Source organism: Longicatena sp., from assembly GCF_982403165.1.
The window spans coordinates 1-57,671 of sequence record NZ_CEVYEL010000007.1 but is presented as its reverse complement, the minus strand read 5'-3'; the positions used below and the strand labels follow the sequence as shown (position 1 = coordinate 57,671).

At 38.1% G+C, this 57,671-nt stretch carries 45 protein-coding genes and 1 tRNA gene (1 of these 46 running past the window's edge); 4 read left to right on the top strand and 42 right to left on the bottom strand.

Annotated elements, in window-relative coordinates:
* The 21 genes from AC1VS3_RS02610 to AC1VS3_RS02510 form a co-directional block, all read right to left on the bottom strand.
* Positions 1-570 carry the beginning of an SPFH domain-containing protein gene (locus AC1VS3_RS02610; RefSeq protein ID WP_481275494.1) on the bottom strand. Its footprint begins 711 nt before the window's first position, so only the first 570 of its 1,281 coding nucleotides appear in the window; its start codon is at positions 568-570; its stop codon lies off the left edge, out of view.
* 42 nt (positions 571-612) lie between these two features.
* The gene (locus AC1VS3_RS02605) at positions 613-1,503 is read right to left on the bottom strand and encodes a TIM44-like domain-containing protein (protein ID WP_481275493.1); all 891 of its coding nucleotides are present in this window, start codon (positions 1,501-1,503) and stop codon (positions 613-615) included.
* Positions 1,504-1,675: 172 nt separating this feature from the next.
* Positions 1,676-2,578 (bottom strand): permease-like cell division protein FtsX, encoded by a 903-nt coding sequence (gene ftsX, locus AC1VS3_RS02600; protein WP_481275492.1) that lies wholly within the window; start codon positions 2,576-2,578, stop codon positions 1,676-1,678.
* Positions 2,571-3,260 (bottom strand): cell division ATP-binding protein FtsE, encoded by a 690-nt coding sequence (gene ftsE, locus AC1VS3_RS02595; RefSeq protein ID WP_008690529.1) that lies wholly within the window; start codon positions 3,258-3,260, stop codon positions 2,571-2,573. The genes ftsX (AC1VS3_RS02600) and ftsE (AC1VS3_RS02595) overlap by 8 nt, the downstream gene beginning before the upstream one ends.
* A 29-nt stretch (positions 3,261-3,289) precedes the next feature.
* The gene (locus AC1VS3_RS02590) at positions 3,290-4,690 is read right to left on the bottom strand and encodes a murein hydrolase activator EnvC family protein (RefSeq protein WP_008978184.1); all 1,401 of its coding nucleotides are present in this window, start codon (positions 4,688-4,690) and stop codon (positions 3,290-3,292) included.
* Entirely contained in the window at positions 4,687-5,583 is an 897-nt protein-coding gene (gene ftsX / locus AC1VS3_RS02585) for a permease-like cell division protein FtsX (protein ID WP_117547935.1), read from the bottom strand. Before ftsX (AC1VS3_RS02585) ends, AC1VS3_RS02590 begins: the two co-directional genes overlap by 4 nt.
* Complete coding sequence (gene ftsE / locus AC1VS3_RS02580) at positions 5,576-6,265, bottom strand: cell division ATP-binding protein FtsE (protein WP_008978182.1); 690 nt, start codon at positions 6,263-6,265, stop codon at positions 5,576-5,578. Before ftsE (AC1VS3_RS02580) ends, ftsX (AC1VS3_RS02585) begins: the two co-directional genes overlap by 8 nt.
* A gap of 156 nt (positions 6,266-6,421) precedes the next feature.
* Complete coding sequence (locus AC1VS3_RS02575; protein WP_117547934.1) at positions 6,422-7,285, bottom strand: YitT family protein; 864 nt, start codon at positions 7,283-7,285, stop codon at positions 6,422-6,424.
* Between the two features lie 1,557 nt (positions 7,286-8,842).
* Complete coding sequence (locus tag AC1VS3_RS02570; RefSeq protein ID WP_196029903.1) at positions 8,843-9,499, bottom strand: DUF1648 domain-containing protein; 657 nt, start codon at positions 9,497-9,499, stop codon at positions 8,843-8,845.
* Between the two features lie 86 nt (positions 9,500-9,585).
* On the bottom strand, positions 9,586-9,765 hold the full coding sequence (locus AC1VS3_RS02565) for an ArsR/SmtB family transcription factor (protein WP_270757363.1): 180 nt from the start codon (positions 9,763-9,765) through the stop codon (positions 9,586-9,588).
* Positions 9,766-10,003: 238 nt separating this feature from the next.
* The gene (locus AC1VS3_RS02560) at positions 10,004-10,195 is read right to left on the bottom strand and encodes a TnpV protein (RefSeq protein WP_462806311.1); all 192 of its coding nucleotides are present in this window, start codon (positions 10,193-10,195) and stop codon (positions 10,004-10,006) included.
* Positions 10,196-10,502: 307 nt separating this feature from the next.
* A protein-coding gene (prfB, locus tag AC1VS3_RS02555) for a peptide chain release factor 2 (protein WP_119957497.1) occupies positions 10,503-11,604 on the bottom strand; the annotation gives its coding sequence in 2 pieces (ribosomal slippage) (positions 10,503-11,531 and positions 11,533-11,604; 1,101 coding nt in all).
* Positions 11,605-13,950: a preprotein translocase subunit SecA gene (gene secA / locus AC1VS3_RS02550; protein WP_117547930.1), complete on the bottom strand. Its 2,346-nt coding sequence runs from the start codon at positions 13,948-13,950 to the stop codon at positions 11,605-11,607.
* A gap of 152 nt (positions 13,951-14,102) precedes the next feature.
* Positions 14,103-14,300, bottom strand: coding sequence for a cold-shock protein (locus AC1VS3_RS02545; protein WP_008690517.1), 198 nt, complete (start codon positions 14,298-14,300; stop codon positions 14,103-14,105).
* A gap of 294 nt (positions 14,301-14,594) precedes the next feature.
* Positions 14,595-14,798, bottom strand: a complete 204-nt coding sequence (locus tag AC1VS3_RS02540) for a cold-shock protein (RefSeq protein WP_008978176.1) — start codon at positions 14,796-14,798, stop codon at positions 14,595-14,597.
* A gap of 26 nt (positions 14,799-14,824) precedes the next feature.
* Positions 14,825-15,553, bottom strand: coding sequence for a ComF family protein (locus AC1VS3_RS02535; protein ID WP_008978175.1), 729 nt, complete (start codon positions 15,551-15,553; stop codon positions 14,825-14,827).
* Entirely contained in the window at positions 15,484-15,831 is a 348-nt protein-coding gene (locus AC1VS3_RS02530) for a helicase-related protein (RefSeq protein ID WP_481275491.1), read from the bottom strand. Before AC1VS3_RS02530 ends, AC1VS3_RS02535 begins: the two co-directional genes overlap by 70 nt.
* Before the next feature lie 37 nt (positions 15,832-15,868).
* A complete protein-coding gene (locus AC1VS3_RS02525; protein WP_481275490.1) occupies positions 15,869-16,633 on the bottom strand; it encodes a DEAD/DEAH box helicase family protein in 765 nt (254 codons plus the stop codon).
* A gap of 119 nt (positions 16,634-16,752) precedes the next feature.
* Positions 16,753-17,469 carry a sugar phosphate nucleotidyltransferase gene (locus AC1VS3_RS02520; RefSeq protein WP_008690509.1) on the bottom strand — a complete coding sequence of 239 codons (717 nt, stop codon included), beginning with the start codon at positions 17,467-17,469 and terminating at the stop codon, positions 16,753-16,755.
* Positions 17,470-17,526: 57 nt separating this feature from the next.
* Entirely contained in the window at positions 17,527-18,531 is a 1,005-nt protein-coding gene (gene galE, locus AC1VS3_RS02515; protein WP_117547928.1) for a UDP-glucose 4-epimerase GalE, read from the bottom strand.
* 127 nt (positions 18,532-18,658) lie between these two features.
* Positions 18,659-21,454: an Ig-like domain-containing protein gene (locus AC1VS3_RS02510; RefSeq protein WP_119983428.1), complete on the bottom strand. Its 2,796-nt coding sequence runs from the start codon at positions 21,452-21,454 to the stop codon at positions 18,659-18,661.
* Between the two features lie 328 nt (positions 21,455-21,782).
* On the opposite strand from AC1VS3_RS02510, the gene AC1VS3_RS02505 reads away from it, so the two are divergent.
* The 3 genes from AC1VS3_RS02505 (at position 21,783) to AC1VS3_RS02495 (ending at position 27,989) form a co-directional block, all read left to right on the top strand.
* Positions 21,783-21,872 (top strand) — tRNA-Ser (locus AC1VS3_RS02505).
* Between the two features lie 206 nt (positions 21,873-22,078).
* Positions 22,079-24,751, top strand: a complete 2,673-nt coding sequence (locus AC1VS3_RS02500) for a PD-(D/E)XK nuclease family protein (protein WP_119983427.1) — start codon at positions 22,079-22,081, stop codon at positions 24,749-24,751.
* Positions 24,744-27,989, top strand: coding sequence for a UvrD-helicase domain-containing protein (locus AC1VS3_RS02495; RefSeq protein WP_412260049.1), 3,246 nt, complete (start codon positions 24,744-24,746; stop codon positions 27,987-27,989). The genes AC1VS3_RS02500 and AC1VS3_RS02495 overlap by 8 nt, the downstream gene beginning before the upstream one ends.
* 100 nt (positions 27,990-28,089) lie before the next feature.
* Here AC1VS3_RS02495 and AC1VS3_RS02490 read toward each other — a convergent pair whose 3' ends face one another.
* The 5 genes from AC1VS3_RS02490 to AC1VS3_RS02470 form a co-directional block, all read right to left on the bottom strand.
* Positions 28,090-28,884, bottom strand: coding sequence for an Ig-like domain-containing protein (locus AC1VS3_RS02490; RefSeq protein ID WP_481275489.1), 795 nt, complete (start codon positions 28,882-28,884; stop codon positions 28,090-28,092).
* Between the two features lie 89 nt (positions 28,885-28,973).
* Positions 28,974-29,444, bottom strand: a complete 471-nt coding sequence (locus AC1VS3_RS02485) for an Ig-like domain-containing protein (RefSeq protein ID WP_481275488.1) — start codon at positions 29,442-29,444, stop codon at positions 28,974-28,976.
* Between the two features lie 144 nt (positions 29,445-29,588).
* Positions 29,589-30,152: a hypothetical protein gene (locus tag AC1VS3_RS02480; protein ID WP_008978166.1), complete on the bottom strand. Its 564-nt coding sequence runs from the start codon at positions 30,150-30,152 to the stop codon at positions 29,589-29,591.
* A gap of 159 nt (positions 30,153-30,311) precedes the next feature.
* Positions 30,312-32,267 carry a hypothetical protein gene (locus tag AC1VS3_RS02475; RefSeq protein WP_270757358.1) on the bottom strand — a complete coding sequence of 652 codons (1,956 nt, stop codon included), beginning with the start codon at positions 32,265-32,267 and terminating at the stop codon, positions 30,312-30,314.
* 530 nt (positions 32,268-32,797) lie between these two features.
* Positions 32,798-33,523, bottom strand: a complete 726-nt coding sequence (locus tag AC1VS3_RS02470; protein WP_270757357.1) for a metallophosphoesterase — start codon at positions 33,521-33,523, stop codon at positions 32,798-32,800.
* A 125-nt stretch (positions 33,524-33,648) separates the two neighbouring features.
* Here AC1VS3_RS02470 and AC1VS3_RS02465 point away from each other — a divergent pair, with 125 nt between their 5' ends.
* Positions 33,649-34,710, top strand: coding sequence for a helix-turn-helix domain-containing protein (locus tag AC1VS3_RS02465; protein WP_196029261.1), 1,062 nt, complete (start codon positions 33,649-33,651; stop codon positions 34,708-34,710).
* A gap of 108 nt (positions 34,711-34,818) precedes the next feature.
* On the opposite strand, the gene AC1VS3_RS02460 is transcribed toward AC1VS3_RS02465, so the two are convergent.
* The 16 genes from AC1VS3_RS02460 to AC1VS3_RS02385 all read right to left on the bottom strand — a co-directional run bounded on the left by AC1VS3_RS02460 (position 34,819) and on the right by AC1VS3_RS02385 (position 57,326).
* Complete coding sequence (locus AC1VS3_RS02460) at positions 34,819-35,094, bottom strand: DUF3795 domain-containing protein (protein WP_117547914.1); 276 nt, start codon at positions 35,092-35,094, stop codon at positions 34,819-34,821.
* A 232-nt stretch (positions 35,095-35,326) separates the two neighbouring features.
* Positions 35,327-36,130, bottom strand: coding sequence for a pyrroline-5-carboxylate reductase (gene proC, locus AC1VS3_RS02455; RefSeq protein ID WP_008978159.1), 804 nt, complete (start codon positions 36,128-36,130; stop codon positions 35,327-35,329).
* Between the two features lie 11 nt (positions 36,131-36,141).
* Positions 36,142-37,194, bottom strand: a complete 1,053-nt coding sequence (locus AC1VS3_RS02450; protein ID WP_270757356.1) for a suppressor of fused domain protein — start codon at positions 37,192-37,194, stop codon at positions 36,142-36,144.
* A gap of 292 nt (positions 37,195-37,486) precedes the next feature.
* Positions 37,487-39,151 (bottom strand): hypothetical protein, encoded by a 1,665-nt coding sequence (locus AC1VS3_RS02445; protein ID WP_132225145.1) that lies wholly within the window; start codon positions 39,149-39,151, stop codon positions 37,487-37,489.
* A gap of 137 nt (positions 39,152-39,288) precedes the next feature.
* Positions 39,289-39,816, bottom strand: coding sequence for an anaerobic ribonucleoside-triphosphate reductase activating protein (gene nrdG / locus AC1VS3_RS02440; RefSeq protein ID WP_270757355.1), 528 nt, complete (start codon positions 39,814-39,816; stop codon positions 39,289-39,291).
* 11 nt (positions 39,817-39,827) lie between these two features.
* Positions 39,828-41,990 (bottom strand): anaerobic ribonucleoside-triphosphate reductase, encoded by a 2,163-nt coding sequence (gene nrdD, locus AC1VS3_RS02435; protein WP_132225143.1) that lies wholly within the window; start codon positions 41,988-41,990, stop codon positions 39,828-39,830.
* 720 nt (positions 41,991-42,710) lie between these two features.
* Positions 42,711-43,358 carry a CBS and ACT domain-containing protein gene (locus AC1VS3_RS02430; RefSeq protein WP_008690480.1) on the bottom strand — a complete coding sequence of 216 codons (648 nt, stop codon included), beginning with the start codon at positions 43,356-43,358 and terminating at the stop codon, positions 42,711-42,713.
* Positions 43,359-43,361: 3 nt separating this feature from the next.
* A complete protein-coding gene (locus AC1VS3_RS02425; RefSeq protein WP_008690478.1) occupies positions 43,362-44,066 on the bottom strand; it encodes an ABC transporter ATP-binding protein in 705 nt (234 codons plus the stop codon).
* A 2-nt stretch (positions 44,067-44,068) separates the two neighbouring features.
* Entirely contained in the window at positions 44,069-44,845 is a 777-nt protein-coding gene (locus tag AC1VS3_RS02420; protein WP_008690476.1) for an ABC transporter ATP-binding protein, read from the bottom strand.
* Position 44,846: 1 nt separating this feature from the next.
* The gene (locus AC1VS3_RS02415) at positions 44,847-45,803 is read right to left on the bottom strand and encodes a branched-chain amino acid ABC transporter permease (protein ID WP_008690475.1); all 957 of its coding nucleotides are present in this window, start codon (positions 45,801-45,803) and stop codon (positions 44,847-44,849) included.
* Positions 45,804-45,816: 13 nt separating this feature from the next.
* Positions 45,817-46,698 (bottom strand): branched-chain amino acid ABC transporter permease, encoded by an 882-nt coding sequence (locus AC1VS3_RS02410; protein WP_008690473.1) that lies wholly within the window; start codon positions 46,696-46,698, stop codon positions 45,817-45,819.
* A 96-nt stretch (positions 46,699-46,794) separates the two neighbouring features.
* Positions 46,795-47,991, bottom strand: a complete 1,197-nt coding sequence (locus AC1VS3_RS02405; protein WP_008690471.1) for an ABC transporter substrate-binding protein — start codon at positions 47,989-47,991, stop codon at positions 46,795-46,797.
* A gap of 313 nt (positions 47,992-48,304) precedes the next feature.
* Positions 48,305-55,111 (bottom strand): discoidin domain-containing protein, encoded by a 6,807-nt coding sequence (locus AC1VS3_RS02400; RefSeq protein WP_481275487.1) that lies wholly within the window; start codon positions 55,109-55,111, stop codon positions 48,305-48,307.
* Positions 55,112-55,686: 575 nt separating this feature from the next.
* Positions 55,687-55,926 (bottom strand): hypothetical protein, encoded by a 240-nt coding sequence (locus AC1VS3_RS02395; protein WP_008690467.1) that lies wholly within the window; start codon positions 55,924-55,926, stop codon positions 55,687-55,689.
* Positions 55,927-55,937: 11 nt separating this feature from the next.
* Positions 55,938-56,381 (bottom strand): hypothetical protein, encoded by a 444-nt coding sequence (locus tag AC1VS3_RS02390; RefSeq protein ID WP_008690466.1) that lies wholly within the window; start codon positions 56,379-56,381, stop codon positions 55,938-55,940.
* Between the two features lie 582 nt (positions 56,382-56,963).
* Complete coding sequence (locus tag AC1VS3_RS02385) at positions 56,964-57,326, bottom strand: hypothetical protein (protein ID WP_008690465.1); 363 nt, start codon at positions 57,324-57,326, stop codon at positions 56,964-56,966.
* Positions 57,327-57,671 lie beyond the last annotated feature (345 nt).

Sequence of the window (57,671 nt, the reverse complement as noted above, 5' to 3'; positions counted from 1 at the left end):
ATCAGCTTTTGTATAAACATCACTAATATTTCCACTGATGTTGGTATAGAAAACGATAGGGTCTTTGATCTTGAACGTATAAGAGCCAAAATAACGAATATAAATCGCACGATATGTTGGATCGTTATATGCCATCGGTGTAGCACTGCCAAACTTATTATCGAAGATTTCCTTTAAATTGATGAAATAAACACGTTGATCTTTGCCGGCAGTACCACCCATTGTAAAACGTTTCCCAAACGTTTTAAAGGAATCCTTTAATCCCTGCCAGCCGTTATCAAACAAACTTGGCTCACTGGAAGAATCCCAGATAAAACGACCAGGTTCTACAGTAAAATCAACGACCTTGCCATCTTCCACAATCAACATTGCCTGTCCTTCATTGACCGCAATACCGCTGCCATTGGTGATGACATCCGGACTGCCTTTCGTGTTACTTCCGGCATCGACACGTTTACTGGCTTTTTTAACCAGCACATCATCGCTTAATGAATCACAATAGAAATACTCTAGCCATTGATCGGCTAATGTTGTTTTCGCACTGCTGATAGCTGCTTTAATTAATCCCATATGCTTACCTCCTCGTCATATATTGGATATGTCTAAGTATGCTTACCATGGACTGTAACGGTTTAATACCCAGCCAAAGTCACCATTGGTAATGATGGATTTACAATATTCACATTGGCCGCTGCTAGTCACCGTAGTAGGTGCTCCACAATTCGGGCAATTGGTAACTGCTGTACCTTCCTGTTCTTTTGTTTTTATCCCTTTCTTACGAATAAATTCAAGATTATAAGAACGATATACATAATCTGTTTTACTTCCTTCTAACACTTTGCCACTGTCATCATCGACAACATAATCAAGCAGGCTGGCATCTAACTTCACATGGACGATTTCATGTTCCTCATCACTGCTATAACTGGCAATCGTAATGCCTCTGACATTCTGCATATTCATGTAATTGGTTTTATGATGATCTATATATTCCTGTAATTGGCGATTATGAACATTGAACAAAGTATTACTTTCAAATGGACGTACCTTATGCCAATCTTTGGCTTCCCATGCCTCTTGCAAGGTCAACCACACTTCACTTGCATAATTACGAAAGTTTTCGGCTGAGAATGCAGGATCTTCTTCCTGGATACGGGCAATGATTTCCTCTTCAAAGATACCTTCATTAGATTTAATGCCGGGATTGGCATAAGTATACGTATTGGCTGATCCCTTTCCTTTTCGCATATTATATACAGCATATAAAACCAATAAGACCAGCACGGCAATTCCTATCGGTGAACTTGATAGAAAGAAAATACCACTTAATCCACCGGAACCGCCGTAAGAATGGGAGTATCCCCCTCCTCCTGAACTGTGTCCGCCACCGCCGCCACTGAAGGAATTTCCTACATCGGCATGAATTGGGGCAGTTATCAGAAAGCAGAAACTCAACAATAGCACTCCTATGACAGCTATTTTCATTACTTTTTTTCTATCCATACATCTGATCTCTCCTCTTCATTGTTCTATGTTGATTATAACAGACTCTTGACATTCTCACAATTCCCTTTCATGAACATCTAAAAATCGTTAGGTGCATAAAGAAAAGAGCATGATGTCCGCCTTCACCTTATAAGATGAATCATTTTATCATACTCATACTATTTTTTGCTTAACGTTTCCAATGCAGATATTTCGTCGTTGATAAGAAACTGCCTATCAAGCCTACCAACATACCAAAACCCAATAAAGCGGCACAGATTTGTAAGGTGAATGGATATATCGGTTGTAAGCCAAATAAGCTTGTGACGATTTGGCCGCCCAGCATCTCATATAAATATGGATAACCAAAATATGTAAAGATGCATGGTAAGATGGCTCCCAATAAGCCAATTAGAATACCTTCCAACATGAACGGAACTTTAATGTACCAATTGGTGGCGCCGACATTTCGCATGATGGCGATTTCAGCATTGCGGGCATAAATGGTCATTTTAATCGAATTACTAATCAAGAAGAGTGCCAAAAGAGTCAATAAGATGACAAAGATCATACCGCCAAAACGGATGGAATCAACCATGGACACCATCTTTGGTACACTGGTTCCTCCATACATCGTCTGTTTTACATGATCCAATTGTTCTATCTGCTTACTGATAGCCGCAATGGTATCGGCATCCTTCACCGAAACAAAGAAAGCATTACTTAAGGGATTCTCTTTTCCCCGATACATTTTAAAATCTTCTCCATGCTCCTTAATCATAAGTTCCAATTCATGATCGGCATCAGAAAAGGTTACTTTTTTTACGCCTTGTATGCCTTCAATGTCTTTTTGTACATTATCAAGATCCGCCTGTTTCACCACATCAGGTTGCAACACGACATGAATCCGCAGATCATCTTCAATATTTTTTGTGAATAATGAAATATTACCTGCAATCATCAAAAAGGTACTAAACAATAATAAAGTTACCGTAACAGCGCTGATGGCAGATAAAGACATGGCCAAATGGCGAAAGATACTTATAAAGGCGGTTTTTATATGCTTGGGCAAGGAACGAAAGAAATTACTCATGTTTCAAGTAGCCCCCCTTCATGATATCGGCTATCACGTAGCCTTCTTCCAGACAGATGGTGCGTTTTTTGAAACGATCGACAATGGTAGAATCATGCGTGACCATGACAATGGTCGCATGTTCTACTTCATTGATTTTTTCCAGCAAATCCATGATTTCCGCCGACATTTGCGGATCCAAGTTCCCCGTTGGCTCATCCGCAATCAGCACTTTTGGATGATTGGCAATAGCACGGCCAATGGTTGCTCGCTGCTGCTGTCCGCCGCTTAATTCATCTGGGAAGGCTTTGGCTTTATCCTGTAAGGAAACCAGTTCTAGCACTTCCCGCACACGGCGTCGAATATCTACTTTTTTCATTCCGATAACTTCCAATGCAAAAGCGATATTTTCAAAGATCGTCATGCGTGGCAAAAGTCGAAAATCCTGAAAGACAACACCGATATTTCTGCGATACACAGGTACTTTAGAGTGTTTTAATTTTCCGACATTAATGTTTTCTACCATAACCGTGCCGGAATTTGGTATTTCTTCGCCATCCAGCAGTTTGATTAACGTAGATTTCCCACTGCCGGTAGGACCAATAATATAAACGAATTCGCCATCCTCGATGGTCAGATTGATATCACGCAGAGCATGAACCCCGTTTTTATATTCCTTTGAAACATTTTCTAATCGTATCATACGTTTCACTCCTGTCTTTTGGATTGTTCTTATCGATAGCCATATACATCTTCGGGATGCTCACGACATGGTGGGCCTTTTACACTGCACACATTCGCCAAACCGGCAGATCCCCAGCCATTGCCCCAGGCAAAATCCGCAGTTGACTGAAAACGACTAATGGCAGTATCTATTGCCATATTACCGAGATTGATGACTTCTAAATGGCAATGCGGACCTGTTGTATTCCCGGTATTTCCGCTTAAACCTAATAATTGTCCCTTACTTACCTTCTGTCCGGCGCGGACACTGAAATTCTCCTGTGCCATATGGAAGAACGATAACGCATAGGTCGTTCCATCAACTCTTGTCAGCATCTGAATAGAATTTCCGGTGCCGGCTGGATACCCTGTTGTATTGCCGATATATCCACTATTTGTAGAAACCGGATTATTTGCGTATAGAATGACCCCATTTGCCGGCGCATAAATAGGCGTACGCAAAGAAACTGCTACATCTAACCCTAAATGCACACCACCGTTTGGATAATAGAAGCTATTTGCCGATATAGAACCATTGACCGGTTTGGCTAATTTGCCACTTGTCGTAAAATTAAAGGAACCATTTGGAGCATTCGTAATATTGATCATATTCTCTTGTATTGTTGAAATATCAACCTTTACTGAACGCATCTTTTCATCCAGTGCCTCTTCCTGTTTGCGGAATTTATCAAGCAGCACTTGTTTCTGTTTCCGCACTTCTTCAGCTTCTTTTTTGGCCTTTTCATTATTCCTTTTGGTTTCTTCTAAAGCTGTTTTTAATCGCACTTTTTCACTTTTTTGTAAATTTTGTTCCTGTTTCTCTTCTTTGATCTTATCAATTTCACGCTGATCCTGTTCATTGATACGATTCAATCCATCAATCTTGCGAATCATATCTAAAAGATCTTGCGAGCCCATGATAATTTCCAAACTCATATTCGTACCAATCGTTGCTTGTTCATCCTGCATTCGCTTGATGATAATAGCATTTCGTTCATCAATGGAACGTTGCAATGCATTGATTTTCTCATTCAGTTTTTTAATATCTGAATTAATCAGACGAATGCTGGCCTCATTCATGGCAATTTTCTTTTCAATCGTCTTGACTAAGGATGCTTGTTTTTTTACTGCTGCAGCCAGTTTATCTATATTGTCATCCAAGGCACTGATTTGTTTTTTCAGACTACTGACTTCATTTTGGAGCTGTGTGCTTTGTTTGGCATAATATGTTTTAAACTGTGCACATTTTGTTGCCATTTCGGAACTGCTCTGCGCAACACTGCAGCGTTTGACCCAGGCATCTTCATTTCCTTCAAACTCATTTGCCCGTAAAGCTGATGTTGACTGGGAAGATGTCACTACCCAGGTACATAAGAAAGCTGCCAGTGTGATCTGTTTCCATTTTTTCATCTTCGCCACCTCAAATATTTCGTTGTCGCCAGAAAGCTTCCCGCAACACCGACAAGCGCTCCGCTGCCTACTAAGACAGCAGACAATTGTAACAGGAAGGGATACAGTGGCTGCATCACAAACATACTGGATAAAAAATACCCATTCAGCATGTGATATAAAGTACTATATCCGATACACATCAAGGCAATCGGCAGAATAGCACCTAAGATGCCGATGCACATACCTTCCATCATAAATGGTGTTTTTATGTACGCATTATTTGCGCCCACAAAACGCATGATGGATAATTCGGTATTCCGCGTATAAATTGTCATTTTAATCGTATTGGTAATCAGAAATAAGGCAATCAGTGATAATGCCAAAACAAAGATAAAACCACTGCTGCGAATAAAAGAGAAGGTGTCAATCATATGCTGAATGCTTTCTCCGCCATATTCGGCCTTTTCTATACCATCGATTGCATTTAAGGCTTTGGTAACGCTAGGAATTTTTGATGCTTCTTTTACCTCTACAATAAATACATTGGGCATGGGATTTTTATCTTTATAACGTTGAAAGACACTGCCGCTTTCTTTGATCAACGCATCCAATTCTTCTTCTTTGGAGCTAAAATGCACAGCTGCCACATCTTGCATCTTGGCAATTTCTTTCTTCATTGCCGTAATGGCGTCTTGATCGGCAATGGAATCAATTGCCACATGAATCTTTAAATCGCCTTCCACATGTTGCGTGAAATTTTCTACATTGCCCGCAATTACAAAAAACAGTGCCATCAGAAGCAGTGTTACACTGACTGCTGAAACACTGGAAATCGTCATAGCCATATGGCGCTGTAACCCTTTCAGCGCACTCAGCACATGTTTTGGCAGATATTTCACAAACTCAATCATGTTGTATGTATCCGCCTTTCTTTATATCGGCAACGATAAATCCTTCTTCTAAGGCTATGGTTCGTTTTTTATATGCATTTACCAGTTTTTCATCATGCGTTACCATGACTATGGTCGTCTTTTCTACCTGATTGATCTTATCTAATAATTGAATGATCTCAATGGATTTCTCTGGATCAAGATTGCCGGTTGGCTCATCCGCAATGAGTACCTTAGGATGATTGGCAATGGCTCTGCCGATGGTTGCCCTTTGTTGTTGCCCGCCGGATAATTGTTCCGGGAAGGCTTTGGCTTTATCTTGCAAATCGACCAGTTCCAAAACCTCACGGACACGACGACGGATTGCCGTCTTTTCCATGGCCAGAACTTCTAAAGCGAAAGCGATGTTCTCAAAGACGGTCATCTTTGGGAGTAAACGAAAATCTTGAAATATTACACCGATATTGCGACGATATAGCGGTACTTTCGCATGTCGTAACTTACCGACATTGATACCATTGACAAATACCTCGCCATCATCCGGCAATTCTTCACCATCTAATATTTTGATGAGTGTGGATTTGCCACAGCCGGTTGGTCCTATGATGTAAACAAATTCACCGTCTTCTACTTCCAGGTTGATATCACGGAGTGCATGAACTCCATTTCTGTATGATTTTGAGACATTTTTCAACAGAATCATTCTATCACTCCTTCGCGTTTCATTATAACATAAATAGCAGTCATTTCCAAAAGTTTGCGAGCTGTAAAATTCTTACATTTCCTTAACTCCAATTTGCTAAAACAACATCAAAAGTAAAACAGTGCTGCACATTCAGGCGGCACTGTTTTTTTAAGATTATAAACCTTGCATATATGTAAAACCTTCTCCTTGTACCTCATTGACATCATTCACAATCACAAAGGCTTCCGGATCCACATGGGCAATGATACGATCCAATACAGGAAATTGTTTTTTCATAACGACCGTCATGATCACCGGTTTTTGTTTCCTTGTATAACCGCCTTCCGCATGCAAAATTGTTGCGCCGCGATTGATGTTCGTATAAATTTCTTGCATCAGCTCTTCATATTTATCCGAAATAATCATGATGTTTTTAGCCTCATGGCTGCCGATGGTCATCACCTTATCAATGATCTGTCCACAAATCCAGACAGAGACTAAGCCAATCATGGCTGCTTCAATGCCATATGTGCTAGCACCTAGTAATACCGTAGCACCATCTATGCACATTACCAACGTTGGCAAAGGAATACCGGTATATTTATTTATTACCAGCGGTGGTATATCCATTCCACCTGTGCTTGCGCCTACACGATAGACTAGCCCAATGCCTACGCCGATGCAGACACCACCGTAAATACTTGCCAGTAATGCATTATTGGTGATAAATACATTCGCAAACATTTCATGCGTTACCGTGATAAACAAAGGATAAACGATGGTACTTAAAATCGTCTTCATAGCAAACTGTTTGCCTAATACAATAGCGCCTACGATAAACAATGCAATCGTTAATCCATTGATTACTAAGGTGGCCGGCAGATGAAAAACCGGCTGTAAGGCTACGGCGATACCCGCTACGCCTCCTGATAATATATCGGATGGCAAAATAAACAGATTGACTCCAAGGGCAATGATGAGGTTCCCTGCTATTACTGATATTACATCTATCAACATTCCATAGGTTTCTTTTTTCATGTTCGTGCTCCTTAACATCCCATCCGTTATTATACCACAGTAGTAGAACTTTTGTATGTGATATCGTTATTTTAAGAAAAGAAAAAAGGGACGCTTTGGCAATGGTGAACACCCGTAAGGAAGTAATTTAATCATGTGACAGGGCGGCATAGCTTCGGCTATGCCGTCTTACTTTTTCTCTGCCGTTCAATCGTCTGCTTGTCCTCATCCTGTTTCAGTTCCCCGATGAAGTTTTAAATAAGTTGGATTTTCTGCCTGCGGTGCCTGCTAGACTTGCCGAAAGCGCGAACGATTATCTTCTTGTTGGGATATTCCCAAACCTTTTCAATACCTTCACCACCGCAAAATGAAAAATGCCAAAGGCTTTGACAATATTAGAAAAATATTTTTTCTCTTTACCACGATGGAGATAGGGCAAACTTCCAAACAAAAGCAAAAAATATTCGCCCGCTCATGGGAAACAGACGAACGGGGCGACTGTGATAGAAATGTTCATAGGAGGGATGTGGTAAAATGTAGTATAAACAGAGCGACATATTTGAATTTGTTGGGATGTATAGAGATTTGGATTTTGGAGGTTTCATAAGTAAATTTCTTGATGACTTTATAGAAAATTACAAATTTAGATAATGATTGCAGTATAATAGGAAAGAAGATTTCATTATTTTTTTCTGTTTTTTAAAAGATTGTGGGTTTATAAAAATGCAGTAGAAAAATATAGAACATTCGCATTTGAGTAAGGGAAAAACTATTGATCTTATTTTTCAAATGTTAGGAAGCATCGAGTAATAAAATTCCGCTTTTTCGGGATGAATAAGAATTAGAGTGAGGAAATATGGAAATTGCAATTATATACATATGGACAATGTTATTGACTGGTGTTATAGGTTTAGGAACAAAACCGAAGGGTGGAATTTTCATTTCTAAATATATGAAATGGATTTTATTAATACCAGTACGAAAGGGAACGGTAATTCCACGATATATTATAATCGTACGCGTACTGATGCAATTAGCTACCATTATTTGCATAATATACTTAGCTATTAAGTCTACAACAGTGGAATACCGAGATATTCAAAAGATGTATGGAATGTTTATGGGTGGGGTGTGCCCATTGCTAACAGTTGTATGTAGTAAGATTTTTTAAGAAAGGAAATAAAAAGGAAAAGAAGATGAAAAGAAACTAGAATTTGTGGAAGTGATAAAAATGGCAATAGATAATGCAAATGTTATTGATGTATTGGGATAGATAAAGAACGAAATGCAGTACGCCTTTTGTTGACAGACCATCTTGATTGGATAGGCAAAGCTGAAAATACATTGAGTGAATATGACCATAGTTTCTTTTTCTTGCTTAGAAGCGTATATATAGCATTATTAAACAAGAATCCCTTTTCATGAAACTGCAAATAGCCAAAAACAAAACATACTATAGCCACAATCCCTAAAATAACAGCTCCGATTATATTTCCCATAACATTCTCTCTGTAAGTTTCGAATAATTACGTACTTTCAACCACTATCAATTACTTTAATTATAATACATAAACTATATCAATATTTCTTAGATAATCTATATGTATAGTAGGTGTCAACAACCAGAAGAATTGTTATGACGCCCATTGTCCACCAAAAGCAGGTAAAACCTTTTGTTAAAAAGCATACTGTAATTATAATAGCACCTCCAGCAATAAATGAAATACCACCAAATCGTTGGCTTTTTTTCCATGTCGTTTCATTTTTCATACTCCATACTGTTCTCAGCCCAACAACTGCGTTCATTCGTAATTTTGGCATAATACTGCCTAAAATAATCATCGAAACGCCAAGCAGTCCAAATAAAAGCTGATTGATATCAAGAGCAATCGAAGAAAGGTTTTCAATCGAATTGAAATCAGCATACAGAAAATAACCCGTCATGGCATTAAACAGAGCAAGAGATACCATTCCAGCTATAATACATACGTTTTCGTTATTACTTCCATTTTCTTCGTTTTTTGAAGAAAATTTAGCCGTTCCAAGCATAACGTATCCGAAGACAACTGTAATCACAGGAAAAATTAGTGTTTCATATTTACTGCCCCAACGTGTTACTTGATTATTCAAATCATAATGAGCCGGGATTTGCTCTGGCAAGAATTGTAAGGCAATCAGAGCAACTATTAATGGTAAAAACATAAGAGTGTAAAAAACGATTTTTTTCTTTTTCATTATTGACCTCCATGCAAATTACTTATCCAAATAATTGTTTCATCAAGGATAGATAAATTTAATTCATAGTAAATATAATTTTTATATCAAGTTTCGTAAATCAAGTCTGCCTTTATTAGTTTAGATAAATGGTATGACAATGCCTGTGGTGTCATATCCAATGCGATAGCTAAATCTTTTGAACTTATCTTTCCTTGCTGTAACTTTAGCAAAATTTTTCGGCGAGTATCGTCTGCTAAAGCAGCTAACACTTCATTTATAGCCACCCCATCATGACCCACCTATTTCAAATAATCTTTACATGGATTATGTCAGCCTTGCGTTATTTTTACAAGTCTATTTCAAAATATTTTTAAATAGCAAAACAAAAAATACTGTCAATGGTCACGATAAACAGTGTAAGCATTGCCATCGATGGTATTTCTTTATTTTGCTTATGGGTAGGCAAGGACGATAAACCAAGAACAGGCTTACCGCCCAATCATTTATCTTGTTATGCGTAAATCAATTCACTATTGACAACTCTCTTGCACAGGCTTGAATGTTGTTCATCAATCCTATCCATTCCCAAAGTTGCTCTGCTTTGAGTATTTCCGTCACACCCTGCCTTTCTGCCATTTCCTTAATCAATCTATGGAACATATGCTCCACTTGTTGGTTAATATCGGCAAGATAGCGGTTAAGTGTACCCTGTATGGGTTTATGTTACGAAGTAGATGCAAAAAAGCTTTGATTTATGCTACTTTACAGACGCAGAAATGAGGTGGTAAGGGTTTTATACTCCCTTTTCGAAAACGGTGTTCTATTGCGTAACATTTGTCCTTTTCACACATGCCTATAGGAACAGAAAGAACAGGCAAGAAGCTCCCCGCTTCTTGCCTGTTCCTTGTTGTAACTCTGTTTGTCAGCCGTTAAGTTAGTTTTGTGTGGTACTTCCTTATCAGCTTTATCCTAAAAGAAATGTCACCTTGTTTTGTGAATGTCAGTCTTATATAGAGAACCTTTATTGAATTAACGTTTTTAAATAAGCAAAGATAAAGCCATCTAAATCACCGTCCATGACACCTTGCACATCACTCGTCTCATGATTGGTGCGATGATCCTTTACCATGCTGTAAGGATGGAAGACATAACTGCGAATCTGAGAACCCCATTCATTCGCCTTAACTTCACCCTTGATTTCCGCCAACTTTGCCTCTTGTTCCTCAATCATCTTTTGATACAAGCGACTCTTTAACACACGCAATGCTTCCTCACGGTTCTCATGCTGACTGCGTCCGTTTTGGCAAGTTGCGACTAATCCGGTCGGTTTATGTACCATGCGTACGGCAGAATCCGTCTTGTTAATATGCTGACCACCGGCACCACTGGCACGTTTTGTTTCCACGATTAAATCTTCCGGTTTAATCTCAATTTCAATTTCATCATTAAATTGAGGCATGACATCCAAAGACGCAAAAGAGGTATGACGTCTTCCTCCGGCATCAAAAGGAGAGATACGCACTAAACGATGAACACCTTTTTCTGCCTTGAGATAGCCATAAGCCATATCACCTTCTACTAAGAACGTGATGGATTTAATACCGGCTTCATCCCCCGGCTGATAATCCAGCACACTGACTTTGAATTCGTGCTTTTCCGCCCAGCGAGAGTACATGCGATACAACATATCTGCCCAATCACAGGATTCGGTTCCTCCGGCTCCTGGATGCAGCTCTAAAATCGCACTGGAATGGTCATATTCATGTGACAACAAGACCTTGATTTCAAAATCAGCAAAGTTTTTTTCCATCTCCTGATATTCTAATTCAAAAAGTTCAAAGATTTCTTCATCGAAATCTTCCTTCAACAGTTCCTGTGTTTCATCAAGTGAGCTTAATGCCTTTTGTAACGCATCATAGCTATCCACAACATCCTTGATGGCATTTAACTGACGAATGACGACTTGTGCCTTTTGCGGATCATTCCAAAAGCTTTCTTCCAACGTTTTCGCTGTCAGCTCCTGTATTTTATAGCGTCTGGCAGTTAAGTCAAAGTGACTCACCAAGCTGTTTCAGTTTCGCCTGATGAGTGTTCACCCCCTGCCTGATTTCGTATAGTTCCATTTATGCTTCCTTTCTTTCGATTTGCACCTTCATAGCGAAGAAGACAACTTCACGGGCAATTCTTGCCTGCATTTCTTCAAACATCTCATAACCTTCTTCGATGTAGGCCTGCAATGGATTGTTTTGTGCATAGGCACGCAAATGAATACCATTGCGCAGTTTATCCATCATATCGATATGTTCGATCCAGTTACGGTCCATATTACGTAAAACGATGGTTTTTTCAAATTGTTTAAATTCATCACGGATATCACTGATCTTATCATCATACAGCTGGAAAATATAATCGCTGCAATATTTTGCTGTTTCATCGGCATCTTTACCACGCAGATTTTCAACCTTTATATTATCTTCTGCCGCTACACCTAATACTTCCAGACCTTGACGGATACCATCATAATCGACATTATCTTCACGTTTTGAAGTATCAACGTTGGCATTGACAACATTTTCAATGACCCGATCAATCATATCGCGAACGATGCCATGAACATCTTCGTTTTCTAAGACAAAGTTACGCTGTTCATACATGATTTCACGCTGTTTACGCAAAACATCATCATAATCCAGCAATTGTTTACGAACGTCATAGTTATAGCCTTCGACACGTTTCTGTGCCTGGGTGATAGATTTGGTAACCATCTTTGATTCAATCTGAGCATCGCCTAAAGAATCAAACAGCTTTTCAAACTTCTCGCCGCCGAAACGAATCATCAATTCATCCTTTAAAGATACATAGAAACGAGAGAAACCAGGATCACCCTGACGACCGCTTCGTCCACGCAGCTGGTTATCAATACGTCTGGATTCATGACGCTCACTACCTAAGACAGCCAAACCACCGAGTGCTTTTGATTCCTCAGTCAGCTTGATATCGGTACCACGACCTGCCATGTTGGTCGCAACGGTAACACTTTTCGGACGACCTGCTTTGGCGATGATTTCCGCTTCTCGTGCATGGTTCTTCGCATTCAATACTTCATGTGGAATGCGTGCTTTTTGTAACAGCTGATGTACCAGTTCACTGGCTTCAACGGAAATTGTACCGACCAATACCGGCTGCCCTTTCGCATATAACTCTTTTACTTCTTCAATCAACGCATTGAATTTCAAGCGAGGATTGGCAAAGATAGCATCCGGATAGTCTTCACGGATAACCGGACGGTTGGTTGGTATCTCAATAACACGCATGTTATAAATATCTAAGAATTCTTCTTCTTCAGTTTTGGCTGTACCGGTCATACCAGCCAGCTTATCATACAGACGGAAGAAGTTCTGATACGTAATTGTCGCCAAGGTTGTTGTTTCTTCTTTAATTGGCACACCTTCTTTAGCTTCAATCGCTTGATGTAAACCATCCGAATATGCACGACCAGGCATCGTACGTCCGGTAAAGGTATCGACGATGACAATCTCATTATCCTGAACGACATATTCCACTTCGTTTTTCATAATGTAGTTTGCCTTTAAGGCCTGGGTAATATGATGAACCAATTGCGTATGTTCAATATCATATAAGTTCTTGATTTTAAAGTAGCGTTCTGCACTATGAACACCCTTTTCACTCAGCATGATCTGACGTGTTTTTTCATCAATTTCATAATCGTCGCCTTTTAAGCGTTTCGCAAAGGCATCTGCCTGTAAATATAAGTTTGCTGTTTTCTTCGCCCCGCCGCTAATGATCAATGGTGTTCTGGATTCATCGACCAAAATGGAATCGACCTCATCGACGATTGCTACATGCAAGCCGCGCAATACACGATCTTTAACATCCGTAACCATGTTGTCACGCAAATAATCAAAACCTAATTCGGAGTTTGTCGTATAAGTGATGTCACAGTTATATGCTTCACGTTTTTGTAATGGTGATAAAGGACGTGAGTTTACCCCAACGCTTAACCCTAAGAAACGATAGATCTGTCCCATCCATTCCGCATCTCGACTAGCTAAGTATTCATTGACGGTAACTACATGTACACCTTCTTGTGATAATGCATTCAGATACACGCACATGGTTGATGTCAAGGTCTTACCTTCACCAGTCTTCATCTCGGCAATGTCACCGCCATGCATGGCAGCAGCACCCATAATCTGTACCTTATAAGGGAATTCGCCAATGGTTCTGCGCGCAGCCTCACGAGCTACCGCAAAAGCTTCCACCTGCAGATCCTCCAATGTTTCTCCTTTGCTGTAACGTTCTTGGAATTCCTGCGTCTTAGCCCGCAGTTCATCGTCACTCAATGCCTCCATGGAATCTTGCAATGCAATAACCGCATCGGCAATTTTCTCCAGTTTGTGCAATGTTTTCTTTTCGCCGTTTAATAATCGTTCAATAAAATTCGCCATGAAAAACCTCCACTATATGTATTTGTCATATTTTCATACGTTTTCACTATTTTAATCGTGAATATTTAATACAAATTACCTTTTCTATTGTAACACAAACTTGTCATGGATACACCATAAAAAAACAGGCTTCTGCCTGTTTTTACACTTTTTTAAAGTTTTACGATGTTGTGAGCCTGAAGACCTCTTTCTGTTTCAACAAGTTCAAATTCAACCTTTGCGTCAGCATCGATTGTTTTGAAACCTTCCATCATCAACTGAGAGTAGTGAAAGAATACATCTCTGCCATCTTCTAATGTGATGAATCCGTATCCTTTCTCTTGATTAAACATTTTAACTTTTCCTTGCATTCTTAAATCCTGTACCTTTCTATGCGAACCTTACTGCATAGTAAAATTATAAAGACATTTTATTGAAAAATCAATGAATTTAGTACATTGTTTTGTAAAAAAATCGTCAGTTTTTGTTGGAAGTACAACGATTTTAAACATTTTTTCAAAAATGTATATTTTTTACACACAGCTTTTGTTCCTTTTACAAATCCTTTTCATTTCCAATACAATCTAAATGAATTGTATTGTAGCGATTTAAGGTGATCTACCTTAAAGAATCCTATGTTTTTATGTTACGCTAAATCTTAAAAATTAAGATGAACAGACTTCGACATTACGTGCCTGTAATCCTTTATCTGATTCTACTGCCTCAAAGGTTACCGTCTGACCTTCTTCCAGACTCTTGTATCCATCTTGTAGAATTTGTGAATAATGGACAAAGACATCTTTGCCATCCTCACTGGATATGAAACCATATCCTTTTTCTGCGTTAAACCATTTTACTTTACCTTTCATTCACTTCACCTTCCTGATTTCAACAATCAAAGTATAGAGAATCGCATACGTTTTAGCAAACCTTTTTCATCGCAGGATTCGACAAAAAGAGGATGTGCTGCCAGTACCAGCGCCTCTATTTTATATGTATGCGGCAAGAGTTTTTGGTATGCACACAAGATGGTAGAACCACTTGTGCATACATCATCAACAAGTAATAGGGGCTTTTGGGGCAAAGAAACATCACTTCTTCGTTGTATTACCTGGGAAATAAGAGCCCTGTTTTGCATATTTTGTAAGGATTGTTTGTGATTGCTTGTCTTATAAAAGGGTTCAATGATTTCCAGCTTGCAAGCTTGCAGCATCTCCCTTACTGGCAAGAAACCGCGTTCCAACATCTTCTCTTTACTGGAAGGCATTAATACAATGGCATATTGTCGAAATTTGTCATTAAGTTCCTGCATAACTTCATGAAAAAACACAGGACGCAAGGCAATATCCCTACCTTCTTTAAATTGAAAGATCATGCTTTCTAAAAAATCATTGTAACGATACAACATAGACAATTGCAGCGAGTCCAACTTCGTGCTCTTGCATAAGGGCTCCAACTGTTTTCGGCATGCCCCGCATAAGAAAGAAGAACGTTTTACATAATGAAAGATATCTTCTTGTTTATGTACATTCTGAAAACATAACAGACAATGCTCTACAATGTCTGATTCATCTTGTGAATGGCGATGGAGCAGCGTTTGATAGAAGTGGTTTTGTGGCTGCATAAAAACACTCCTTTCCCTTTCGGCATTTCGATGTTACGACCAACACGCCCAATCATTTGGATGAGACTGGCCTCTTGAAAAATGGGATGATCGGCACATAGGATCATCACATAAATACCGCGAATGGTGATACCTCTTTCTAAAATGGTCGTCGTGATTAAGAAATCATATCGTTTTTCATGAAATTCATCTATCACCTTTTCTTTCTCTTTTGTTTTTGAGGTGAATACGGCACAACGATGTGTCAGTCGTAAGAAACGATACAATGTATTCGCCATATGTATCGTCGGAACAAATACCAAAGTCTGTATACCATCATGTTTTTGTTGTATTTAAAAAATAAAGCATCCAAACTATCTGCGAAGCTTTTGGCATCTGATATACCTGCGGTTCTATCAATGGATAGCCATGCGGACGCTGAAACAATTCCACCATGCAAACTTCTTGCCTTTCCACCTTTTCTAGCATATCTTCATCCGGTGTGGCTGTGAGCATGAGCTTTTGTCCGATGCACGCATGCATCGCAATTGCTTCCAATAAAGCATTATCACGATAAGGAAACGCATCTACTTCATCCATAATGAGCAAATCAAACCAGCCATGATAGCGATATAATTGATGCATAGTACAAATAATCAAATCTCCATCCGTGATATCCGTAAATCCTTCACATACCGCAATGACCTGTAGCATAGGAAATGCCTGCTGCATACGTTCCTGTATTTCTAAGACGACCTGTCGTCTGCTGATCGCAAAGCCCACCTTCTTTCCTTGGCATAAATACCATTGTATTGCTTCCATTGTTAATTCTGTTTTACCGGCTCCGCAAGCGGCATACACTAAAACATCTTTGCCTTCTTTTAGGTACTGCATAATGGAGGCAACTGCGACTTGTTGTTTTGGCGTTAAAGGATAGGGCAGCGTGTAGTGACACTTACATCGTCTGCGCATGCATGGACGCGTTATTGGTTCCTTTCCGACATCTACTCTGCCAAACCCAATGCATTTTCGACAATACCAGACACCCTCATCTTGATAAAAATAGTTCATGTCCTCATTTCCGCAACGTTGGCAACGCATAAAAACCACCTCACTATGTCATACGACACAACTTGGTGGTTTTCCGTGTTTATTCAAATATTTTCATATTTTTCTAGTAAATAATCTCTTATTTATAGTTTTTACGTTTCGCAATATCATCACTTACGCATGGATTTCCAATAACGATCATACGTCTCCACGATTTCTTGATAATCTTTCATCGTGTTTAGATCACCGCCATATTTACGATCCAATTGATAAGCGTCTACCTCGACTTTTTTTACTACCTCTTGTAACAGCTCTTCCCATTCCCCATCAAAGCGTTTCTTTTCCTTCTCATGCAGATGGTTCAAAGTTTCTAATAAGATCATCTGAGCATCCTTACGCCAATAGCTGACACCGAGCAAGGACAATACTCTACGTTCTCCTCGATCGATATGGAATCCTTGAATATGGTGCTGTTCATCCACTTCAACAACGCGAACAGGTGCTCCATTGGGACGTTTCAGCATCGTATAAAACGTAGTATGTGTAAATGCTTCTTTAAAAATATTCTTGAATAAGACCGTATCCCCATGAATCAGCCAACATTCATTCAATTGTTCTGCAATTAAAGCAAGGGAATGGATATTATTGTATTCACCATATGCCGTATTATACAGGATATGAATAGGGTAGTTCTTTTTCAAAATAGAAAAATCTTCATGCCGATGCCCGGTAACAATGGTAATATCGCGAATACCTGCTTGTAATAAATACTGAATGATCTGTTTGATTACCATAGTTTGCCCGATGGTAAAAAACGCTTTATTTTTATATTTCGTCAATTCTTTAAAACGATGTCCCACACCTGCAGCTAAAATTACTGCTTTCATATAAAATCCCCCTGTGAAGAAAGGCAGCCCATCCGCTGCCTTTTCGATCACTTGTCTTTATTTCTTTGTTGTCTGTAAGAAATGCCAAGCATCCTTGCACATTTCTTCTAATCCTTTTTCTGCTTTCCAGCCTAACTCTTCCCACGCTTTTTTCGTACTTGCATAACATTGGGCAATATCCCCGGGACGGCGTGGATCAATTTGATATGGTACCTCAATCGCATTCACTTTTGCGAATGTATTGACAACATCCAATACGCTATATCCTATGCCGGTACCTAAATTGTACGCATCTACACCGATTGGCTCCATGACTTTTTTTACTGCATTGACATGGCCTTTGGCTAAATCCACCACATGAATGTAATCACGCACGCCGGTACCATCAGGTGTATCATAATCATTGCCATATACATGTAAAAAAGGCAGTTCTTTGTTTGCGACTTTTACAATGTAAGGCATTAAATTATTAGGAATGTCGTTTGGACTTTCTCCTATCAGACCACTCTTGTGTGCACCAATTGGATTGAAGTAACGCAACAATGCGATATTCCACTCAGGGTCAGATACATGCAGATCTTTTAGAATCTGTTCAATCATCAATTTTGTAGTACCATAAGGATTTGTGGTAGGTCCTAATGGAAAATCTTCATAGATAGGAACACTCGCTGGATTGCCATAAACCGTTGCGCTGCTAGAGAATACCAGACGCTTACAGTTATGCTTTGCCATCACTTTACACAATGCCAGGGTACTCATTAAATTATTCTGATAATACATCAAAGGTTTTGCCACAGATTCGCCCACTGCTTTATAACCGGCAAAATGAATAGCGGCATCAATCTTATGTTGGGCAAAGATTTGTGCCAGCGCTGCTTCATCACAACAATCAGCTTCATAAAAGGTTACTTTTTTCCCTGTGATACTTTCTATCTTATCAACGACATCTGCCTGTGAATTATAAAGATTATCAAGGATTACAACGTCAAAGCCTGCATCCAGCAATTCTACACAGGTATGACTTCCAATAAATCCGGTTCCTCCGGTCACTAATATTTTCATAAGCTTCCTCCTGTTATTTCTGTTTCATTATAGCATTAATATAGCCTCTTGCTGCATTTATTTTTTATAAGCTGAAAAATTCAAATATCCTAGAAGATTTTTATGCCAATACTTGTTATCGATCTGCTTAATATACGCGTACCTTACAGCGTACCTTTTTACCATTGCTAGAAGTTGCACTTATATAGGCTGTTCCTGCTTTTTTCGCATATACCTTTCCTTTTGAAGTGACGGTTGCCACTTTCGTATTACTGGAACTCCATTTCACTGTTTTATAAGTTGCCTTGCTCGGTGAGATATAAGCACGTAATTGGAAAGAGCGTATTTTATTCAGAGTTAAGATGGTCGTATTTAGTTTGATGGAAGATACCGGTGTATGTTTTTTTACCGTTACAACGCAAGTTTTTTTAAGCCCATTCGCACTCACCGTGATCGTAACTTTTCCCGCTTTTTTCGCTGTCAACTTCCCGCTGCTGCTTATACTTGCTATCTTGGTGTTACTGGATTTCCATGTTGCCTTTGAAGATGCACCCGATACCTTGGCAGTTAAGGTTGTACTGCCTTTTTCATATATAGACAATTTACTTTTAGAAAGGGAAAGCGATGGTGTTTTCACACTGACCTTACATGTTTTGGTAATTCCATTCGCAGTTACCGAAATGGTTGTTGTCCCTGCTTTTTTCCCGGTAATCTTACCTGTACTGCTCACTGTGGCAATGCTACTATTCTTTGTTTTCCATACACATTTACTGCTAAGTCCCTTGACACTGGCGGTTAAGGTATAGGAGCCTTTTACATTCACGGCAATACTTGTCTTAGATAATGACAAGGATGGCTTTACAACGACAACTTTACAAGTTTTCTTAGCATCGTTTGCTCTGGCACTGATATAGGCAGTACCGGCTTTTTTAGCTGTGATCTTACCAGATGAAGAAACTTCTGCCACTGCTTTATTATCTGATGACCAACGCACGGTTTGGGATTTTCCATAAGCCGTCGCTTTTAAAGTCACACTACCTTTTTCATACAAAGTTATTGATGTTTTATTCAAGGTAACGATTGGCTTTTTCACGCTAATCGAACAGGTTGCCGTAACTCCGTTTGCGGTTGCGCTGATTTTGGTTGTTCCTGCTTTTAGCGCCGTTATGGTTCCCTTGGCATCAATTTTAGCTATGGATGGCTGTTCACTTTTCCATGAAATAGATGCTGTTGGAGTTACTGTGGCTTTTAAGGTATACGTCTTTCCAACATAGGTCGTCACAGATGCTGTATTCAGCTTGATGGTAGGATCTTTTACCGTGACACTGGCAATTCCATTCTTTCCATCCGCGGTGACAAATACAAGTGCTTTGCCGGCTTTCTTAGCCGTCAATACCCCATCGGCATTGACACTGACAACACTGGTATCACTACTCTTCCATACAGGTGTGCCCTGAATAGCTGTAACGATGTTCAAGGCCATCGTTTTATTTCGATACATCGTGATTGAAGTCGTATGCAAGGTTAATAGTGCTGGTTTCACGCTTACTTTACAGGAAGCCTTGCCCCCTGCTGCATCTTTTGCCGTAATGGTGACACTGCCTTCACGAATACCCAATACAGTGCCATTGGCATCCACACTGGCGATGTCAGCATTACTGCTTGACCAAGTAACCTTTTTATTGGTGAGATTAGATGAAACCATTGGTTTTATGGTCATCGTGGTACCTGCTGGCAGCGATGTCGAAGACGTCGAAAGCTTTAATTGTAACTTCGTATATTCATCTTTTACCATCGCTTTAAACTTCGTCCAACCCATGGATCCCTTTTTCATATGATTCATGTTATATGGACAATCCTTGCCAGACCAGTCTTGATGACGTTTGACTGCTGTATACGGCAATCCATTTTCATATAAGATACTGGCTGTTAGATAAGCAGCATTTTTTTCAGCCTTAGCATAATTACCATCTGCATTTTCACAGATTTCTATCCCAATCGTTGATGCATTTCCACTGTCATTGCCATCACCGGCATGCCAGCCTACTTCATTCATTGCCAAACTTTGATAAATGACTTTATTATCTACTTGAAAATGCCAAGATGTCCATGCGGCCGTTCGGTTAACGTTGCGTTCATACTGGATATTCGCATGGGCTGCGGCATCCGCGCCTTTACTGGCATTTGCTGTATTGTGTATGGTCACATACTTTGGAACCATCGAGATACCTGAACGTGTAGGATCAGAAATCTTAGGTAATAATTTTTGTTTAATGGCCACACCATTAACACTTGTTTGCGATAAGGTCCGCTTGGTATTCAGATAGGTTGCATATTGCTTACTGAAAACCGTACCGTCATCATGATAGGAAGTTAAGATCCAGCCTTTATATTTTCCATTATTCACATAGGCAAAGTAATTCGCACGCTTGCTAATCGTGTAAGTACCTGCCGGTATGGTTCCTGTCTCAAATCTATCATCAAAGATAGGTACAGAATAAACATCTAAGGTCTTCGTTGTTTTTAGCTGTGCCGATATATCTTCAATTTCTAATTCCTGGATGTTATCATCCCAAGTGGTGATCCATCCACTTCCTTTTTCTGTATTCACAGAAAAATAATTGCCATATCGTTTCGTAGCATAGCGTATCTTTGGCGATAATTTTGCCTTAACATTGCCATATGGCTCTTTATATAATGATGTTGTTTTAAGGTTATATAAAATATAATTGCCGTTTCGCTGATACGTATACCCCTCTACACGTGCATAAGGATTTGCTTCCGCTATATCCTGAAAACCATCGCCATATGCATATTCTCCATCGTTGAAGACATCCTCCTTTATGGATGTGTTCGCTGTTTCTTTCTTTTCCTGCGCATGCACAAAAGACATCGATGATAATGGCAATGCCACACAAAATAATGCTATTAAAAGTTTCTTCATATCCTTTCAAATCCCCTCTCATTATTCATTTTATCATAAATGCGTCACATAAAGTTACAAGTTTTGGATATTTCTTACCGTCATGATCATACCAGCCTCTTTGAAAACTTATAGCGTTAACACTTATTACTATTATTATAGTCCCTTTTTCCTTTATTTGAAAGACAAACCTTATCGATTGTCTTACCATCTATCAGGTATATCAAGATGTCATGGTCTGATCTTGTAATTCATCTTTGTGATGAATTTCATTTTCGCGCTATTTGAATCAAATCGATGTTCCCTCTTGCATAACCTAACAAAAACAGTTACAATAACCACGTAATACGCAGCAGTGGCAGAGTCTGGTTTAATGCACCGGTTTCGAAAACCGGCGTGTCTTTTGACACCGGAGGTTCAAATCCTTTCTGCTGCGCCAAGTGTTTAGAATACACCGTGATAACGGTGTTTTTTTATCCCTATGATGCTCTGAATTCATTATCTTTATGAAACCTATAACCTTTTCCAGCGCAAACGTTTTCTCTTTCCTTCATTCTTATTTCCAAGAAAAGGATTGGTATATCAGAATTGCCTTTTTACCTCGAGAAATTATATAATAGAAGAAACGCTAAGGAGGAAGTTCACATGCTTGATTTCTCATCATTACCAATGGGCGCTACACTGCTGGCACCGGCACATCTGCATCCGCTCATTCGCCAAAAACTTTTACAAACGACCCATGGATTGTTAGGCTTGCGTTTATATACGCTGAATGGTTATCTGTCTGCCCAATCCTTGGAAGATGCGCCAAGTGAGGCTTCCATCTTATTTGCCTATCGCGAGCGTATCAAACCGCTTTCTTCTTCCTTACATATTTATCAAGAAGCTGCTCTCACTTCTGTTTTCTTAAAGGAATGTATGCAGTGCCTTGATGATCTTAAGATATGGCAGATTCCGCTGAGTGTATTAAGCGAACAGGAAGAAGCTCATGCTGAGCGAAAAACTATCCTGACTGCGTTGTATCCAATTGAAACACAAGGCGATTTGATTGTTAAAGCGATTCGTGAAATAGCGCATAAGGATGCACATATGATATATATTTATGATGCTTTCTTCACTCCACAGCAACAACAACTAGTCAACCTGTTGGTTAGGCAAGGTGCTACTTTATTACAGGATGAAGAAATTCCTCATGAACGAAAGTTTTATCATGCAGTGAATAAACGACAAGAAATTGAAGGCTGTGCCCAATATATCTTACGCCATGAGATGAAGGCTGAGGATGTTGCCATCACCTTGGCAGATACCTCGTATATCCCCCTCCTGGAACAAATCTTTACCCGCTATCATATCCCTTATACAAACCTTGTGGCATCCGCTGCCAGCAGCATTATTGTCAAACGCGCACACATGCTGTTGAATTATTATTTACAGCCAACGCAAGAACATCTATTGGCCTGCTTAGATTGTGGTATCTTTCATGAGGAAACTTTATCCTCCTTACTGCAATATTTACAAATTTATCAAAAAGACTTCTTTCAGCCATTTGATCATTTACAAACACTTTCCACCACTTCTCATATTCTGAATGAAACGGATGTGGCAAAGCTGAAAGAAATAGAGGAACGTGCAGAAATTGCCCGACAGCATATCGCTGAACAATTACGACCACTCATGCATCCAGCTTCTTATGAAGAAATGTTACTCACCGTATTAAAACTTTTAAAAAACAGCCTGGGTAACGATATGCAGCAAAGTGCGGTTTTACAAGATGTCATGAACGTTATCAATGAAGTATATCCATATATAAAGGAAAAGGATGATATCACTTTTTTACTACAGTTATTAGCGGATATTACTGTACATTCCACGATTCATCAATTGCAAGGCGTCAGTGTCACCTCACTGAAACAGGGATCCTGTACCAGAAAACATCACTTCTTACTAGGCGCTACACAAAATCAATATCCTGCCTTTATGGCAAAACGTGGTATCTTTGATGAGCACTATTATGAAACTCTGCCTTATCCAAGCATGGAACATCGCTATCAATTGCATCTGAAACAGTTACGTAAGCTGCTAAACCGCAGCCAACATCTCTATATATCCTATCCCTTAGGTACGTATGAAGGAAAATCTTTAGAAGCTGCCTTAGAAATAGAACAAATGTTCGATGAAAGAGCTAAACCCTATCCTTTACAGGAAATGTATGAAAAAGCAGATATTGCGCTGACCATTACTTCGCAAACAGCCCATGCGCTGTTTGTTCGCAATCAGCAAATCAAAGGTTCCATCTCTTCTATTGAACGCTATGTAAAGTGTCCGTTTTCATATTTCCTGCGTTATGGGTTAGGTATTAGAGAACCTATGAAACTAGGCTTTGCGGATTCTTATATGGGAACCCTTTCACATTATCTGTTAGAAACCTTGACTAAGCAACAGGGGAAAGCCTATACAAGTGTATGTGAAACAACGCTTACCGCCTTGATTGACAAGGAAATAGACGCCCTTCAAGAAGTCTTTTCGGACATGCGTACCCGCTTACAGATTTTACGTATCCGTATCGAATCCAGCATGATGCAGACATTGCGACGTTTAGCTTCTTTTGAGGAACATTCTCATTTCCAGCCCTGGCAACAAGAACGCGAATTTCAATATGAAATACCTGTAACATCGGATGTCACACTGGCTTTGCATGGCTTCATTGATCGTTTGGATGTATATGATGATATCCTATGCATTCTGGATTATAAAAGCAGTGCAAAAACACTATCGGAAACAAAAGTATTTGCGGCAATGCAGTTACAGCTTTTAACCTATTCCATCGTCATGGCCAAACTGGAACAAAAAGAAATTATGGGAGCTTATTATCTATCATTAAAAAATGAAAATATTCCCCATCTAGCAGGTAAGCTATCGCGCCGCAAGCCGGTTACCTATACACCGATTGAACAAGCAGATCTACAAGATGCCATCATCAAAACGCATCGCATACATGGATGGACCATGTATCCGAATGTATCCTTATTAGATGATGAAGGCACGCATGTGAGCGGTGTTCGCTGCAATAAAGATCAGCTCATCAAAGCAAGTAAATTATACGACTTACATAGCATAGAACGCTGGTTCACGAGCATTTATCAGCAATTAGCCAAACGTATGCTGGATGGTGATATCGTCATAGAACCAAGTGAAGATGCCTGTCTATACTGTGATTTTCATGCTATCTGCCGTTTCCATGGTATGCCATTTGAACGCAAAGCCATGGTTGAAACAGATGATTCCCTCTATCGGAAAGGAGAGGATGAAGATGCCTAACTGGAATCCCCAACAGCTGAAAGCTATTCAGACAAAAGATAAAAACATCATGGTATCCGCCTCTGCCGGCAGTGGTAAAACCACGGTATTAATTGCCCGCTTAATGGATCTGGTGGTAAAAGATCGTGTTCCGATTGATGCCATTTTGGCTATGACCTTTACGGAGGCGGCGGCCAGTGAAATGAAAAAGCGACTGGCTGCTTCTTTACAGAAAGCCTATGAAGAAACAAAGGATCCTGAGGAACGTGCTTACATCACCCGCCAGCTTACAAGTATACAAACTGCCCATATTTCGACCATCCATTCTTTCTGCTTATCCATTTTACAAGAGTATTACTATATGATTGGCCTAGATGCTACGCGCATCACCAACATCATGGATAATGGAACGATGGTCTTATATCAGGGAGAAGCATTAGAAGAAGCTTTTCAAAACCAATATGCCAAACAGGATAAAGTTTTTATTGATCTTTGTGCCATGTTTTCCTCACGCAGTGAAAATGATGAGGCACTGCGCAAGCTGATTACCTCACTTGCTGTCATGGCATCCTCACAAGCAAATTCCGATGACTGGTTAAACGCTTTGCTCATCCCTTATGATAATATCAAGCATATACAAGATCTGCCCATTGCCATACAAGAAAACTTCTTTTCCTACTTAGCAGTAGAATGTTCGCGTTATGAAGAAGGCATCTTGCGCATTCAGGAACTTTATCGTTACCGCTATGACAGTGAAGTAAAAAAAGCTGCATTAGTAGAACAAAAGGTACAGGCTTTGCCATCTTTACAAGAAACCTTAGCCAAACGTGATTATGAAGACTTTCGTTTAGCCTTTCAATCCATTGCCCATGGAATCCTTCCTCCCTCTCCGGATAAAGAGGATAAAGAATATGTTCATTTGCGTAAACAATCACAAGAATTAGAAGATCGTTTATTAGGACTTTTATTCAGTGAGCAACAATTCATAAAGGATATGCAAGCATTAAAGCCTTACGTTCAAAAGCTGATTGAAATGGTCAAGGATTATCGAAGGAGCTATGCGTGTATAAAACAAGAACAAGCAGTCATTGATTTTGACGATATGGAGCATTATGCACTGGAAATCTTGCAGTGTAAAGATGGTCAGGTAGCACAGCGCTATCGTGAGCAGTTTACTGAAATCATGGTAGATGAATTTCAAGATAGCAATGATGTGCAAAATACCCTGGTTCAATCCATTTGCCGTGAAAATAATGTCTTTCGTGTCGGTGATATTAAACAATCCATTTATGGTTTCCGACATGCCAAACCTTCTTTAATGCGCGGTATCATTGAACAACAGGGTATCTATGATGAAGTCATCTATTTATCAAACAACTATCGTTCGAAAAAAATGATCGTTGATTTTAATAACCTCTTATTTAAACAGTTAATGAATTTAGACGGTTTCTCCTGCCGCTATGCCGATGCAGATGATGTAGAAACCGGCGTTGCAGAACAATTGCAAGACAATGTGCCAATCTGTTTTCATGCCATCTTTCATGATGAGATCAAGAAGGCCAATGCGTTGATTCTCGCTAAAAATGATCTGAAGGCCAGCTATATCGCCAATCAGATATTAGAAATACGTGAAAAAGAACAGCGTCAATGGAAGGATTTTGTCGTACTGGTGAGAGGAAATGCTCGTAAAGAAAATATGAAGAAAGTGTTTGATGAACTGCATATTCCTTATTTTATTGATGTGAAATCCGGTTTCTACCAATCCAGTGCCGTATCGCTGATGCTAAGTGCCTTGCGCGCCATCGAAGATCCGCATAATGATATCGCCTTAATCGCCATCTTACTATCTCCTTTATTCCCTTGTAGTGCAGAACAAATTGCCCAAAGCAAGCTGGCCAAACGTCAAGAGGCACAAAAGGCAAGTCAACAAGCTGCACATAAGGTATATGAATCTAGTTTTTATGCATATTTAAAGGAACATCCTATTCCCGGCTTTCAGGCCTTCGAAGAATTACGCAAAGAATGTTTTGGTTGTTCCCTTACAAAGACGCTGAATCGTTTATATGAGCAAAATAATTATTATGCATTGCATACAAGCGTGCAGGAAAAAACCAATTTGGATCTATTGTTTGAAAAAGGAGCAACCTTTGAACAACAGCAAGCCATGGGCATTCATGCGTTTTTGAATCAGATTGAACAGATTAAAGATGCTCAAACAGCAGAGGCAATACCGATTGGCAGTGAAGCTGATGTCGTCCGTGTCATGAGCATCCATCAATCAAAAGGGCTGCAGTTTCCGGTTGTCTTCTTATGGTCAAATGATGCCATGACAGCAATTGAATTTAAAGATTTATGCATCTGTGACAGTGAATTGGGAATTGCCTTAAAACGAATGGAACTGCCTGAACGCTATGTACGAACAACGATTCCTCGTATCGCCATGGAGCATAAAAAAGATAAAGAAGAGCTAGAAGAAGAAATGCGTATCCTCTATGTGGCAACGACACGTGCTCAGCAACAAATGCATATCGTAGACTGTGTTTTAGACCTGGAACAATATAATAAGCCTTTAACGACTTCTTCTATATACGATCGTGGCGGTTATACCTCCTGGCTCTTACAAACTTTTCTGCAACATCCAAATGACCTTTTCACCATCAAAGAAGTACATACCCTGTGGCAAAGTCTTCCTCTTCAAGAACCGATAAAACCTCAATATCACATACAGCCTTATCATCAAGAGGTGGAAACCTTACAGTTTGCGACAGCTTCTGCGAAAAAAGCTACAGATATAGCAATTACCCTGCAAAAGCCAAAAGGTATGCAGTATGGTACGATGATGCATAAGATGATTGAAGCCTTGGCCAATTCATCATACGAAGATACCGCAATTCGGCAATGTGCGGCACGCCTGCACATAACGCTGTCTGAACAAGATGTTAAGCACCTGCACGACTTATATGAAAACGAAGTCTTTCAGCGATGCTTGAAAACCACCTGTTATTATGAGCTTCCTTTCATGGTGAAGGATGGTGAGGAAGTCTTACATGGTTTCATGGATTTTGTGGCAATACAAGAGAACGGTATTACCATTATCGATTTTAAAACCGATGCCATCTTTTCAGCTGATGAGTTAATAACAAGATATCGGGAACAGTTACTGTTGTATCAAAAGGCTATGAACACGCTATATCCAAACAGTAAGATCGCTTGCTATATTTATTCACTGCATTTATCTGAGATGATTCAAGTCTCATAAATGATTAGGTTATGCAGAGGGTACCAAACGGTATATGGTATCCTCTTTTTTTGTATCTAAATTTATAAAAAAAAGAAGGATTTCTCCTTCTTGAATTCGACTAGTAAGTATATGTGTAAGAGCCTTCATAATATCCTGTGATGCCCTTATAAAGTAATGCACCCTTTTTCAAAGTTCCTGCTGATGAGAACTTAAAGGTTATTTTCTTATAACTATATGGATTAATATTTAAAGCAAAATTAGTAAAAGTTTGATTCGCTATTAATTTACCTGTATAATCATAAATTTTAAAATTAATTTTCTTAAAGTTCTTAACCGTTGTCATACGATTGTTGACTACATAAGTATCTAATCGTAAAGCTCCACCACTATAATAAACTTTTCTAACTGCTACCGAAGGATCACCACGATCATAATCAAATACATTGGTGGAAACATTATAAGATTTTGCGTTTTCTTTTACGCTGACTTTACATTTTGTCGTATACCCGTTTCGTTTCGCGTAAATATATGCCGTACCGGCTTTTTTACCAACCACACGGCCACTGCTATTTACCGTAGCAATGTTTTTATTTGATGAAGACCAGGTAATCTTACCTGTACCGCCATTTACTTTTAAGGTTGTATAAAATCCAGTATATATACTCTTGCTGGTTGCATTCACGCTAGGTTTTTTCACTGTTAATTTACACTGAGCAGTATAACCATTACGTTTTGCCTTAATATAAACAGTTCCAGCTTTTTTCGTTGTGACATACCCTTTGCTGTTTACTGTCGCAATGCTCTTATTGGAAGATGTCCAAGTAATCGCACCGGTTCCACCAGTTACTTTCAGTGTCATATGAGAACCTAAATACAAAGATGCAGAATGCTTATTCAAAGCTGGCTGTTTCACTGTGATTTTACATTTAGAAATTGCCGTCTTTGATTTCGCCGTAATATAAGCAGTACCGGGTCTTACAGCTGTTACTTTCCCATGCTTGTCTACTGTCGCAACACTTTTTTATCAGATGACCATGTTACTGTTCCATAAGATCCCTTAAACGTTAATTTGGTCGTTCCTTTTACATACAGTGATGCGCTGGTCGTTGTTAAACCTCTTTTTAGAACGGTGATTTTACAAGTCTTTGTAATACCATTTGAGGTCATTGCGGTAATCGTAGCAGTACCAGGTGCTTTTGTGTAAACCAAACCAGTACTGTTTACGGATGCAACTTTGGTATTGCTAGAAGACCATGTAATCGCACTGTTTGTTGCATTGCTAGGTGTTAGTGTAGCTTTTAATTGTAAATGTTCATTTGTGTAAAGTGTTTTTGAAATATAATTAAATGAAATCTTTGAAACACTAACATCATTCCTTTGGCTTTCCATCGTTGCTGCTTGTACTGGTCCCATCATGCTAAACACTATAAATAGACTCATCAAACAGCCAATAAGCTTCTTGCATATTTTCATGTTATTCCCCTCCTAAGGCCAATTACGCCTTTAATAGGATTATTATAGCTTCATTTCAGGTACATGGCAATATTTCTCATACAATCGATTAAAGAAAGGCAAGATTTCAGTCTCTTGCCCATTATTTATTTATGATCTAAACGTTTATGGTAAGGTGGATATCATAGAAAATTGTTGCAAATCGCGATTTTGAAGAAATTTTCTAACGGCTTCCCAAATGGAATACATAATATTTTCTAAAACACCAAGCTCCATACTATGAATGATCAGCTGCAGCAGATAATCCTCTTTTCCGGTATTTCGATCATTATCAAACATCAACAACAAAACAGCTATGAGATCATTTTTCTTTAAATACTCCAAATCCTCTTCCACCATATCCCCATTATGAAGTTGCATGGTTTCTTCTCCATGTTGACGTATTTCAGCATACACTTCTTTTGGTATCGCAATACGTCCTTTGCGATAAAATAACTGATCTTCCTCCTGCCATAATACAAAACGATTTGTAAAATCCATGACCCGCTTCGTAAGTGGTAAGCGCCAGTCTTCAAATGGTTCTAATTCGCCACTTTGATTCAGATCTTTAAACGCAAAGCCATCCTGCTCAATTATTTGTATACCTAGGTTGGGATTATAACTTAATGTTTTTCCTCCTTCATTTTCAATGATGTCATGTTCATGTTTATGAGTCAATTTCCATTTCATATAGAAACCTCCTTGTGATCTCTATTGTCAGTATATCACTAAACCCTGGCAAGATATGTCAAGTAATCTTGTGAAATTATGTAATCGTTATTACAAATCCAAAACCTTAGCATGAAGCATAGGAAAAGGGAGCCCAGCTCCCTTTATCATCCCTTCTGCTTATTTTGTTTTCACATGCTTTAAACTACTATAAGAACCATAGCATTTCTTTCCATCTATTGTTTTATAGGCTCTTACCTTTACATAATACGTTTTATTTCGCGAAAGCTTTATCGTTTTACTACTGCCACTCATCGTATAGTTCCATTTCCCCTTGCTACTTGTCGCATATGCAATCTGATAACCGCTGGCACCAACGGCTTTCATGCTTACCTGAAGCTTTCCCTTCGCCGCCTTAACACTTACACTTGGTGCTTTCGGTACAATATTAAAGTTTTTTACAACCGTGCCGGCATAATTACCTTTTCCGGTTATTTGTACAGTTCCCTTACCAACAGATGTGTTTTTTCCATATTTGACAGTATAATCTTTTCCCCTTTTTAATGTCGTCTTTCCATATTTTATAACTACTGCCGGATTCATTCTCTTCCCTGTATAAGAGCGTGTTGTTAAACCTGAATAACTTAACCCTGATATATTCTTTTTTACAATTGTAAAGGATTTCTTTATTGATCCTGTATAATTTCCAATACCTGTGATTTGGATTGTTGCCTTACCAACCGCTGTGTTTTTAGTATAAGATAACTTATAATCTTTTCCTTCTTTTAAAGTTGTTTTGCCTAGCTTGACTGTCACAGAAGGTTTTATCTGTCCTCCTGTATACGTTTTATTTGGGATGGTTGCTACCGTGGCAGAAAGCAGACTGACTGACTTCACCGTTATATTAGCGCTTCCCGTTATCGCTTTATAATTAGGATGTTCAATCTTATAATATACTTTTGTCGTTCCTGCACTGGCTCGTAATGGTTTCTTTGTTGTCCATACGCCAGAAGGACTTGTTCTGTAATGTATGCTACTATCCGTTGGATAGCCACTCAAAGTAATACCATGCGCCTTAGCATCATACGTTCCAGAATAACCTTTCACCGTAGCAGTAGCTGTTTTTTCTTTAGTCAGAAAGAAGAAACCTTTTTGATTCGTCTTAAATGTTAATACGTTATCCTTTTCTACAGCCCTGCCCGCATAAGAAATGCCATTTGTTTTCGGATCATAATTATATAAATTATAATTACCGTTCGAAAGGTTTTCTGCCCGCATATAAATTTCCGCCATACCAGGAATGATCTTAGCATCCTTATTTATAGCATTTTCTAGCTTATGATTTTTAAGATATGTGTTAAGCTGGGTATTGCTTATTTGATCATGCGCTGAAGGTTTAAATGAATTCGTACTATTCGTAATTTTCTTAAACATCATATGATAATCATGAAGATACCCATATTCACCAGAATAGAATATGATCGGCACATCAATTTTCTTTAATGACGTTAATTCTTGAGATGTGAAGGTTGTTGGATGCTTATAATGCATCTTTATCGTATCCTTATACATGCGATAGGCATTTTCACCGTCTGCCAAATCTGAATAATATGCCCCATCATAACAATATTTGTCATGATCTCCATAATAGTAACATTTCTTTTCTATCACTTGACTCGGTAAAACAAAGGCATTAATTTTATTCTTTTGTTTAGCCATTTGATATTCTTTTATCGCATATTCCAACCATTGATTTGAATTTTTTTGTATTTCACCTGTCGCAACATAATTATAAAAATCCGAATAATTAACAGTAAACTTCGTATTATCAAGGCCAGCTTTCACCCCAGTTATAGTCCCATAAACGCCATTTTTTCCTCGTGTTTTACCATCGATATAATAACGAAAATAGCTATCATGTCCTGTATAATCAAATTCACGATAGATTTCTAAGCTATTTTCATTTTGATTACTTTTACATGCTTGTACTTCTTTTGCCGTTCTTGCCCGATTTTGTTTCTCTGCAGCATACAGTGAACTGGCTTCAATTACAGATAATCCCAATAACAAAGCCAAACAAGTAATGAATCCTTTTTTTAAACTAAATTTTTTTAAACTAATTTCAACATTTTTCATACATTTCTCCCTTTCCTTTTTAATATTCAAATGAATTCTTTATATCGTAGCCTCATCTCCTTTATGATACAGTCATTAAATGTCCTAATACATAGATATTCGCTAATCGATCATTGCTTATAATCTTCCATAGCCCATTATCGTTATATACATGATAATATAGTTTTTTGTTAAGTTATAGTTGTGACAAAAGGTGTGACAGGAATTCCATTTAGAGCAGGCATCCAGCAAATCATGTATAGTAAAAGCTGCCTCGTGCATATCAAGTTACAAACAAGAAAAAAACTGTCAGAATATGAGAAAGTTTTATAGCTTTTCACTAAACTACTTTCCGTAATTCTGACAGTTTCTTTTACAATGCCGATAGCTGATGTTTCTATTTGAGAGGATTCTGCTTACTCACTGTCCGCATATTCTCCCATTATCAATGTTGCTATTTTCATAAACTTTTTTGCACATAACCTTTATCTAAAATATGCTCGCATCCCCTGTGTGGATAAAAGATAACACTATGTAAGTGTTAAGCCCTTTTAAAAATAAAATACTTTTCGATCATCCAAGCGCAACAATGCTAATTGTGTATATGCATTATTTGCCGCACACCCACAGTCAATATTAATCACATGTGCATCTTCTATACTTCTATTTCCTGTCCATATCGTGTACGGTCTGCTATCTTGCAAATATAAGGTAGGCGTATGCCCTAAAATTACGCAACGATCATTAAAAAATGCCTCATCTTTTTCGATTCGCTCCCAAACAAAATCCTCAACACACACCTCTGTATCTTTCAGATCTTTCATCCTTACACAGCCACTTTGAAATTGCATGCAAGGATAACCATGCACCAGATAATACTGCTGCTCTTGCACATGTACATCACAATAAGCCAGTGGAAGATCGGCTAGATAAGATAAGATTTCTTCTTGTTCCTTTATTGTCAGCTTTTGAAACTGGGCAATAGTTACCTGGCAGTGATTACGCTGCCAGCGATCCAGGATTAACATCTTATCGTATAAATCCATTTTTTCATCTTTTAATGCCTGATAATACTGCAGCATCATATATTCATGATTTCCCATCAGCATCTTCACATTGCTTCGTTGCATGACATCCTGTAAAATGACGATACCATTAGGGCCACGATCAATCACATCTCCTAAGATATACAAAGTATCCTCTTCATGAATTTTTTCCATCATACGATCATAGCGATCCTTTAATCCATGCACATCACTCATCACATAAACAGCCATAGAATGCTCCTTTCTCAACTAACAGTTGAAATTTTCATAAAAAACTTAACAAATACTCGCTTGTCGTTGCGCTTTTGCTCAACTATAATAAAACCATACAAGGCCATGTATAGAAAGAGGTTTATATGAAATATAGTTTAGGAAATAAAATACGCGAATTGCGCTTACACAAACAGCTGACACAAGAGCAGCTTGCCCAGCTTTGCAAAGTAAGCAGTGCAGCGATTAGTAAATGGGAACATGACCTTTCTTATCCCGATATTACTCTTCTTCCTATTTTAGCACGAATCTTCCATGTGAGTACGGACGAATTACTTAATTTTGAAAGTGAACCAAGTGAAGAAGAAATTGTAGAAATGGCTAAAAAAGCTTTGGAAATGTATCAAAGCGTTCCTTTTGAAGAAGCTTTTGCCTATACGAAAGAATTGTTATATACCTACCCAAACAGTGAATTACTGAAATTGCGCATTGCGTCAAATACGATGTATGTCATGATGTTTGGCGGTGAAAAGAATGGTGCTGTCTATCAAACATTTGCGAAAGAACTATGTGAAGAACTCATCAACAGTACCAGCGATCCTATCAAGGAAGGAGCTGTTATTTTTCTTGTGGATTTTTATATGATGGAAGAAAAATACGACAAGGCAGAACAGCTGTTAGAAAGCTTTCCAAAGCATTTTGATCCAATATCCATGTTGCCAAGCATTTACTTAATGCAAAAGGATTATGTAAAGGCAAACAAATTATTGCAGGAACAATTATATCAGCATTATCATGCCATCTGCATGAATATAATGTCCTTAGCAACCATTGCCAGAAACACACATAAGAAGGAAGAAATTAAAGCCTATCTAGATTTATTAAAGGCACTACAAACAATCTTTCATATGGAAGAGGATATTTCCTTTATGCCGATTACAGAAGGTTATTATGAAGATAAACAAGAAGCCTTGTATTATGTAAAACGCTATGTGGATATGTTGTTGCATTGGGATGAGATGGCAAAACGCAAAGAAGCTTTATTGAAACAAACACTTTGGTTTCAAGAGATTGCATTGGATAAAAACAGCTTACCTACCATTATGGGAAAGGAACAACTGTTACAGCTCTTAGACGATAAAGATTTGGATTATCTAAGAGAGGAAGAAGAATTTCAGGCATTATATAAGAAGATACAAAACAGTTAAATTCGGATGCTGATGCAAAAAGCAACCTATATAGAGAAAGAGTCGTATAAGTGATCATACGGCTCTTTTTAATGAATAGTGATTATTTACATATGTATAGAGTATTCTCTACCCTTTTTCGCCTTGCATCGCATGCCATTTTTGACAATTGCGCAAACGCTCTCCCTGATCTCCTTGCTTTTCATCATAAGCAAAGGATTTTGCTAAGGCGCATGGAAATTGCGCACATTCTCCACAATGGGCAAGCTTTTTTTCTTCAACACAGCTTTTTACCGGACATTGTTCTCCCCAAAATGGTTTTGTAATCTGTAAACAACCGGCACAATTCATCGTGTTTTGAAATTCGCACTTGCTGCAACAGATACCACATCTTGATTCTATCATCTTCATCACCATCGTAATGACATCATCATTACCGATCCTTTCTACCCTTATAGTATAAGAAATGAACACCCTTATTTCATGTAAAAAAAGGACATAATTAGGGATCTTCCTAAACGTTACCTAATCATAAGACTTAGCAAAGATATCTAAGCTCTTGCTGTTTGGTAAATACCTTAGGCAACATGGTCACAAACATCAAAAAAGGGATGCTATTACTTCATCCCTATCTTCGTTATTTCTTTGTCATCTTACGACTTTTATCCGCACAAGCTCGCATACCTTCCATGATGGCACTACGCAAACCTTTTTCTTCCATTTTCATGACAGCCTCAATGGTCGTACCGCCCGGTGAACAAACCATATCTTTAAGCTCGCCGGGATGTTTCCCGGTTTCTAATAACATTTTAGCAGAACCAAGCATGGCTTGTGCCGCAAATTTATAAGCATCTTTTCGCGGCATGCCCTCTAACACCGCCTCATCTGCCATAGCTTCCAAAATCATAAACATGTATGCCGGTGAAGAACCACTGACTACCGTTACCGCCTCCATCATTGACTCCTGTACTTCTGCACATTGTCCAAAGCTTTCAAAGATATCAATGATATCTTCTTTATCATCCTTACTCATCATCTCTCCAAACGCTAGTGCACTCATTGCCTCACCAACAAAAGCAGGGGTATTGGGCATCGCTTTTACTGCTTTCACCTTACGATGAAACATTGCATACAGATCTGCTAAGGTAACACCGGCAGCGATATTCACCATGATTGCATTTGGTTTCACATGCTCTCGTATTTCTTCAATGATCTTGCCATACATATGCGGTTTGACAGCAAGAAATAAAATATCCGCATTGCAGGCTACGGTTTCATTATCACTAATATATAAATCATAAGTTCTGCTTAATGTTTCCAGTTTCTCTGGATGCTGATTACTGACGATCATATGATCGCCATCCACTAACTGTGCCTTCATAATGCCTTCTACCATAGCTTTTCCCATATTGCCACAGCCAATAAATCCAATTGTTTTCATATGTGTTCCTCCTATCGTGTATGGGGTTCCTGTATCAGTTTTCCCAACAAAACAGCTTTTTGCTGTTCATCCTTTGTTTGTTTAAACTCTTCTTGTGTAATTGGATGAATCCATGTCAGATGGACACCTTGTTTTTTAATTGATAAAGCTAAAGCGTCGGCAAAATGATCATCATCTAACAATATGCAATACGATGTATCATGAAGCTGCATATCCAAGGTATGCTGATCAGCCAGACAATCCATTTGTTTCCAAGGCAGCTCGCATAAACCGGCAATTTTTGCAAAGACTTCCATTTGCTCATCTGCGCTATATACATCTTTTCTTAAGGCGATAGCAAACTCACTACGTGCATAAGATTCATAATCATCATAATAGCTATCTGCATTTGGCATCGCAAACATTCCCACACCAATTGTAAATGCATATAGGACTTCATCCTTTTCAAAGGTCATTAACAGACGGCTTGGAAATTGATCCTTATGCAAATCATAACAGTTGCTTGCCTTGTCAAAGATCTTACACAAATCTTCAAAGTAAGGCGTATGATAAGCTTTCCATACCTCATTAAATTCCTGTGCCCAGAAGGCCTTTCCTGCTTGCATGCGTGGTGCTAAAGCTTCATAAGCATCCATCAGCTTCCATCCTACCATCGTATTTTCTTTCAAATTACGGGTATACCCGCTAAAGCTTTTTCCATCAGCCCAGCTTGGGATAATGCTGTAGAGCTCTTTTTGATAATATAAAGCTGCGATATGCCCTTCTTTGCTCCAAACAATTTCAATATTGTCTTCATCCCAAGGTGAAATATCTGTTGGATCCTGCAAAAATTGCTTTGGCAGCATAGGCTGATGATCCTTAGCAATCGCATTCTGATCAAACGCATCCGGTGCTGCTTTCAGATTTTTGACCCAACAGGCACTGCGGGCAATTAAACGCTGTTGTTCATAATCCAAATCATACATATAGAAATAGATGCTTTCACCATCACTGATAACATCTGCCGCAATCGGACATAGCGGTGATTGTGAAAACGCCAAACTTTCTTCTTTTATTTGCTCCATAACAGCCTCCTATTTCTTTCTATTATTATACAAGATATCGCAGACAATGAACAGTTGTTCAAAGAAAATAGTCATTTGATTCTTGCTCATTGGGAAGAAACATCATATTGTTAAGTAACTTATGAGCTTTCTGTTTGTATTCTAATAGTATCATCGATCTCTTTCTCATCTTACTCATCATATGAAACATGATTACAGTATTTTGCATAGTGTATGAGATGCTGAAGCATACAAGCATAACAAAAAGTGAAGCTTTCATCCTATTGCTTAGATGATTGCTCCACTTCCTTGCTTATTTAATTTCTTTAATCGTTTTAATTCCTTCCGTATCAACATAAGTGATATTCAGCTTATCCTTTGGTTTTAAGAATACCAGCTGATTCTCATATTTCGTTGTAAAGGAGATCTTAAAGATTTCATTGTTCTCTGCCTGAATATAATATAATGTATTTCCTTCCACATTTAGTTTTTCAATAGATTTCACCACAATCGTTGCCGTCTTCATACTTTCGGCACTGATATTGTCACTGGACGTACCTAACAGGTTCAAAGTCTTTTTAAACAAGGCATCCAAGCCTTCATCACTGGATACGGTCGCAACCTTTTGATAATCAACTGCTGAAACTGTCGCATACATCTTAATCAAGCCATTGTCTTTCAATGACATTAAATACACTGGGTTGCCTTTGATATTGATCAATAATGGGAAAGTAGACTCATAGCCATAGTTTTTCACTTCGGATTGTGCACTCTTCATAGCGCTGGTTTCATTTGCTCCGGCCGTCGCAATCTTCATTGCTTCATGAGTTCTCAGATTCACTAATACAAAGCCTAAGTTGGACTCATCGGCATTCGCAGATGTAATACCACTATACAGCCAAATATCGCCATCTTTTTCTAAATAATTATAGCCTTCACTTGTTAAGGTCACACCATTTTGTCCAAACACGGAATTCCAATAGCCGCCTTGCAAACTACCATTTTCATCTAATTCATTAATAACCAGTGATTCAGGGAAAATACGGTCAGCCCATGTCGGTATCTTTCCTTTATCATATTTTGTACTTTCACCGGTAATCGGATCAAGGAAAATTGCCCCTGTTACACTCTTCTTCGCCCCTACCCCTTTATAGGTATAGGTCGAACAAATATACCAAGGTCTTCCTTTTTCATCAATTTCAAAAGAAGGAGAACCAAAGATTTCAGTTGGATGTTGGAAACGTAAATGACGCATCAGATTTTCATTAAACATTGCCGATGGGACATATTTCATTCCATCCAATCCCAAATCCTTTAATTTTACCAAAGATGTTTTTCCACTTGTACTATCTACCGTGATATAAGCAGGAATCCCGTTCCCTTTATTTTTAAAATACTTAATGAAACCATTGTAAGTTAACGGGGTCACGCGATACACACTGTCTTTATAAGAAATCTGTGTATATTCATCACTGACATTAAACTGTGATACCCATTCACTCATATTGCCCATTACCTTATCACCCAGACGTATTGAGCTATCTCGATCAATGATGGGTGTCTTTTTGAAATCCACTTCCGGAATTTCCTTAAACTTTACATCCTTCACCGCAATACGGTTTGCATATTCTTTTGCATGGAAGATTTTTGAACTGATTAAGGATGACGCAAAAGGAAAGATAATCATGATGGCTAAAGCAATCGCACTTAGTTTTGCCGCGGTTTTCCAATTGCTTGTTTTTGCTGTTGCATCATGTACCGTCTGCTTTATGAATTTGCCTTTTAATCTATCAAATGCATGCATTCCCTGATTGGTTAAAGAGAAAATCAGGGTGATAATTAAGATTGGTCCTACGGTAAAAATCAGAAACTGCCAAAACTCTGGCGCATGCCAGTTTAATGGCGGTAATACGACATAGAAATATCCGAAAACATATACCAGATATACCGGTATGATAAATAACATATATTTTTTCATATAACGCACCTCACTTTTTGATAGTACTTACTATATCATATTTATCACAAAAGATACAGAAAGTTTTCTTATCAAAGTTTTTCACAAAGATAATATGAAAACTGTGAGCAAATCAGCTTCACTCACAGTTATATACACTATCTTTTCTCATCCATTAATACGATGTGATGACACTCTCTGGTTTTCTTCATATCAATCAGACGCTGATTGCTAGAACCACGGAAACGTAAAGTAATATCCTTTAACTCTTCGATAAAACGTCCATCAACCAACACATCAATAAGCGAGAGCATTTCATCGGTATCCTCGCCATATCGTTTCCCTTGCACAATTAAATCTTCATCCAATGTAAAACCGGTAAAACACCAGATATCTTTTTCCGGCAATTCTTTGCGCACTTTTCTTAATAGCTTTACCAACACTTTTTGATTCTCGAATTCAAACGGTTCCCCGCCAAGTACTGTTAAGCCTTTAATATAAGGAGAGGCCAATGCCTGCAGTATTTCTTGTTCACTTTCTTCTGTATATGGCTGTCCATAGGTAAAATCCCATGTTTCCGGTTGGAAACAATGCGTACAGCGATTTGTACATCCGGATACAAACAAGCTAACGCGTACTCCGGGACCATTGGCTATATCATACTTTTTAATTGCTCCATAATACATGGCGATTGCTCCTACAGATGCAAGACACGTTCTTTGATTTCCTGTGTTCTTCCTTGATTCCAGAACTGTGTACCGATATAACCACATGTTCTTCTGGCAACATTCATCTTATCCTGATCACGGTTATGACAGTGTGGACATTCCCAGATAAGCTTATTATGCTCATCACGAATGATCTGGATTTCTCCATCAAAGCCGCAAACCTGACAATAATCACTCTTTGTATTTAATTCAGCGTACATGATATGATCATAAATATGCTGCATAACAGCTAAAACAGCATCTATATTATTCTTCATATCCGGTACTTCCACATAGCTGATTGCTCCACCTGGAGATAGCTTCTGGAATTGTGACTCAAAAGTCAATTTATCAAATGCATTGATTTCTTCCGTCACATGGACATGATAGCTATTTGTTATGTAGTTTTTATCTGTTACACCTTCAATGATGCCAAAACGTTCCTGTAAACATTTTGAGAATTTATATGTCGTAGATTCTAATGGTGTGCCATATAAGGAGAAGTCAATATTTTCTTCAGCTTTCCATTTTGCACATGCATCATTCAAATACTGCATAACCTCTAACGCAAATGGAGTAGCTTCTGGATCCGTATGAGGTTTTCCTGTCATATAGCGTGTCATTTCACATAAGCCGGCATAGCCTAAAGAAATTGTGGAATATCCATTAAATAACAATTTATCAATGGTTTCTCCCTTCTTTAAACGGGCCAAAGCGCCATTCTGCCAAAGGATAGGTGCCACATCACTTGGTGTTCCCTTTAAACGATTATGGCGACACATCAAGGCTTCCTTACATAATGCCAAACGCTCATCCAAGATACGCCAGAATTCCTTCATATCTTTTCCACTGGAACAAGCAACATCCACTAGATTTAAGGTTACAACACCTTGATTGAAACGACCATAGAATTTATATTGATCATTTTCATCCTTATATACAGTTAAGAAAGATCGACATCCCATACATGTATAGCAATTGCCATCCTTCAGCTGTTTCATGATCTTTTCGGAAATATAATCCGGAACCATACGTTTTGCCGTACATTCTGCAGCTAATTTTGTCAGATACCAATATTTGCTTCCTTCGCTCACATTATCTTCTTCCAATACATAAATCAGTTTTGGGAATGCCGGTGTAATATAAACGCCCTGTTCATTTTTTACACCTTGAATACGCTGATTTAACATTTCTTCAATGATCAAAGCCAAATCATCGCGCAGTCTTCCTTCCGGTACTTCATTCAGATACATGAACATGGTAATAAATGGTGCCTGTCCATTCGTTGTCATCAACGTAATGACCTGATATTGAATTGTCTGTACCCCTTGTTTGATTTCACGCTTTACACGCAGCTCTGCAATTTCATTGATAATTTCATCGCTTACCTGTACCCCGGTTGTTTCCATTTCACGACGTACTTCCCTTTGGAATTTTTCACGGCTGATCTGTACAAACGGTGCTAAATGTGACATGGTGATACTTTGCCCGCCATACTGACAAGAGGCAATTTGTGCAATCGCCTGGGTTGCGATGTTACAAGCTGTTAAAAAGCTATGTGGCTTTTCAATCATCGTTTCCCCAATGACCGTACCATTCTGCAGCATATCCTCTAAGTTTACCAAACAACAATTATGCATATGCTGAGCAAAATAATCCGAATCATGGAAATGGATAATACCTTTTTCATGTGCTTCTACAATTTCCGGAGGCAATAAAAAACGCTTCGTAATATCCTTGCTTACTTCTCCTGCCATATAGTCACGCTGTACGCTGGAAATGGTAGGATTCTTATTAGAATTCTCTTGTGCCACATCTTCATTCTCAAATTCCAACAAACTTAAGATCTGTTTATCTGTTGAATTTGACTTTCTTACCAATTCCCTTTTATATCGGTAAGTAATATAATTATTGGCTACCTTAAAAGCCGACTGCTTCATGATTTCTTCTTCTACCTTATCTTGAATTTCTTCTACGGTAGCACTGCGATTCAGATGCTGACAATATGCCGTGACATTTGTTACGATCTGAGCAATCTGTTCACCACTCATCTGGTAAATATGGGTGACACTTTGATTTGCTTTACAGACAGCATCCTCAATTTTTGATGCGTCGAAGACAACTTCCTTTCCACTTCTCTTTATGATATTCATACACTACACCTCTTCATCATTCCTAATATCCTTTAGCATTATATAGGAAAAAGTGAAGAAAATAAAGTATCATGCTAAAGAACTTTATCACCATATTTCACAAGTGAAAACTTTCAATAAAAGAAAGCCTTTGTTCATCGCTTTTCTATTTTTGGAATAGCCTTTGTGAATGAAAATATATTTTTTATTTTCACATCATCATCGTAGTAAAATTAACATAAAAAGAAAGATGCCGTTAACTTTTTAGAGCTCCCCCCCATGAAGATATCGGTTAAAAAAAGGATCTGGAGAAATGGACTCCACTTCCTGATTATTACCCCCATTTGATTCGCTGATGCCTTGCTTGTTTCTACTCCTATCATAGTCTCTTGTATAGGTATTTTATAGTATACAAAGAAAGCAAAGAAATAATTAACTCGCTATCTCATAAGTTCAAGATACCCTAATCTTTATAGGCATTCTTGAGCTTTTTAAATTGCATTTTGATAGGGCAATTTAAGCACATAAATTAGTAAACATTTCATAATACGTAGTTCTGCAACACCAAGACATACAAAATATGCACTTGAGTACTAGCCAAAACATACAAAATACGCAGTTCATTTTTACTGAAAACATACAAAATACGCAGTTCATGACCATAATCCTATCTTTTTCTTTATAACTTCCCTTATTTTACCCTTGCCTCCTGCATGTAAGTAAAGGCAAAAGAAAAGAACCCTATGCAGGATTCTTTGTAATACTTAAAACTTTATAGCCATTTTCTGTCAGATCCTTTTCCAGATTATCTGTCTGGAATGTATCAATACGGAAAATCAACTCAGAATATCCATTATGCTGATTATACACACCTAAGTGCGTGATATTGCAATTGTTGCGCACAAAGATCTTACTTAGTTCCCCAATCGTTCCAAGCTCATCTTTAACTTCTACGCAGACGCGACTGCCACTTGTACGATAACCTAGGATATCTAAGAAGCTGCTTAATACATCGTTGCTAGTTAGGATACCAACTACCTCATTGTCATCATTGACAACCGGCAGACAACCGATATCATGTTTAAACATCAACAGTGCCGCATCTTCTAAGAAACGATCCTCATGAATGGTAATCACATCACGAATCATGATGGCATCCACACTTGTTTTCGACAATAGATAGTTTAGCTCATAGATGCTCAGGCTAGTAGCTTTAGAAGCACCTTTCTTGCTGATCATGCCTTCCGTAACCAAGCCAACCAATTTTTTGCCGCTGACTACCGGAATACGGTGCAGATTCTTTTCGCTCATGATGTCGACAACATCACTGATCTTCGCATTTACATCAATACATATTGGATTCTTTGTCATTCGATTTTTTACGTACATACTTTATCCTCCTAAATATGCTTTCTGAATTTCTTCACTATCCGCAAGTTCTTGTCCGGTACCACTCATAACAATCTTACCGGTTTCCATGACATAAGCTCTGGTAGCTACGGATAAGGCCATACGGGCATTTTGTTCCACTAACAAAATCGTTGTCCCTTTGGCATTGATATCCTTGATGATACTAAAGATTTCTTTTACCAGAATGGGTGCCAATCCCATACTAGGCTCATCTAACAATAAGATCTTAGGATTTGCCATCAAGGCTCTGCCCATGGCTAACATCTGCTGTTCTCCTCCGGATAAGGTTCCTGCTGCTTGTTTGCTACGATCCTTTAAGATAGGGAAACGTTCATAAATAGCTTCCAGATCTTTCTTGATGCCTTCTTTATCCTTACGTTGATAAGCACCTAATTCAAGGTTCTCTAATACTGTCATATCGGCAAAGATACGTCTGCCTTCCGGTACATGGGAGATTCCTGCTTTCATTATATCCTGTGCGCTCTTCTTGTTCAATACTTTGCCATCATAGGTAATGGTTCCCTCACTTGGCTTTACCAAGCCCGACAAGGCTTTCAGAATACTTGTCTTACCGGCACCATTCGCACCGATCAAGGTAACAATTTCACCTTCATTAACTTCAATATCAATGCCTTTTACGGCATGGATTGCCCCATATTTAATATGCAGATTCTCGATTTTCAGCATGCCTATACCTCCTCACCCAGATAAGCTTCAATAACACGCTTATTGGATTTGATTTCTTCCGGTACACCGGATGCGATGATTTTTCCATAGTCTAATACATAAATTCGTTCACACAGATTCATGACCAAAGACATATCATGTTCAATCAATAAGATACTGATATGAAATTCATCACGGATAAAGCGAATTAATTCTGTTAATTCAGCAGTTTCCTGTGGATTCATACCGGCTGCCGGTTCATCTAGGAATAACAGTTTTGGTTTAGCGGCCATCGCACGAGCGATCTCCAAACGTCGCTGTTCTCCATAAGGCAAGTTGCAGGCAAGCTCTTCACATTTATCTTCCAGATGAAAGATTGTTAACAGTTCCATTGCCTTTTTCTTCATGGCGATTTCACTCTTATAATACTTAGGAAGACGCAACAAGGCAGTGATAACGCCATAATCAACATCTTTATTCATCGCAATCAGAACATTTTCCAATACGGTCATATCCTTAAACAGACGAATATTCTGGAAGGTTCTAGCTAAACCTAAAGCTGTGATTTTATATGGCTTAATACCGTTTAATTTAATTGGTTTATCATCTTTCGTGAATTCAATACTACCTTCACTTGGCACATAGACACCGGTTAACATATTGAATAAGGTTGTTTTACCAGCACCGTTTGGTCCGATCAGACCAACCAATTCACCTTCATTGATTTCCATATTAATATTAGAATTGGCACAAAGACCATCAAAGTTTTTCGTTAATTTTTTTACAGAAAGTAAAGGCATCTTAGTCTACCTCCTTTTTCTTTTGCCACTTCTTTGGCAGAAAATCGGTAACTTCCTTACTGCCAAACAATCCCTGCGGACGATAGACCATGATCACGATAATGGCTAAAGCATACAGGATCATACGGATTTCCGAATAGCTTTGCAGGGTAAGGTTGATGATACCCAAAACAATCGCCGCAAGGATACTGCCGGATAAGCTTCCCATACCACCAAATACTACAATAACCAGTATATCAATAGATTTCATGAAACCAAAGGTTGTAGGTTTTAAAACATAGAAGTAAGCCGCATATAAAGCACCCGCAATACTTGCCAACATAGCACCAATGACAAATGCTAAGGTTTTATATTTTGTCGTATTGATCCCCATGGATTCACTGGCAATCTCATCTTCACGAACGGAAATACAAGCGCGTCCATGGGATGATCGAATAAAGTTATGAATTACTATTACCGAAATAACAATAAACACAAATACCAGAGGGAATGTTGTTAGCTTAGGAATATTACTTAAGCCAGCTGCTCCACCGGTAATTTCCATATTTTGAATAGCGATACGGATAACTTCAGAAAATCCCAAAGTGGCAATTGCCAAATAATCCCCACGTAAACGCAAGGTTGGAATGGCAACAATCAGAGCAACTACAGCCGTAATCGCCATACCTACCAGCATACCAACAAATAAACCAGTTAAGTTTGGCATTTTCGCCAATACGATAGCTGCCGAATATGCCCCAATAGACATAAACCCAGCATGTCCTAACGAGAACTGTCCGGTAAAGCCGATAATCAAATTCAAGCCTAACGCCAAAATAATATTAATACCAATCGTAATAATAGCTACCTGATATGTGTTTGGAATCATTCTGCCACTAATAGCAATCTGAAAGATACTGAAGATTACACAAACAACGATTGTCCAAATGAGATTACGTTTTGTAAATTGACTTTTCATATACGTACACCTCCTAGACCTTTTCCTTGACATTCTTACCTAACAAACCACTTGGTTTGATGATTAAAATGACAATCAGAATCAAATATACAACGGCATCTTTTATCATCGAGAAACCATAACCACTTGCCAAGGTTTCCAAGATACCGATAGCTTCTCCACCAAGCATAGCGCCCGGAATAATGCCGATACCACCAAAGACAGCTGCGATGAAGGCTTTTAGGCCCGGAATCATTCCCATCAATGGGTCAATAGAATTATAATACATACCAATCATAACACCTGCTGCACCAGCTAAGGCACTACCTAAGGCAAAGGTAAAGGAAATGGTATTGTTTACATTGATACCCATTAAAGCTGCTGCATCCGGATCTGTAGATACCGCACGCATCGCTTTACCAATCTTTGTCTTCTTCACGATCAGCTGCAATGCAATCATCAATAAGATCGATGTCACAAAGATCAGAATCTGATGATTAGAAATCTGTAATCCTGCAAAGGTATATACCTCGCGTGGGAAGAAATCAGCTGGATATGTACGAATGTTTGGTCCCATGAAGTACATCATGGCATATTCCAGAAACAAAGAAACACCGATAGCTGTAATCAGTGAAGTGATGCGTGATGCATGGCGAAGTGGTTTATAGGCAATCTTCTCAATCAAGACACCTGCCACCATACAAATCACCATAGCTAACAGCATGGTTGGAAAAAAGCCCAAGCCAAGTGATGTTGAGGCGAAGAATCCCACATAGGCACCCAGCATATAGATATCCCCATGGGCAAAGTTAATCAGTTTGATAATCCCGTAGACCATGGTATATCCCAGTGCAATCAGCGCAAAGATACTTCCGACGGATAATCCGTTGATCAGCTGTTGCAGAAATATTGTCATATTTATACCCCTTTCGTATACGAATTTACTCTTCTTAAAAACGTCAAATAAGGTGAAAGTGTTCTTTCACCTTATTTACGTGCTTCCATCATAGTCTTACTTGGTTACGTCTACGTTTTCAACAGAAGCCTGTTCTCCATCTTTTAATGATACTAATTTAATAGATTTGATAGGAGTGTGATCCTTATCCATAGAGAATGTTCCTGTTACACCAGTGAAGTCTTTGTATTCAGCAATTGCAGTATTTACTTTTTCAGGATCATCGGTTCCTGCTTTTTCAGTAGCTGCTTTAACGAAATAAGCCAAGTCATAACCTAATGCTGCAAATGTATCTGGTTCTTTACCATATTCATCTTTATAAGCTTTCAGGAAGTTACTGATCTTATCGTTGTTTTCTTTCAATGAGAAGTGTGTTGTGAAATATACATTGTTCAATGCTTTCGCACCGGCAACTTCTTTCAATTTAGGTGAGTCAAATCCATCAGGTCCTAAGATTGGTTTATCAATACCGTTTTCACGAGCCTGTTTGATGATCTGACTAGCTTCTTCATAATACCCTGGTACAAAGATAGCATCGAAATCTTTATTTTTGATTTTTGTCAAAATGGAAGTAAAGTCTTTATCACCCTTCTGATAATTTTCGGTACCAACAATTGTTCCACCTAATTCTTTGAATTTTGTTGTGAAGACTTTTGTCAGACCTTTTGCATAATCACTGGAGTTATCGGCATAAACGATAACTTTCTTAAAGCCTTTATCCATAGCAGCTTTCGCAACGGCATTTCCCTGGAAGGAATCAGAGTAACAGATCTTATAGCCATAAGACTGTACGGTTTTGCCATCTGCTTTAAAAGTTGCCATATCATCGGTAGCAGATGCTGAAATCGTTGGAATCTTACTTTCTTCTGCCATCGAGAAGGCCTGTTTTGTAAGTGATGAAATAGCTGGTCCTAAGATCACCGTATTACCATCTTCTACTAAAGTGTTATATACCTGAGGCATTTCGGTATCATCTGTTTTGTTGTCCTTGATTTCAAGTTCAATCTTTTTCTTAGTACCACCGACATCAACACCGCCAGCTGCATTAATTTCCTTCACTGCCAGTTTGATACCTTCTACATGACTGGTACCATAAGTAGCTGCTGTACCAGACTGTTCATAATTGACACCCCATTTAAGTGTATCACCGCCGCCAGCACTTCCGGCATCCTCACTTCCACAACCTACAAGTGTTGTCAAAGTCATAGCGGAAACTGCTGCCATGGCCATTAATTTCTTAAATCCTTTTCCCATAACAATTCTCTCCTTTAACATTTTCCATATCCTCAAATTCATCGTTTTTGAAATTGATTATCCTTATTATACCTCAATGCAAACATTTTGCAAGCACTTTCTGCATTTTTTTCATAATTTTCAGAAACATTTTAATTTTATTACAAGACATCTCATAAAACATCTCAACTCTTCCATAAATTGCCATTTCTTTTTCATATCATGATGGTTGAAAAACTTATGAATCCTGGTAATAAATAAGAATAAAGATAGTAAAAAGATGGGCATCGTTATACCATGCCCATCCATTTAGAATTAGACATAAAACGCAGTATTACGCTTCATTGTCAGTTTCTTTTTTACGTTTCATCATTACTACTACAGCACCTGCTCCAGCAATTAACATCGTGCCAGCCAGTAAGCCGGTATTCGTAGTATCACCAGTTTGTACTTCTTCTTCATCCTTCTTTGTTTCATCAGGTTTGTTAGTTTCTGGTTTTGTAGTTTCCCCTGGTTTTGATGGCTCAACTGGTTTTGTTGGATCATCTGGTTTTTCTGGGGTATCCGGTGTATCTGGAGTATCCGGTGTATCCGGTGTATCCGGTGTATCCGGAGTATCCGGTGTATCCGGAGTATCCGGAGTATCCGGAGTATCTGGAGTGTCCGGTGTATCTGGAGTGTCCGGAGTATCTGGAGTATCCGGTGTGTCCGGTGTATCTGGTGTATCTGGTGTATCTGGTGTATCTGGAGTATCTGGAGTATCTGGATCATCTGGTTTTGGAGCTTCTGCGGCTTTCAAATCAGTAATTGCTTTTGTTAATGCGTTTTGAGCTTTTTCGATTTGCTCAGCAGATGCATCCTTATCATCCAATACCTTTTGTGCGTCAGCTAATGCTTTTTCAAAGATCGACCAGCTTTCTGCAGTATATTCGTCTTTATTGAATCCTGCAGCATCGTTCACAAGTTTTCTCAATGCTTCTTTTCCTGTTTCTGGGTTCACAGGAGGTACTTCATTGATTTCTTCCAAAGCATCTATAGCTTTTTGCAGATTTGCAATTGCTGTATTTATATCTTCAAGCGTTGCATCCTCATTCGCATCCACATCTTTCGCTGCTTTTAATGCTTTCGCAAAATCAGCCCAAGTTGCTTTTGTATAGTCTTCCTCTTTTAATAGTTCAGCAAATACAATTTTTGCTTTCAAGATTGTCTTATCAACTACACTAGGAGTCTTCTTTTCCAGTTTATCTTTTGCCGTATTCAATGCTTTAATAGCATTATCTACAGCAGTCTGATCAACTGTTTCAGATTGATATGCATCCTTAGCTGCTTGCAATGCTTTTGCAAAGTCTTTCCAGCTTTCAGGTGTATATTCTTCTTCTTTCAGCTTAGCTGCTTCATTGATTGCTGTTTCCAGTTTAGATTTATCTACAGTAACGACAGGCTTATTCTCTTTACCATAGAAACGAATTTCTGCCATCGAAGCATATGCATTCATAGTATCGCCACCTGTACTTAATGCAATGAACTTCACATATCTTCCAGATGTATCTACAAATGCAGCTCGCTGCCAATCTCTACTACTTAAGTATTTTCCATCGTTATCAAATTCAAATACACCTACAGATTTGAATTCTTTGCCATCTTCACTAACTTGAATTTCTGCTTTAAGGATATCGCCATTAGCTCCGCCTTTACTCTGACGAGGCAGGAAGGTTACATTGCTAAGTGTATAATCCTTGCCTAAATCAAATACAATATCCTGAGGCATTTTTCTTTCATCTGCTACTAGATAGTTTGTATGCCAATAAGAACCCTCATTGTAGTCTAAGACATTAATAGCTGCTCCATCTTCGCCATCATCAGCTGTGATTTCGCTTGAAACACTCTTAACAACTACACCATCTTTGTTATTGCTAGCTTCTTTGTTAATCAGCAGTTCTTTATCCAATGGTTTTACTTCTAATCCAGTAATCGCATTCAAGATACTTGTCGTTGCACTATCCACCTGTGATTTTGTATAATTTCCATCCTTCAACATATCTGCAGCCGCATTCAGAGCGTCTGTTAATACTTTGTAAGAATCTTCTGTATACAGAAGGCTGCTATATTTATTACCTTTTTCAATTGCCGCCATTAAATCAGTCGTATTGACACCTTCTTTTACAGTTAATTCATAAGATGCCTTTTTGCTAGGATCTGTGATCGATGTAACTGTAATTGTTGTCTTACCAGCCTTTAATGTACGTACAAGGTATGAAATATTTGTGCTTTCACCAGTCATAATAATACTTGCAACACTAGGATCCGAGCTTTCAACCTTATAGTATTGATTAGCAGGTGCGTTAGGTTCTGTTGTAACTGACGCTTTAACAGGACTAATTTCATCTTTGAATAAATCAGTCGCATTCGCTTTATCTAAAATAACTTCTTTAACACTTACTTTGTCTGCATGAACGAATTCCAGCTCTGATATAGACATATATTTGCTTGAAGCACCTTCAGCAGCAAATAATTCAATATCGACATTCTTAACTTTTGTATCTGCTTTTGCAGGAGCGTAAGCATATTCTAACTGTTTGCCGGTGATTTCTTTTTCTTCTTTAGAATCATCGGCATAAGTGATCGTATATTTCACCTTGCCAACCGCACCATTTCCTAAATTCGCACGATTGAACAACTTGATATTAGATAATGTCTGTTCTTCTTTCAAGGCAGCATGTAATGTTAATGGAAGTGTTACATATTCTTCATTAAAGTTAGAACCTTTGATGTCCCAAGCTAAGTCAAATCCAGCGCCACTGCCGCCATCAGCTTTGTTACCGTTAAATAATCCATCAAATTTCTTTTCATTGATCATTTTTTCAACGTTTGTACCATCATCTGTTGGCAAGAATTCATTTGTTATTGTCATTGTAACGTCTTCTTGTTTCAATGTTACATCTTTAACCGCTGGTGCATCAGGAATTTGTGGTTCTTCGTTAATCTTAGCTTTCACTGTTGAATAGTTTGGTCCAATTAAGATGCCGTTTTCAATCGTTAAGAAAGAATCAGCCGCTTTTGTCTTCAGATTCATATCCTGTTTTGCAGTCATTGTGATAGTTGCCAAGATATGGTTACCACTTGTTAAAGGCTTGTCACCTCTGTTCATGAATGCCAAGTTCAATAAAGCCCCTGTTCCATCATCGAATGGTGTATCAATACTCATATTTTCCATAGAAGCGATATATGGATTCTGGCTTGTCTTCACATCTTTGATCATAGCTGGGTCATAGAAAACTAATGCTCCTAACCCATTGACATTCTTCATACTATCGCCATAAATATCAACGGTGAATTTTTCCCCGGCTTTTACAGATTCTACACTAGGGATGAATAGCATGTTACCCGCTACATTACCCGTTTTCTTAGTTCCGCCATCTAACTGGAACATTGTAAATGCATAATCATAAGCATCATATACATCATTGTAGTTAATGTCAGCACCATGTGCCTTGATCTGTGCATCAAAGGTTGTCTTTTGGAAGTATTTAGATCTACCGATATACTGACTCATATTTGTATAATCGCCTTCGGTTACGGTAGGTTTTTGTAAACTACTTCCTACAGCAAAGCCTTTGCTTCCATCAGCTTTATAAACATAAAGACCGTTACTTGCGAAGAATTTACCGTTAGATTCAACTACATTCAGTTTTACATAACGTGCTGTTTTACCAGTTAAATCAACTGTTTTTACACTGTCTTGAATGCTGTCACCCTTTGTATAACTCCAAGGATGTTCTGCACCATTTTGAACTTTGATCCAGTTCCAGCCATCCATACTAATGGAAACATCCAACTGATGTACCGTACCATTAGAACCTGTTCCTACAGTACCTGATCCATCATTCGCATCGCCACGAGGATAGTATTCAAACTTATCAAGTGGATACGCTAAGCCCATATCAATAATAAGATCTTTGCCGGTTGCATCCCCTGTGGAATGGAACATCGTATTGAAGTTTTTATCATTTGCATGCGCTATTTTACCCCATTGATCGCCATACTCCCATTTGATGCTTTGTTCTGGCACATTTCTCCATGGGTCTTCTAAAGTTGTAACTTGTAATTCATTACTCCATTCAGAATAACCTTCTGCATTTCTTGAACGGATTTGATACGTATGTGCAGAATGATAGTCTAAGTTTTTATCTAAGAAGCTAGTTTCAGTACCAACGCTGTTAATTACGCCATCCGTCTTAAGTTCATAAGAAGTAGCTCCATCAACAGCAGTCCAATTTAACTGAATGCTTGTTGGTGTTAATGATTCATTGTCATAGCTTAATTCAGGTGCCGCTAAATCTTTATTTACTTCGTCTTTTGAGAAATCTGCTTTATTTTCAAAACCTTCAATGACTAACGTCTGTTCATTGCTAGCAACATCTGTTTTAGCAAATTTAACATACAGTTTAGGATTTACTGTGATGTCAACTTTGAAGTTTTCAGTATCTTTTGTATATTTGTTCAGATTAGGTGCATCGTTATAGAAATATACATTTCCGCTAGCTTTATCAAATTCTTCTTGAGAAGTAACTTTTTGAAGTGCTAATTCACTGCTTCCATTTTTCGCAGTTACTTTTGTAGGTTCTTTTGATACATTTACGACAAAGGTAGTATTGCGGTTGCTATTGTATCCTGTATAGCTGCCTACAGATTTTTCTGCTTTCAAAGTAGCTGTTGTGCCTTCTACATTCGATGTGAATTTTGTTGTGACACTTCCACCGTAAGATACTTCTTCTTTATTGCTATTGTCAATGTAGTTTCCATCATCTTCATAAAGTGAGAAGCTTGTAGAGCCTGCCGGCCAGAATTCAACAACACGTTTAGTCTTATCCAAACCATTTTTATTGGTATCAGAAATAGGCTGTGGGTTGTTGTTTTCTTCATACATAGGAACGATAGAACCGTTTTTAACAAATAATGGCAGTTTCCAAAGTGGTGCATCAAAGCCATTCAAAGTTTGTCCGCCTTTGTACTGTTTACCAGTAAAGTAATCAATCCAGATTTGATTTTTATCTGGCAGGTAGATACCGTTTCTGACATCGTTTCCATTTTCATCACTCTTCTGATTTTCATAAATAGGAGCGACTAGGAAACTGTCACCATACATATACTGATATTCTGTATTACGTTTGTTATAGGCATTTCCTTCATTAGGATATTCCAAGAACATCGCACGAATCATAGGCAAACCATTCGTAGCCTCTTTTGCCAAAGTATATGTATAAGGCATCATTTCAGCTTTCATTTTCAAATACATTCTGTTGATTGGAGTATATGGGTCACCATTATAATATGGTTTTTTAGCACGGTTTCCCCAACCATCCATATCAAGCATCTGTGGAGTGAATGCTTTCCACTGATAGTCACGTGTAGAAATGATATCTCCACCACCGAAGATTCCATCCATGTCACTACCTATATTTGGATTACCGGATAAGCTCTGTCCAATATAAGTTGGAATGTGGAAACGGATATATTCCCAATCGCCACCAGTCTGATCCCCTGTCCAAATACTTCCATAACGCTGTGTACCAGCCCAACCATCCAAAGTAACAATGTTTGGTCTGTTCTTAGTTTCAGTTACGATATCATACGCACGTGAGATACCGTCAAGTCCAAACGAATAACCCGAACCAACCCAAGCAACATCGGTTTTCAGCGTAGTGATACCGCCTTTTTTAACTTCTTTATCAAAATCACGAAGTTTTTGATATTCCAGTGTTGAACTTGTTGAAGGAGTTAACTGACTCTGCGTCCAAAGACCGGTTGTAACACCTTTGGAAGTTGCATAATCTGTAAACTCTTTCAAGTTTTGTACGTTAGCATCAATTGCTTTTGTTTTTTCTTCCATGGAACCGCCTGTGTATTCATAGCCGTTTTGACCATAACCACAGCCATATCCATCATTTGGAAGGAACCAGCCTAATGGCATATCCGTATCTTCATGTCCATCAATAACGGCACGGGCAGAGAATTTATAAATATCCTCTGTTGTTCCTTTTTTTGCATTAAATTTATCTGTCATAGTCGATGGACCGGTACCATTTAGCGTTTCTGCATAAGCATCTGGTTTTAAGATATATCCATCTGTTAAACCATTTTCCCAATATTTCAGGCCATCTTCCAATTTCCAATACGTATGTCCACCGGTTTTACCATTTTTCAAGGTAGCATCTGTTTGCTCAGTTGACCAGCCATCACGATTGTAACAGTTCAGATGCCCTAAGTAGAAAGCATATTCCGGTAATAAAACAGCATTTCCGGTAACCTTATAATAATCCTTAAGCAGTTCTTCTGCTTTTTTAGCATTATCGTTTGCATCAGAAATAAAGTAATACGCATCAAATTCTTTTTCATCATGAGATGCGATAACTTCCTCACTATTACTATTCTGGAAATCGTAAGCTCCTGTTTTAAAGGTATTTCTTAAAACACCATAACCTTTTGTTGACCAGTAGAATGGATTCGGAGATGATACACTGCCATCTACCCATGTATTATCAATAGCAATCTTGATAACCTGCCCTTTATGTGAGAAACGACCATTCTGTGTACCGCCGCCATAGAAATATTCATCAGCGGAAGCAGCCAGTTTTTGGCTTGTTTTACCTGATGCAATTGTAAGTGGTTCACTTTCTTGCATAACGATAGTGCCATCTGCTCTTTTAACTGTCATCAAGCTCGTTGTTTTGTTAAATTCAATAATCGTATTACCAGCACTGATCTTTAAAATATCACCATCGGTAACAGTAGCTTCTGGCTTTGTATATTCATCTGAATCATCAGGCTGTTGCTGAATTTTACCGATATGATCTTTACTGTTAGGTGTTGCATATTGATCAAACTTACCTGAAGGATCAATATTAAATCTGAAGATGCCATTTTCAAGGAATGTTATTTGTCCTTGATAACCATTCTCATATGTGATTACAATTTTGTTTTTCCCAGTTTTTTCAACTTTTGTGATTGCTCCTAAGGCCGCATTTGTTTCTTCTGCATGCACCTTTAAAATATTGAAATTACTGGAGCAAACACCGCTGAAAGCTAAGACGGTTGCCAGGGATGCTGGCCCTATCTTTTTTAATATAGATTTTTTCTTCATATTCCTTCCCATAAATTCCTTTCCATTATTAAAATATGAATATCATAGTCGTTCTCCATAACACCTCCCTTTATTTTCTGCATTATTGTTCATGTTTCAAATCTTATACTTTTTGATACAATCTGATAAAAGTCTAAAACCCTGCTTTTTTTCAGGTTATTTTCTTTCAATGTATAAAAAAACAGTTAATTTCAAGTTGAAATTAACTGTGTAATAAAGTATAAGTTTTTATATACGCGGTAACTGTTCATGAACAATAAAACAGATATCCACCTCATCACATCAGAAATGACATAGAATGCATCTGACAATATTATTTTAGTTCTTTGTAAAATCAATGTAAACCCTTTCTGTTTGTAATTTTGATTATTCTTTTTACACTTTTTAGTTATGAAGATGTAAATAATGTAAATGTAACAAATGTAATTTTCGCGAAAATAGCAATGAATTTCTAATCATTTCTACCTTCTTTTATAGGAACATATACTTTTTAATAGCTGTCTTAATTTAGTTTTCCATAAAAAAAACTGCAACTTATCAGATTTATCCGATACCTTACAGTATAAAATCTTTCCTTAGTGATTTTTAATCATATACCCTATTCCATAGCATGTAGACGCATAGACTAAGCACGGTACGATCGCCGCCAGGAATGTTTGTAGACAATATCCCCACTGTGCTGCCATTGTTGTGTTATAGTTATTACAATAGGCACTTAATTGCTGATAGGTCGTAAATAATGTGTACCCCATATATATAATCAATAAAACGGATAACACAAAAAAATACGTATATACATTCTTTTTGTTTTTCATATAGCCTCTTTCTAATTTACTTTTTTATCAAGTTTATGTTTTTTCACCCAGTTATCAAATAATTCTTCCGTCATTCTTTGTGATTGATGAATACTATCAATACATTTTCCTCCATTGGCATAAAAAATGCCTGGTGTTTTATCAAATTCCGGAAAATATTGTTGTATGATTGCCCTATTTACATTAGGTTGTTCTTTTTCTCTTTCTAATGGCACTTCATAGAGTACCACATGATGGTTCTGACGATAGTTTTCAAATAATTCGTGGAAGTCCTCACAATACCCACACATGGATTGCGTAAAGGCAATCGTAAATTCTTGCCCTTTTTTCATCATTGATTCCATATCCGCCAAAGATATTTGAATGACTTCTCCAGCCGATTCATCTCTTTCATAACTCGTACATCCGCATAACAAAAAAGTAACCATTAGAAAAGCCAAAAATCTTTTTTTCATAATGATCCTCCAATTTAATTACTTTTAGTTACCGCACAAACATAATACCCTATATCGAATGAAATTACAAGAAAGTCATAACGAAGAAACCTGTCATGCATAGAAAAAAAGAATACTCTGTTTGTATCATTTCACGCATTTATCCTTTACCAAAAACAATTTTGATTGATCCGAAAAGGCAATACAATAGTATGATTTTTTCACTACTAACAATTTAGTTTATTATTACTTTCCATATACAACCATCTAGGTATTCACAAAATCCCCTTATTTATCAGATTTCTTTACACCACGAAAAAAAAGCAAGGTATCTTTCTTCGATATCTTACTCTTTTTTCACCTAAAATTTTCAGCTTTTTATTTTCAATATTATTTTACTCCATGTTTACTCGAATTATTTTTTTATGCCTCTACAATTTGCTTTTTACTTATCATACTGTAAAATCCCTCTTACATGCTTCATATTTACAAGTCTTTCTACTATTTTCGTCTTATTTAAAGCTTATGTATTCTTATACTAAAACAGATAAAACTTAGATACCATACGGTCCGACATTACTTTATCTGCAAAGTATTTCATATTCAAGTGTTTATTCTGGATTTCAAATATTTTACAATTTGTTTAGCCTCATCATTATCTTTCTGATACTGCTCTGTTCCTACCTGTGTTTTATTTTTTGATACATAGACAGCTAAATTTCGATTATCTTTCATAATAATCTTTATACCCACAAACAAATATGGAGTTGATAATATTCCAGTAGGTAAGCCAGAGCTAGGCATTAAAGCTAAGAAGGGAGCTTGTTTCCCTTTTTTACTAGCTTTTTCATTTAAAACAACACATCTTTCTATTTCACTTAATGAATATTTTCCTTCTGTCCCATTTAATATTTGAAAAGCGTTATTCGAAAAATCTATTTTAATACTAGAAAATTCTTTTATCATTTTAAATCTACATCAGACAGAGAAGGAAAAGGTTTTACTATGCGAATATCATAAGGTTCACTAGTTGATATACTTGAAATACTGTTCGCGCTACTGTAAGTTAATACTGAGTGGGCAGTAAAATAATAATTGTAAGGATATGCATTATTCATGTGCATCAACCTCCTTATATCTCTTCTATTATCATTATATGCAATAAATCTAAAAATGTAAATTTTTTGTGAATAAATAAATATTCTTTACAATTACCTGCCATTTTGAAGTTCCATTACAAAATTTATAAAATAACTTATAAACGATAATGTATAGACAAAAACCTTTATCTACTTCTAAAAAGATATATAC

Coding starts and splice junctions, on each gene's coding strand:
- AC1VS3_RS02605 (WP_481275493.1), bottom strand. CDS start 1,503: ATGGATAGAAAAAAAGTAATGAAAATAGCTGTCATAGGAGTGCTATTG.
- AC1VS3_RS02535 (WP_008978175.1), bottom strand. CDS start 15,553: ATGCAGCCACAAAACCACTTCTATCAAACGCTGCTCCATCGCCATTCA.
- AC1VS3_RS02460 (WP_117547914.1), bottom strand. CDS start 35,094: ATGATAGAATCAAGATGTGGTATCTGTTGCAGCAAGTGCGAATTTCAA.
- AC1VS3_RS02545 (WP_008690517.1), bottom strand. CDS start 14,300: ATGCAAGGAAAAGTTAAAATGTTTAATCAAGAGAAAGGATACGGATTC.
- AC1VS3_RS02430 (WP_008690480.1), bottom strand. CDS start 43,358: ATGTACGTAAAAAATCGAATGACAAAGAATCCAATATGTATTGATGTA.
- AC1VS3_RS02590 (WP_008978184.1), bottom strand. CDS start 4,690: ATGAAAAAATGGAAACAGATCACACTGGCAGCTTTCTTATGTACCTGG.
- AC1VS3_RS02480 (WP_008978166.1), bottom strand. CDS start 30,152: ATGAAATGGAAATTGACTCATAAACATGAACATGACATCATTGAAAAT.
- AC1VS3_RS02570 (WP_196029903.1), bottom strand. CDS start 9,499: ATGAAAAAGAAAAAAATCGTTTTTTACACTCTTATGTTTTTACCATTA.
- AC1VS3_RS02525 (WP_481275490.1), bottom strand. CDS start 16,633: ATGCGTTGCCAACGTTGCGGAAATGAGGACATGAACTATTTTTATCAA.
- AC1VS3_RS02450 (WP_270757356.1), bottom strand. CDS start 37,194: ATGGAGCAAATAAAAGAAGAAAGTTTGGCGTTTTCACAATCACCGCTA.
- secA (WP_117547930.1), bottom strand. CDS start 13,950: ATGGCGAATTTTATTGAACGATTATTAAACGGCGAAAAGAAAACATTG.
- nrdG (WP_270757355.1), bottom strand. CDS start 39,816: ATGTATTATGGAGCAATTAAAAAGTATGATATAGCCAATGGTCCCGGA.
- AC1VS3_RS02395 (WP_008690467.1), bottom strand. CDS start 55,926: ATGAAAAACAAAAAGAATGTATATACGTATTTTTTTGTGTTATCCGTT.
- AC1VS3_RS02425 (WP_008690478.1), bottom strand. CDS start 44,066: ATGCTGAAAATCGAGAATCTGCATATTAAATATGGGGCAATCCATGCC.
- AC1VS3_RS02495 (WP_412260049.1), top strand. CDS start 24,744: ATGCCTAACTGGAATCCCCAACAGCTGAAAGCTATTCAGACAAAAGAT.
- nrdD (WP_132225143.1), bottom strand. CDS start 41,990: ATGAATATCATAAAGAGAAGTGGAAAGGAAGTTGTCTTCGACGCATCA.
- ftsX (WP_481275492.1), bottom strand. CDS start 2,578: ATGAGTAATTTCTTTCGTTCCTTGCCCAAGCATATAAAAACCGCCTTT.
- ftsX (WP_117547935.1), bottom strand. CDS start 5,583: ATGATTGAGTTTGTGAAATATCTGCCAAAACATGTGCTGAGTGCGCTG.
- AC1VS3_RS02420 (WP_008690476.1), bottom strand. CDS start 44,845: ATGCCTTTACTTTCTGTAAAAAAATTAACGAAAAACTTTGATGGTCTT.
- AC1VS3_RS02415 (WP_008690475.1), bottom strand. CDS start 45,803: ATGAAAAGTCAATTTACAAAACGTAATCTCATTTGGACAATCGTTGTT.
- AC1VS3_RS02540 (WP_008978176.1), bottom strand. CDS start 14,798: ATGAAAGGTAAAGTAAAATGGTTTAACGCAGAAAAAGGATATGGTTTC.
- AC1VS3_RS02405 (WP_008690471.1), bottom strand. CDS start 47,991: ATGGGAAAAGGATTTAAGAAATTAATGGCCATGGCAGCAGTTTCCGCT.
- AC1VS3_RS02575 (WP_117547934.1), bottom strand. CDS start 7,285: ATGAAAAAAGAAACCTATGGAATGTTGATAGATGTAATATCAGTAATA.
- AC1VS3_RS02485 (WP_481275488.1), bottom strand. CDS start 29,444: ATGAAAATATGCAAGAAGCTTATTGGCTGTTTGATGAGTCTATTTATA.
- galE (WP_117547928.1), bottom strand. CDS start 18,531: ATGAAAATATTAGTGACCGGAGGAACCGGATTTATTGGAAGTCATACC.
- AC1VS3_RS02475 (WP_270757358.1), bottom strand. CDS start 32,267: ATGAAAAATGTTGAAATTAGTTTAAAAAAATTTAGTTTAAAAAAAGGA.
- proC (WP_008978159.1), bottom strand. CDS start 36,130: ATGAAAACAATTGGATTTATTGGCTGTGGCAATATGGGAAAAGCTATG.
- AC1VS3_RS02390 (WP_008690466.1), bottom strand. CDS start 56,381: ATGAAAAAAAGATTTTTGGCTTTTCTAATGGTTACTTTTTTGTTATGC.
- AC1VS3_RS02385 (WP_008690465.1), bottom strand. CDS start 57,326: ATGATAAAAGAATTTTCTAGTATTAAAATAGATTTTTCGAATAACGCT.
- ftsE (WP_008978182.1), bottom strand. CDS start 6,265: ATGATTCTGTTGAAAAATGTCTCAAAATCATACAGAAATGGAGTTCAT.
- AC1VS3_RS02410 (WP_008690473.1), bottom strand. CDS start 46,698: ATGACAATATTTCTGCAACAGCTGATCAACGGATTATCCGTCGGAAGT.
- AC1VS3_RS02470 (WP_270757357.1), bottom strand. CDS start 33,523: ATGGCTGTTTATGTGATGAGTGATGTGCATGGATTAAAGGATCGCTAT.
- AC1VS3_RS02520 (WP_008690509.1), bottom strand. CDS start 17,469: ATGAAAGCAGTAATTTTAGCTGCAGGTGTGGGACATCGTTTTAAAGAA.
- AC1VS3_RS02445 (WP_132225145.1), bottom strand. CDS start 39,151: ATGAAAAAATATATGTTATTTATCATACCGGTATATCTGGTATATGTT.
- AC1VS3_RS02510 (WP_119983428.1), bottom strand. CDS start 21,454: ATGAAGAAACTTTTAATAGCATTATTTTGTGTGGCATTGCCATTATCA.
- ftsE (WP_008690529.1), bottom strand. CDS start 3,260: ATGATACGATTAGAAAATGTTTCAAAGGAATATAAAAACGGGGTTCAT.
- AC1VS3_RS02400 (WP_481275487.1), bottom strand. CDS start 55,111: ATGAAGAAAAAATCTATATTAAAAAAGATAGGGCCAGCATCCCTGGCA.
- AC1VS3_RS02530 (WP_481275491.1), bottom strand. CDS start 15,831: ATGGCGAATACATTGTATCGTTTCTTACGACTGACACATCGTTGTGCC.
- AC1VS3_RS02500 (WP_119983427.1), top strand. CDS start 22,079: ATGCTTGATTTCTCATCATTACCAATGGGCGCTACACTGCTGGCACCG.
- AC1VS3_RS02465 (WP_196029261.1), top strand. CDS start 33,649: ATGAAATATAGTTTAGGAAATAAAATACGCGAATTGCGCTTACACAAA.